The sequence below is a fragment of the Sneathiella litorea genome (assembly GCF_009882915.1).
Classification (GTDB): domain Bacteria; phylum Pseudomonadota; class Alphaproteobacteria; order Sneathiellales; family Sneathiellaceae; genus Sneathiella; species Sneathiella litorea.
The window spans coordinates 630,518-688,188 of the sequence record NZ_WTUW01000009.1 but is presented as its reverse complement, the minus strand read 5'-3'; the positions used below and the strand labels follow the sequence as shown (position 1 = coordinate 688,188).

54 protein-coding genes (2 of these 54 running past the window's edge) are annotated in these 57,671 nt (G+C 51.0%); 39 read left to right on the top strand and 15 right to left on the bottom strand.

Translation table 11 applies throughout. The annotated features are described in order from the left end of the window. From atzF to biuH, 3 genes are all read right to left on the bottom strand, one after another. A protein-coding gene (atzF, locus tag GQE98_RS17240) for an allophanate hydrolase (RefSeq protein ID WP_161317071.1) crosses the window boundary here: on the bottom strand, positions 1-528 show its start. It extends 1,263 nt beyond the left edge of the window; 528 of the gene's 1,791 nt are visible here — the first part of the coding sequence; the start codon lies at positions 526-528; its stop codon lies off the left edge, out of view. After that, positions 521-895 (bottom strand): cupin domain-containing protein, encoded by a 375-nt coding sequence (locus tag GQE98_RS18340; protein WP_202526366.1) that lies wholly within the window; start codon positions 893-895, stop codon positions 521-523. Before GQE98_RS18340 ends, atzF begins: the two co-directional genes overlap by 8 nt. 92 nt (positions 896-987) lie before the next feature. Next, positions 988-1,665, bottom strand: a complete 678-nt coding sequence (gene biuH / locus GQE98_RS17230; RefSeq protein WP_161317069.1) for a biuret amidohydrolase — start codon at positions 1,663-1,665, stop codon at positions 988-990. A gap of 65 nt (positions 1,666-1,730) precedes the next feature. Between biuH and GQE98_RS18030 the strand changes: the two genes are divergently transcribed. The 7 genes from GQE98_RS18030 (at position 1,731) to GQE98_RS17200 (ending at position 8,753) form a co-directional block, all read left to right on the top strand. Then, positions 1,731-1,964, top strand: a complete 234-nt coding sequence (locus GQE98_RS18030; RefSeq protein WP_202526365.1) for a hypothetical protein — start codon at positions 1,731-1,733, stop codon at positions 1,962-1,964. A 119-nt stretch (positions 1,965-2,083) separates the two neighbouring features. Further along, positions 2,084-2,986, top strand: a complete 903-nt coding sequence (locus GQE98_RS17225; protein WP_161317067.1) for a LysR family transcriptional regulator — start codon at positions 2,084-2,086, stop codon at positions 2,984-2,986. A gap of 208 nt (positions 2,987-3,194) precedes the next feature. Beyond that, positions 3,195-4,817, top strand: coding sequence for an ABC transporter substrate-binding protein (locus tag GQE98_RS17220; protein ID WP_161317065.1), 1,623 nt, complete (start codon positions 3,195-3,197; stop codon positions 4,815-4,817). A gap of 41 nt (positions 4,818-4,858) precedes the next feature. Next, positions 4,859-5,887 (top strand): ABC transporter permease, encoded by a 1,029-nt coding sequence (locus GQE98_RS17215; protein WP_161317063.1) that lies wholly within the window; start codon positions 4,859-4,861, stop codon positions 5,885-5,887. 9 nt (positions 5,888-5,896) lie between these two features. Then, the gene (locus GQE98_RS17210; protein ID WP_161317061.1) at positions 5,897-6,742 is read left to right on the top strand and encodes an ABC transporter permease; all 846 of its coding nucleotides are present in this window, start codon (positions 5,897-5,899) and stop codon (positions 6,740-6,742) included. Positions 6,743-6,753: 11 nt separating this feature from the next. Further along, entirely contained in the window at positions 6,754-7,725 is a 972-nt protein-coding gene (locus GQE98_RS17205; protein WP_161317059.1) for an ABC transporter ATP-binding protein, read from the top strand. Continuing rightward, positions 7,722-8,753 carry an oligopeptide/dipeptide ABC transporter ATP-binding protein gene (locus GQE98_RS17200; protein ID WP_161317057.1) on the top strand — a complete coding sequence of 344 codons (1,032 nt, stop codon included), beginning with the start codon at positions 7,722-7,724 and terminating at the stop codon, positions 8,751-8,753. Before GQE98_RS17205 ends, GQE98_RS17200 begins: the two co-directional genes overlap by 4 nt. A gap of 153 nt (positions 8,754-8,906) precedes the next feature. Here GQE98_RS17200 and GQE98_RS17195 read toward each other — a convergent pair whose 3' ends face one another. After that, entirely contained in the window at positions 8,907-9,524 is a 618-nt protein-coding gene (locus GQE98_RS17195) for a TetR/AcrR family transcriptional regulator (protein WP_161317056.1), read from the bottom strand. 485 nt (positions 9,525-10,009) lie between these two features. Here GQE98_RS17195 and GQE98_RS17190 point away from each other — a divergent pair, with 485 nt between their 5' ends. Continuing rightward, positions 10,010-11,191 carry a lipid-transfer protein gene (locus tag GQE98_RS17190; protein ID WP_161317054.1) on the top strand — a complete coding sequence of 394 codons (1,182 nt, stop codon included), beginning with the start codon at positions 10,010-10,012 and terminating at the stop codon, positions 11,189-11,191. Positions 11,192-11,292: 101 nt separating this feature from the next. Here the strand turns inward: GQE98_RS17190 and GQE98_RS17185 are convergent, their stop codons facing one another. Further along, positions 11,293-11,802 (bottom strand): MarR family winged helix-turn-helix transcriptional regulator, encoded by a 510-nt coding sequence (locus GQE98_RS17185; RefSeq protein WP_161317052.1) that lies wholly within the window; start codon positions 11,800-11,802, stop codon positions 11,293-11,295. A 557-nt stretch (positions 11,803-12,359) separates the two neighbouring features. Between GQE98_RS17185 and GQE98_RS17180 the strand changes: the two genes are divergently transcribed. From GQE98_RS17180 to GQE98_RS17110, 15 genes are all read left to right on the top strand, one after another. Continuing rightward, positions 12,360-13,550, top strand: coding sequence for an ABC transporter substrate-binding protein (locus GQE98_RS17180; RefSeq protein WP_161317050.1), 1,191 nt, complete (start codon positions 12,360-12,362; stop codon positions 13,548-13,550). A gap of 79 nt (positions 13,551-13,629) precedes the next feature. Further along, positions 13,630-14,487, top strand: coding sequence for a branched-chain amino acid ABC transporter permease (locus GQE98_RS17175; RefSeq protein WP_161317048.1), 858 nt, complete (start codon positions 13,630-13,632; stop codon positions 14,485-14,487). Continuing rightward, positions 14,484-15,431: a branched-chain amino acid ABC transporter permease gene (locus tag GQE98_RS17170; protein ID WP_161317046.1), complete on the top strand. Its 948-nt coding sequence runs from the start codon at positions 14,484-14,486 to the stop codon at positions 15,429-15,431. The genes GQE98_RS17175 and GQE98_RS17170 overlap by 4 nt, the downstream gene beginning before the upstream one ends. Further along, the gene (locus GQE98_RS17165; protein ID WP_161317044.1) at positions 15,428-16,192 is read left to right on the top strand and encodes an ABC transporter ATP-binding protein; all 765 of its coding nucleotides are present in this window, start codon (positions 15,428-15,430) and stop codon (positions 16,190-16,192) included. The genes GQE98_RS17170 and GQE98_RS17165 overlap by 4 nt, the downstream gene beginning before the upstream one ends. Beyond that, a complete protein-coding gene (locus tag GQE98_RS17160) occupies positions 16,189-16,890 on the top strand; it encodes an ABC transporter ATP-binding protein (protein WP_161317042.1) in 702 nt (233 codons plus the stop codon). Before GQE98_RS17165 ends, GQE98_RS17160 begins: the two co-directional genes overlap by 4 nt. 17 nt (positions 16,891-16,907) lie before the next feature. Continuing rightward, positions 16,908-18,146, top strand: coding sequence for a thiolase family protein (locus tag GQE98_RS17155; RefSeq protein ID WP_161317040.1), 1,239 nt, complete (start codon positions 16,908-16,910; stop codon positions 18,144-18,146). Between the two features lie 21 nt (positions 18,147-18,167). Further along, on the top strand, positions 18,168-19,718 hold the full coding sequence (locus GQE98_RS17150) for a class I adenylate-forming enzyme family protein (RefSeq protein WP_161317038.1): 1,551 nt from the start codon (positions 18,168-18,170) through the stop codon (positions 19,716-19,718). A 73-nt stretch (positions 19,719-19,791) separates the two neighbouring features. Beyond that, positions 19,792-21,321, top strand: a complete 1,530-nt coding sequence (locus GQE98_RS17145; RefSeq protein WP_161317036.1) for an AMP-binding protein — start codon at positions 19,792-19,794, stop codon at positions 21,319-21,321. 336 nt (positions 21,322-21,657) lie between these two features. Beyond that, positions 21,658-22,203, top strand: coding sequence for a hypothetical protein (locus GQE98_RS17140; protein ID WP_161317035.1), 546 nt, complete (start codon positions 21,658-21,660; stop codon positions 22,201-22,203). A gap of 99 nt (positions 22,204-22,302) precedes the next feature. Beyond that, positions 22,303-23,460, top strand: a complete 1,158-nt coding sequence (locus tag GQE98_RS17135) for a hypothetical protein (protein ID WP_161317033.1) — start codon at positions 22,303-22,305, stop codon at positions 23,458-23,460. A 9-nt stretch (positions 23,461-23,469) separates the two neighbouring features. Continuing rightward, positions 23,470-24,978 (top strand): tetratricopeptide repeat protein, encoded by a 1,509-nt coding sequence (locus tag GQE98_RS17130; protein ID WP_161317031.1) that lies wholly within the window; start codon positions 23,470-23,472, stop codon positions 24,976-24,978. Next, positions 24,965-26,971 (top strand): PEGA domain-containing protein, encoded by a 2,007-nt coding sequence (locus GQE98_RS17125; RefSeq protein WP_161317029.1) that lies wholly within the window; start codon positions 24,965-24,967, stop codon positions 26,969-26,971. The genes GQE98_RS17130 and GQE98_RS17125 overlap by 14 nt, the downstream gene beginning before the upstream one ends. A 137-nt stretch (positions 26,972-27,108) precedes the next feature. After that, a complete protein-coding gene (locus GQE98_RS17120; protein WP_161317027.1) occupies positions 27,109-27,906 on the top strand; it encodes a MotA/TolQ/ExbB proton channel family protein in 798 nt (265 codons plus the stop codon). Positions 27,907-27,940: 34 nt separating this feature from the next. Continuing rightward, positions 27,941-28,960: a vWA domain-containing protein gene (locus tag GQE98_RS17115; protein WP_214646507.1), complete on the top strand. Its 1,020-nt coding sequence runs from the start codon at positions 27,941-27,943 to the stop codon at positions 28,958-28,960. After that, entirely contained in the window at positions 28,957-29,907 is a 951-nt protein-coding gene (locus GQE98_RS17110; RefSeq protein WP_161317023.1) for a vWA domain-containing protein, read from the top strand. The genes GQE98_RS17115 and GQE98_RS17110 overlap by 4 nt, the downstream gene beginning before the upstream one ends. Positions 29,908-29,936: 29 nt before the next feature. Here the strand turns inward: GQE98_RS17110 and GQE98_RS17105 are convergent, their stop codons facing one another. The 10 genes from GQE98_RS17105 to GQE98_RS17060 all read right to left on the bottom strand — a co-directional run bounded on the left by GQE98_RS17105 (position 29,937) and on the right by GQE98_RS17060 (position 39,196). After that, the gene (locus GQE98_RS17105; protein WP_161317021.1) at positions 29,937-30,719 is read right to left on the bottom strand and encodes an enoyl-CoA hydratase-related protein; all 783 of its coding nucleotides are present in this window, start codon (positions 30,717-30,719) and stop codon (positions 29,937-29,939) included. Positions 30,720-30,764: 45 nt separating this feature from the next. Beyond that, the gene (locus GQE98_RS17100) at positions 30,765-31,958 is read right to left on the bottom strand and encodes a CaiB/BaiF CoA transferase family protein (protein ID WP_161317019.1); all 1,194 of its coding nucleotides are present in this window, start codon (positions 31,956-31,958) and stop codon (positions 30,765-30,767) included. Positions 31,959-32,078: 120 nt separating this feature from the next. Further along, a complete protein-coding gene (locus tag GQE98_RS17095) occupies positions 32,079-32,972 on the bottom strand; it encodes an HpcH/HpaI aldolase/citrate lyase family protein (protein ID WP_161317017.1) in 894 nt (297 codons plus the stop codon). Beyond that, positions 32,969-33,421 (bottom strand): MaoC family dehydratase, encoded by a 453-nt coding sequence (locus tag GQE98_RS17090; RefSeq protein ID WP_161317015.1) that lies wholly within the window; start codon positions 33,419-33,421, stop codon positions 32,969-32,971. The genes GQE98_RS17095 and GQE98_RS17090 overlap by 4 nt, the downstream gene beginning before the upstream one ends. A 33-nt stretch (positions 33,422-33,454) precedes the next feature. Beyond that, a complete protein-coding gene (locus tag GQE98_RS17085; protein ID WP_161317013.1) occupies positions 33,455-34,660 on the bottom strand; it encodes a CaiB/BaiF CoA transferase family protein in 1,206 nt (401 codons plus the stop codon). Between the two features lie 19 nt (positions 34,661-34,679). Then, entirely contained in the window at positions 34,680-35,075 is a 396-nt protein-coding gene (locus GQE98_RS17080; RefSeq protein WP_161317011.1) for a Zn-ribbon domain-containing OB-fold protein, read from the bottom strand. Then, positions 35,072-36,244 (bottom strand): thiolase domain-containing protein, encoded by a 1,173-nt coding sequence (locus GQE98_RS17075; protein WP_161317009.1) that lies wholly within the window; start codon positions 36,242-36,244, stop codon positions 35,072-35,074. Before GQE98_RS17075 ends, GQE98_RS17080 begins: the two co-directional genes overlap by 4 nt. 46 nt (positions 36,245-36,290) lie before the next feature. Further along, positions 36,291-37,457 carry an acyl-CoA dehydrogenase family protein gene (locus GQE98_RS17070; RefSeq protein ID WP_161317007.1) on the bottom strand — a complete coding sequence of 389 codons (1,167 nt, stop codon included), beginning with the start codon at positions 37,455-37,457 and terminating at the stop codon, positions 36,291-36,293. 61 nt (positions 37,458-37,518) lie between these two features. Then, positions 37,519-38,358, bottom strand: a complete 840-nt coding sequence (locus GQE98_RS17065) for an IclR family transcriptional regulator (RefSeq protein WP_161317005.1) — start codon at positions 38,356-38,358, stop codon at positions 37,519-37,521. A gap of 64 nt (positions 38,359-38,422) precedes the next feature. Beyond that, positions 38,423-39,196 carry an SDR family NAD(P)-dependent oxidoreductase gene (locus GQE98_RS17060; RefSeq protein WP_161317003.1) on the bottom strand — a complete coding sequence of 258 codons (774 nt, stop codon included), beginning with the start codon at positions 39,194-39,196 and terminating at the stop codon, positions 38,423-38,425. Between the two features lie 225 nt (positions 39,197-39,421). On the opposite strand from GQE98_RS17060, the gene GQE98_RS17055 reads away from it, so the two are divergent. From GQE98_RS17055 to GQE98_RS16980, 16 genes are all read left to right on the top strand, one after another. After that, positions 39,422-40,483, top strand: a complete 1,062-nt coding sequence (locus GQE98_RS17055) for a TauD/TfdA family dioxygenase (protein ID WP_202526364.1) — start codon at positions 39,422-39,424, stop codon at positions 40,481-40,483. Positions 40,484-40,616: 133 nt separating this feature from the next. Continuing rightward, a complete protein-coding gene (locus GQE98_RS17050; protein WP_161317001.1) occupies positions 40,617-41,456 on the top strand; it encodes a PhzF family phenazine biosynthesis protein in 840 nt (279 codons plus the stop codon). Between the two features lie 447 nt (positions 41,457-41,903). Further along, a complete protein-coding gene (locus GQE98_RS17045) occupies positions 41,904-42,926 on the top strand; it encodes an amino acid ABC transporter substrate-binding protein (protein WP_161316999.1) in 1,023 nt (340 codons plus the stop codon). Further along, entirely contained in the window at positions 42,923-44,098 is a 1,176-nt protein-coding gene (locus GQE98_RS17040; protein ID WP_161316997.1) for an amino acid ABC transporter permease, read from the top strand. The genes GQE98_RS17045 and GQE98_RS17040 overlap by 4 nt, the downstream gene beginning before the upstream one ends. Beyond that, positions 44,098-45,180, top strand: coding sequence for an amino acid ABC transporter permease (locus tag GQE98_RS17035; RefSeq protein ID WP_161316995.1), 1,083 nt, complete (start codon positions 44,098-44,100; stop codon positions 45,178-45,180). The genes GQE98_RS17040 and GQE98_RS17035 overlap by 1 nt, the downstream gene beginning before the upstream one ends. An 18-nt stretch (positions 45,181-45,198) precedes the next feature. Further along, entirely contained in the window at positions 45,199-45,918 is a 720-nt protein-coding gene (locus GQE98_RS17030) for a GntR family transcriptional regulator (RefSeq protein WP_161316993.1), read from the top strand. Between the two features lie 48 nt (positions 45,919-45,966). Beyond that, positions 45,967-47,226, top strand: coding sequence for a pyridoxal phosphate-dependent decarboxylase family protein (locus GQE98_RS17025; protein ID WP_161316991.1), 1,260 nt, complete (start codon positions 45,967-45,969; stop codon positions 47,224-47,226). Positions 47,227-47,723: 497 nt separating this feature from the next. Then, positions 47,724-48,857: an ABC transporter substrate-binding protein gene (locus GQE98_RS17020; RefSeq protein ID WP_161316989.1), complete on the top strand. Its 1,134-nt coding sequence runs from the start codon at positions 47,724-47,726 to the stop codon at positions 48,855-48,857. Positions 48,858-48,873: 16 nt separating this feature from the next. Continuing rightward, positions 48,874-49,743, top strand: coding sequence for a branched-chain amino acid ABC transporter permease (locus tag GQE98_RS17015; protein ID WP_161316987.1), 870 nt, complete (start codon positions 48,874-48,876; stop codon positions 49,741-49,743). Between the two features lie 13 nt (positions 49,744-49,756). After that, entirely contained in the window at positions 49,757-50,647 is an 891-nt protein-coding gene (locus GQE98_RS17010; protein ID WP_161316985.1) for an ABC transporter permease subunit, read from the top strand. A 35-nt stretch (positions 50,648-50,682) separates the two neighbouring features. After that, a complete protein-coding gene (locus GQE98_RS17005; protein WP_202526363.1) occupies positions 50,683-51,411 on the top strand; it encodes an ABC transporter ATP-binding protein in 729 nt (242 codons plus the stop codon). Then, positions 51,408-52,124, top strand: coding sequence for an ABC transporter ATP-binding protein (locus GQE98_RS17000; protein WP_161316981.1), 717 nt, complete (start codon positions 51,408-51,410; stop codon positions 52,122-52,124). The genes GQE98_RS17005 and GQE98_RS17000 overlap by 4 nt, the downstream gene beginning before the upstream one ends. Beyond that, a complete protein-coding gene (locus GQE98_RS16995) occupies positions 52,124-53,737 on the top strand; it encodes an AMP-binding protein (RefSeq protein WP_161316979.1) in 1,614 nt (537 codons plus the stop codon). Before GQE98_RS17000 ends, GQE98_RS16995 begins: the two co-directional genes overlap by 1 nt. Before the next feature lie 157 nt (positions 53,738-53,894). Then, positions 53,895-54,560 carry an ImuA family protein gene (locus GQE98_RS16990; RefSeq protein ID WP_161316977.1) on the top strand — a complete coding sequence of 222 codons (666 nt, stop codon included), beginning with the start codon at positions 53,895-53,897 and terminating at the stop codon, positions 54,558-54,560. After that, positions 54,517-56,022: a Y-family DNA polymerase gene (locus tag GQE98_RS16985; protein ID WP_161316975.1), complete on the top strand. Its 1,506-nt coding sequence runs from the start codon at positions 54,517-54,519 to the stop codon at positions 56,020-56,022. The genes GQE98_RS16990 and GQE98_RS16985 overlap by 44 nt, the downstream gene beginning before the upstream one ends. Positions 56,023-56,025: 3 nt before the next feature. Further along, on the top strand, positions 56,026-57,671 hold the 5' portion of the coding sequence (locus GQE98_RS16980; protein WP_161316973.1) for an error-prone DNA polymerase. It continues 1,561 nt past the right edge of the window; 1,646 of the gene's 3,207 nt are visible here — the first part of the coding sequence; its start codon is at positions 56,026-56,028; the stop codon falls past the right edge of the window.

Sequence of the window (57,671 nt, the reverse complement as noted above, 5' to 3'; positions counted from 1 at the left end):
CACCCGCCCTGAACCTGCAGTATCGGTACCAAGTGAGAAGCTGACTAACCCCAAGGCTACTGCGACGCCGGATCCCGAACTCGATCCACCGGGGACAATTTCCGGATCAATGGCATTTTTGGGTGGTGGGTATGGTGAGCGAATGCCCACCAACCCCGTCGCGAATTGATCAAGGTTTGTCTTGCCAATCAGGATAGCACCGGCTTCTCTGAGCTGGGCGACGACGAAAGCATCCGCATCGGCATCATATTCATATGCTGGACAGGCCGCGGACGTCGGTAAGCCGGCAACGTCAATGTTGTCCTTGACGACGAAGGGTATCCCCCAGAGTGGCTTCGTAACTGGATCGAATGCACCAAGCTTTTCCGCCTCCCCCTGGGCTGCATCCTGGTCGACCAACTTCAGGAAGATGCCGGGATCAGCGGCTTCCTCTATGCGTCGATAGCATTCTGCAATTATTTCAGAAACATGTGTTCCATCGGCATAGGCGCGATGCAGGCTGTTAATGTCAAAGGATATATCAGTCATCGGCATTGCTACTTTTAGAAATTACTACTGGTTCATCGACAAAGACGACTGGCTGTTGCCATTGAATAAGAACGACGCAACCCTCATCGGACCAGACGGCATGTTCGCTACCATCGGGATTGGCAACATAGGTTCCCTTTGTATAGTGACCGTTCACATCGCTTTGTGATCCGTCGAGAACGAGAATGGTTTCTAAACCTGCGTGGCGGTGCCTTGGCACCTGCGCGCCCGGTGCATATTTCAGCAAGGCGATCCCAGGTTCACCTTTAAGCAACCAGCAGATTTCCACGCCTGGCTGGAAGGGTTCAAAAATACAGTCTTTCCACCCGTCGGGAACGAGCTCACTGAATATGGCCGGTTTGGTCACTAATTGCCTCCAAAATTTTATCGTTATCTGTTGCCCAGCCGACGATTCTGTCTGCGCAAACCTCAAGAGTGTCTATTTCCAAGTGCCGTTTGTCATGGCAACTGGCTGATGAAAGTAGCGCTGTTGGAGACCGTCCCGAAAACGCCGCCCTGCATCTTGACCATCTTGACGGCAGCGGCGTGGTTGCCGGGATCAGTAGCTGCACAGCAATCCTCCAGCAGCAGGCATTCAAATCCCCTGTCGTTGGCTTCGCGCATTGTCGTATGGACGCAAACATCGGTCGTGATACCGGTCAGGACAATATTCTCGATCCCGCGGACGCGCAGCATCAACTCGAGATCTGTTGCACAGAAGGAACCCTTGCCGGGCTTGTCAATGATTGCTTCATCGGGGAGGGGAGCCAGTTCATCAATGATTTCCCAGCCGGGTTCTCCGCGGACAAGGATTTTGCCGCAAGGGCCCGGGTCCCCAATGCCAGCCCCGATTTGTCGGGACCGCCATCGCTTATTGGCAGGGAGGTCGGCAAGATCAGGGCGATGGCCTTCACGGGTGTGGAAAATATGATAACCCTTGGCGCGCATAGCGCCGAGGACATTGGAAATGGGCTCAATGGGTGCTCTCGTCAGGCTGAGGTCGTATCCCATCTGGTCAACATAACCGCCAACCCCGCAAAAGTCGGTCTGCATGTCAATAACTATGAGCGCCGTATTTTCAGGCTTTAGATCGCCATTATAGGGCCAAGGGTAGGGATCTGCTTCTATGACACTCATGTCGCCAACTCCAATATTGAACCTGTGTTCGTCGTCTGTTTATTCATAAGAACCTTTAATTCGTAATGCTCAATTCAGCAGGCGCGCCGGTCATCGACGTCGAGGGACGGTTCACCGGTGAAAATTACCTGACAGGTGATTATCGGATCGATAGCCCGCGCTCCCAGAAAGAAGCAGTTGATTTTAAAATATTACGGCGGGAGATTTTGTATTGGATACTCATCGAAACTCTCCTGAAATTGAGCGATTTGAAAATATTTTGCACGGCGCGTCTCAATTGCTTGAAATTTCACGCCTGAGCACAATCTTTCATCTCTGATAAAGTTAATTTTGCAGGTGCGAGTGCATCTGTCTCCTGCTATATATTCATCAAGACGCTGCAAAAAATGCAGCAGTAGCTGCTCCGGGAAGGGCACTTATGAAGCATCTGACCAGTATACGTTATATCGATACTGTCGCCCGTATCGGGTCAATCCGAAAAGCAGCAGAAGTACTGGCGATAACGTCCACTGCTTTGAACCGCCGCATTCTGGCCATAGAAGAGGAACTTGGCGTTCCCATTTTCGAGCGGCTGCCACGCGGTGTGCGGCTCAATAGTGCCGGGGAAATCTTCGTTCATCATATTCGCAATCAGCTTTCGGACATGGAACGGGTCAGATCCCAGATTGCCGATCTCTCAGGCATCCGGCGGGGACATGTGTCAATTGCCTGTAGCCAGGCTTTGCTTCCCTATTTCCTACCGCAGCAAATTGCCATCTACAGAAAAGAGCATCCGGCGGTAACATTTGGCGTTTACTTGCGTGACAGAGCCGCGGCCGAGCAGGCGCTTGTCGATCATACCGCCGATCTCGCGCTAGTATTCGAACCCGTAAGGCTTGCGGAATTTCAGACAATCCTAACAGTCCGCCAGCAGGTCTATGGCGTGATGTCCGAAAACCACCCGCTGGCGAACGAAGAAACACTGCGGCTGCGGGATTGCCTTCAACACCCGATTGCCTTGCCGACCAACCCCTATGGTGTGAGGTACTTGATGGAACTGGCTCTCGTGGACTCGGCCATAGTCCTGAACCCGGTTATTGAATCAGACAGTTTCGAATTCCTGCGCAATCATACGCTAACTGAAGGGGTCATATCGTTCCAAATTCCGATTGGCCTGCCAGTGGAAGATATTCCCAAAGGATCCGTCGCGCGCCCGATCGACCTTCGTGATGTGCCAACTGGCCTGATTTATATTGGCCAGTTACGCGGCCGTACTTTGCCTGTTGCCGTGGCGCGTTTCGCCGATCAAATAACCAAGGCACTCCAAATTCGCTACGAGTAAAGTGGCTTGTCGCCTAAACTTTCCCATTGAAATATTTATCCGATGCATTTTTTGCAGCATTGCTGAAAAAAAATAGCAGCATACTGCAGCGCTATATCCTGCTGTAGTGCTCCTTGAGAAATGGTCGCATGGAATTTTGTTCCCGCAGGCCGCTATACGAAAGACCTTGAGCTTAAAATCGACATGAGTTCTATCCAGGAGACGAAGCATGCGAAGAAGAGATTTTCTTAAAACAATGGGCGTTGCCAGCAGCGCCGCTGTAATTCCATTTCTAAAATTTTTGCCGGCAGAAGCGGCGGGAAGGGACGATACGCTTGTTGTTGTTAGCGGAAACGGTCCGAACAGCATGGATATTCAGCGCAAAGGCACAAACCGGCCCAGTTACCAGATTGCTGTCAATCTGTATGACCGGTTGGTAGGTTACTCAACGAAGACACTGGCCAACGGCACCTTGATGTATGACTATTCCAAACTGGAGCCAGAGGCCGCGGAATCATGGGTTGTATCGCCGGACGGAATGACGATTACCTTTAAGATGCGCAAAGGCGCAACCTTCTGGGACGGCGCTCCCATTACCGCCTATGACGTGAAGTGGTCATTTGACAGGGCTGTCAGCCTTGGCGGATTCCCAACGGTGCAGATGAAAGCCGGTTCGCTGGAAAAACCTGAGCAGTTTGAAGCTCTCGATGCGGATACTTTTGTCATTAAGCTGACCCGCCCCGACAAGATGACACTGCCTGATCTAGGCGTGCCAGTACCGATTATTTTTAATTCCGAGCTGGCGAAAAAGCACGCGACGGCCGACGATCCCTGGGCAACCGAATATTTGCATCGCACACCTGCAGGCAGTGGCGCCTTTATGCTGGAGCGCTGGGATCCAGGCCAGCAGGTTGTATATAAACGATTTGAGGGATGGAAGAACGGTGAGTTACCTGGAATATCGCGCGTGATTATCCGTGAAATTCCATCGGCCTCGACGCGCCGTGCATTGCTTGAAAAGGGCGACGCAGATGTCTCCCTCGAAATGCCGCCAAAAGATTTCGCGGAGCTAAATGCGTCCGGTAAATACACAATCACCGGCGTGCCAATCGAAAACTCCATGATCTCCATTGGCCTGAATTTGAATTTTGAGCCTTTCGCCAACAAACTGGTCCGTCAGGCAATTGCCTACTCAGTACCTTATGACCAGATTTTCAAGCAGGCAGCTTTTGAACGCGGAATTCCGTTATGGGGCGGCAAGTCCCTGACACCGGCGACAATCGAATGGCCGCAACCGTTTCCGTATAATACGGATTACGACAAGGCGAAGGCTCTGTTGACGGAAGCCGGTTACGAGCAGGGGTTTGAAGTCCCCCTATCTTTTAATCTTGGTCTCGCGCAATGGTCAGAGCCTATGTGTTTGCTGCTTCAGGAAAGTCTTGAGAAAGTTGGAATCAAGGCAACGATCGAGAAGATTCCGGGCGCAAACTGGCGAACGGCGGCATTGGTCGAAAAGAAACTGCCAATGCACATCAAGGACTTTGGCGGCTGGCTGAACTATCCAGACTATTATTCATTCTGGGTTTATCAGAAGGATCGGCTATTCAACTCGATGAATTACTCCAATCCGGAAGTCGAGAAAATTACGGATGCCACTTTGAAAATGGAAGTGAGTGATCCGCAATATGAGCCGAATATTAAAAAGCTCCTGAGTATCTTCTTTGAAGATGTTCCGTTGATCCCGGTGTATCAGCCCTATCTTGATGTTGCGATGCAAAAAAACATCACAGGCTATCAATATTATGCTCACAGGCAGCTTGATTGCCGCTCTTTCAACAAGGCGAGCGTATAAAAATCGTCGCTTAAATATCGTCAAGGCCGTGGGTTGGAAATATGAAACGCAATGACAAGCTCCGCATAATCTTTGGACGCCTTACTCAGGCTATCCCTTCGATAATTGGTATTATCATTGTGACGTTCATTCTGACCCGCGCCTTGCCGGGCGATCCGGCAGTCTATTTTGCGGGACCGGCGGCCACCGAGAAGTCCATACAGGAAATCAGGACATCTCTCGGCTTAGACAAAAGCATGCTTGAACAGTTCTGGATTTACGCGAGCAACCTTGCCAGCGGGGACCTTGGCGTGTCGGTCAGCACGGGACTGTCGGTCAAGGAAGAGTTGATCAGGCGACTGCCAGCCTCTTTGGAGCTTACATTCCTGGCTCTCTTGTTTTCGATCGGCGTGGCCCTTCCGCTTGGAATTGCAGCGGCCACCCGGCCCAATAGCTGGGTTGATCAGCTTTGCCGGATTGTGGTGACCGCCGGTGTTTCCCTGCCTGTCTTTTTTACCGGCCTGTTTATGGTCTATCTTTTCTATTACATTCTCGGAATAGCTCCGGCACCGCTAGGGCGCCTGGATATCATATATCTGTCACCCCCATCTGTAACCGGCTTCTATACGATCGATGCCTTGCTTGACGGCGATATCGAGACATTTGGCGCGGCTCTTTCGCAAATGATCCTTCCGGCAATCACGTTGGGCATTTTTACCCTCGCGCCGCTCGCCCGGATGACACGCGGTGCGATGCTGCAGGTCTTGTCTTCGGACTTTATTCGAACAGCACGCGCCTCGGGCCTAAAGCGCTCGACGGTTTTATATACCTATGCGTTCCGAAATGCCTTGCTTCCCATCCTGACGACGTTGGGAATGGTGTTCTCCTTTATGCTGGGATCGAATGTACTGGTGGAAAAGGTTTTTGCTTGGCCTGGCATCGGCTCCTTCGCCATTGAGGCGCTAATCGTGTCCGATTATGCGGCGGTGCAGGGTTTTGTTCTGGCAATGGCAATTCTTTATGTCCTGCTCAATTTGACGATCGATATCATTTATACGCTGGTAGATCCGCGCGTTGGACTGGAAAGCTGAGGCGCTGCAATGTCAGAATTTTTAAAACACCTGCGCTATGTATTGACCGAAAATCCGGTAACGCTGATTGCGGGAACCATGTTTGTGCTGCTGATAGTCGCGGCCATTATCGGTCCTGCAATCGTTCCTTATGATCCGATGGCAAGCAGTGCATCGCAAAGCCTGAAGGCACCTTCGTGGGAGCACTGGTTTGGTACCGACCAACTTGGTAGGGACGTATTCAGCAGGATTGTCGTCGCAACCCGGCTTGATCTCTCCATTGCTGTCTCGGCAGTTGCAATTTCCTTTGTCTTCGGGAGTATTTTGGGGTCTCTCGCAGGATTCTTTGGCGGATGGGTAGACCGTATCGTGGGCCGGATCACGGATACAATCATGGCTTTTCCGCTGTTCGTGCTTGCCATGGGTATCGTTGCAGCACTTGGCAATAGCGTGGAGAATATCGTTTACGCCACAGCCATCATCAACTTGCCATTTTACGCCCGGGTTTCGCGCACAGAAGTTAATATCCGACGCTCCTCGGATTTTGTGCTGGCGGCTCGTCTTGCCGGAAATTCGTCGCTCCGCCTGCTTGCAACGCATATTTACCCGAACACCCTTCCGCCGCTGATGGTTCAGGTCTCGTTAAACATGGGCTGGGCGATCCTGAATGCGGCTGGCTTGTCCTTTATCGGGCTTGGCGTCCGGCCTCCGACCGCAGAATGGGGAATTATGGTCGCGGAAGGCGCTGGATATATCGTGTCCGGTGAATGGTGGCTAGCGATTTTCCCTGGGCTCGCATTAATGCTCGCGGTATTTACCTTCAACTTGCTGGGCGATGGGCTGCGGGACCTGATCGATCCAAGACGGCGAACGTGAAATGGAACTCCATGTCTAATTCTGTGCCTATTCTCGATATCAAGAACCTGTCCGTTGAATTCAGGACCCGGAGCGGCGTTGTAAAAGCTCTTGAAAATGTTTCTCTGGAAGTTTTTCGGGGCGAGATCGTTGGTATCGTTGGTGAAAGTGGATCGGGTAAATCCGTCTCAGCACTCACCGCCATGGGTATTCTCGATCCTGCAGGCCATGTCACCGCCGGCTCGATTTCGTTAGGCGGGCTGGATGTCCTTGGCGCGAGCGAAGCTGTTCTGCAGACGATGCGTGGACAACAGGCCTCAATGATTTTTCAGAGTCCTCGTACGGCGTTAAACCCAATCCGTACCGTCGGTAACCAGATTGGTGATGTCTTGCACCGCCATAATATGGCTGATCGCCAGCATCTCCGGGAAATGGTGATAAGGACCCTGAAAACAGTGCGCATTCCCGATCCTGAGCGCCGCTTTGATGCCTATCCCTTCGAATTGTCGGGCGGTATGTGTCAGCGAATCATGATCGCGATGGCGCTTGCCTGCAGTCCAGAACTTTTGATTGCAGACGAGCCAACGACTGGTCTTGATGTTACGACGCAGGCTGCGATCATGGATTTGATCCGGGATCTTTCGAGGGAACGGAACATGGCAACCGTGCTGATTACCCATGATCTGTCGATGGCGGCCGATTATTGCGACAAGATAATTGTCATGCACGCGGGCCATGTTGTCGAAAGCGGTTCATCACATGATTTGTTTACGTCGCCGCGTCATCCCTATACAGCCAAACTCATGAAAGCCACGCCAAACGGTGGTGGCAGCCTTGACGACATTGCCTCAATTCACGGCGGGTTGCCGGATCTGCGTGGATTGCTCCCTCCGTGTCGCTTTTCGGGTCGCTGTGAAAGACATGAAGCAATTTGCGACTCAGGCCCTTTGGACGCTAAAGAAGTATCGCCTAATCATTTCGTTAATTGTCAGAGGCCGCTATGACTGCATTGCTAAAAGTATCTGACCTCAAGAAATACTATGCGCTGGGTGGAAAGGGCCTTTCCGACAATGCCATGGTCTCGTGGGTGCGAAACCGGTTCACAAATGCACCGAAAGAGACGCAAATGCTTCACGCGGTTGATGGCGTGAATTTTGAAATTTCCAAGGGGGAGAGTCTGGGCCTGGTCGGTGAATCCGGCTGCGGAAAGTCGACATTGGTGGCAATGTTGGCAAGGCTTTCCGATAGCACAAGTGGATCAATCAATTTTGCAGATAAGGATATTGGCTCTGTGCCCGCAAAACAATTTCATGCGGAGCCAGAGCGAAGCGAGCTGCAGATTGTATTCCAGGATCCTCATGAGAGCTTGAATCCGCGCTTTACGGCCTTTGATACCATTGCTGAACCGCTTCGCCGGTTGGCGAATCTATCGAGCAAGGCGGAACTGCGGGCGCGTGTTGAGGCCGTTGCGACGCAGGTCGATCTTCCCTTACAGTTGCTCGGCAGGTTTCCACACCAGCTTTCCGGGGGGCAGAAGGCGCGGGTGAACATCGCCCGGGCTATTGCGCTCTCACCCAAATTGCTTATTCTCGATGAGCCTACTTCTGCGCTTGATGTCTCGGTTCAGGCTGTGATCCTGAAACTTCTGGTTCGGCTGAAGCAGGAACTAGGCATGAGTTACCTGTTTGTGTCACATGACTTGAATGTCGTGCGGTTACTCTGTGACCGCGTGATTGTCATGTATTTAGGGCAGATAATAGAGGAAGGGCCCGCCGAAGAAATTTTCACCAATCCGTTGCACCCGTACACACGGGCCCTGATATCGGCTATTCCCGGTCAAAACAAAGAGGATGCGTCCAAATATCGCTTGGAAGGGGATCCGCTCAGCCCTGTTGACCCGGATCCAGAGGCCTGTCGTTTTTATGGAAGGTGCCCGAACGGTACAGACCTATGTACACGCGCGGCACCTGTAAAGATTTCACCCAATCCTGACCATTATGCAGTTTGTCACTTTCCGGTATTATCCGAGTAACTTGTGCTAGCCGCAGAGAACCCTCAATAAAATGTAGGCAACGGCCCTTGTGTTTCGCGTTTATTATATGAAGAAATACAGGAATTTATCCTCATTATAATCCGCGGCTTACAGGAAATGATGCTTTCCTCGAACTACTAGGCCTGAAGGGTTTTAATCACGTGCGCGCAAGCCATTCAGAAAAATTTTGAGGAAATCACGAGCGATAGCGGTGTAAGAGTCACGGGTTCCATTCTGCCGCCAATGCGGTACCCAGTTAAAGGCTCCAAAAAGAGCGGCAGTTGCAATGCGAGGTTCGCACGGAGCTATCGACCCATCTTCAATTCCTTTTTGCAACAAGTCCCGTACGGCATAATCGAGCTTTCTGCGTCCATCCTTTAAAATCTGTCTACTTTCTTCAGATAGAATTCGATCTTTGGACAAAACCAGGCAGGCCCCAAATTCATTGGAGAGTAAATCCATATAATTCCGCATGATCATTTCGATGCGCTCCAGAGGGCGGAGGTTATTATCCTGGCTGTCAGCCAAGGTATCATGCATAAATTCAAGTGCCAGTCGGCTGCATTCAAACAGTATATCGTCTTTATTTTTGACGTAATAGTATAGCGTTCGTTTTGAAACGTTCAGCTCGGAGGCAATGTCTTCCAGCGAAGTTCGATCAAATCCATGTTTGTTAAAGAGCCTGGCTCCTGCGCGCAATACCGCCATTCGTTTTTGCTCACGCAGATCATTCTGGTCTAACTTAACCTCACTCCATACATTTGTGGCCATCTATTCCGCCTTTTCTGCTGTCTCAAGTCTCGCCTGAACGCCCATAATTACATATGCAGGCTGCAAGAAATAGGAGTATATCCCATAATTATTGACATGTAACCCACCAGTGGGGTACATATTTGGAGGGTTAGATGGAAGGATCTAGAAGCGCAGATGCGGCAGATCGAAATCAGGGACAATTTGATGAGATAAATCCATGCAGTTGACGTCAATTGCCGGGCTAGGGGCGCACTGCAAAAGCTGGTAAGAAAAATAAAGATTGTTTCTGAGGTCTGGCGTGATGGCGACGGAAGAGCAGATTGCCAAGCGTTACTGCGAGTTAATCGTTGGATGCAAATGCCCGTGCAGTGAGGAGTTCTGTACTGAGCCGGCGCCTTTTTTACGACTGCCAAGGTCCTGAAAAGAGATCTGTGCTGCCTATTGGGAAAGTAAGGTACGTAACGTCAATTTAATTTATTTAATCATCAGGAAAGAGAGAAGTTATGGGTAAGAAAATTGTCGTCGCAGGCGTTGGAATGACCCCCTTTGTAAAACCGGGACAGAATGAAGCCTATCCTGTCATGGGTGCAAAAGCGATCAACATGGCACTGGAAGATGCCGGAATTGATTACGATAAAATTCAGCAGGCGTATGCGGGATATGTTTACGGCGATAGCACTTGCGGTCAGCGCGTGCTTTATGAAGTGGGGATGACGGGCATTCCTATTGTGAATGTAAACAACAATTGCTCAACCGGATCATCTGCTCTTTTCCTGGCGCGTCAGGCGGTGGAATCGGGTGTGGTTGATTGTGCGTTGGCGGTTGGCTTTGAACAGATGGCGCCGGGTGCCCTTGCGGATGTTTGGACGGACCGGCCAAGTCCATTGGGAAAATTTAATAGTTTGACGGACGAATTGACTCAGGACTTTACCTCACCTATGGCCATCAAGATGTTTGGTGGTGCGGCGGTTGAACATCAGAAAAAGTACGGTACGAAGGATGAAACCTTTGCTAAAATTCGCGCCAAGGCCAGTACCCATGCCGTTCACAATGAAAAAGCAATTTTCCGAAAAGAGGTTTCCGTTGAAGACGTCATGGGATCACCGCGTATGACGAGTCTTCTTACTCGCCTGCAATGCTGCCCGCCAACATGTGGAGCAGGGGCCGCCATCGTCTGCACTGAAGAATTTGCTAAAAGGCATGGTATTGATACAAGTGTTGTGATCACCGGACAGGCGATGACCACAGACTTTACATCCTCCTTCGATAAGGATGACATGATGCGGGTCGTTGGGTATGACATGACGGCCGCTGCAGCCAAGGAAGTCTATGAACAGGCAGGGATTGGGCCGGAGGATATCGATGTTGCTGAGCTGCATGATTGCTTTACGGCGAACGAGCTTATCACCTACGAAGGTCTCGGTTTTGCAGCAGAAGGCGGTGCAGAAAAATTCATCTGGGACGCGGAAAATACATATGGCGGCAAGATAGTTACCAATCCGTCGGGTGGTTTGCTCTCCAAGGGGCACCCTCTTGGAGCAACCGGTCTCGCTCAGTGCTATGAGCTTGTTAATCAGCTTCGCGGTAACGCCGGAAAGAGACAGGCTGAGGGGGCAAGGACAGCCCTTCAGCATAATCTCGGACTTGGCGGGGCTTGTGTCGTTACACTATATCAGGCGGCTTAATGCTCTCCTCCCACGGTGTGTCTTGCTTCGGCAAGACATGCCGCTCCCTTATTCCTTGCAAATGAAAATAAGGGAAGTTTCCTCGGAATGAGTTCGCCGACTTATGGTTTGTTATCATCCAGGAAATAGGTTTTGTTCTTCCAGACGACTTCGAGCTGCTGTTGATTTTTCTCGTTCATCATCGCATAGGCGGTGTGGGCATATCCCTTCGCATTCTCGAACCCGGCTTTCTGATATGCCTGTTTAAGATATTCCGTTTGAGTATCAATGACTCCGCGCCAGGCAGTCCGGCCTTTTTTCGTAAGATACAAATGTCGGCTGCGGCGATCCTTAAGGTCCTCTTTTTGGGTAATAAACCCGTCGCCAATCAAGGTTTTGATGATCGGGCTGATTGACTGCTGGGTGATATTCAAAAAAGCAAGCACTTCCCTTATCGTCGCGCCGGGCTTGCGTTGGAGTACATAAAGCACCCGAAAATGTGGGCGGCGAAGACCTATGGATTTAAGATACTCATCTCCAACCTCAAGCAGACTATTATACCCAAGATACATGACCGAAAACAGCCAATGCGCATGATCCTCGGGGCAGAGGTTGTTTTCGTCCAACGACATTCTGGCGCTTCCTCCTAATCTGTGAGAGGCAATTGAAAGTGAATTGCCCCTAATTTGCGTTCTGTGTCCAAAGACGTCAGGGCACATGATAGCATGAAACCGGTCCGAAAAAAGGCTGCTGGGCCGTTTCTCGGATTTGGTCTGTGCTGCCGTCCATCCATGCGCCGTCCAATAAGTCCGTAAGCCCTCTCTGGGTGGGTTGGGCGCAATCTTTGAAATTTGTATTTACAACAGCGTAACTTATTAGGTCAATTATATTGTTATAAATATGCCCGTTGCTTCATGCCCGGCTAAGTTCCGTTACGCGACGGTGTCGCATGTGATGAGAAAAGAACTACTTTAAATTGTATATCCAGAAAAGCAAAGGGGGCGGAAACTGCATTATCAGATACCTCAATCAAAATACAACAAACAGTTTGACTTAAACAGGTATCCTGTTATATAATTTTGCGCATCTGACGGATCGCGTCGTGAATGCGGCGTGTGCAATAAAAGATCAAAAAAGTGGGTGGGCAAACAGCCTGTAATCAAACCTTCTGCATTTCAAGGGAGAGATCATGAAAATAGTTAAGTCTACGATTCTATCGGCTGCTTGTGCTGCTGTGCTCGCTTTTACGGGCGGCAATTATGCAATGGCAGATGAGCCGGAATCCTTCAAAATTGGCGCAGTTCTGCCGTTCTCCGGGCCTTATGGTATTATCGGTAAGGGTATGAAGCAGGGCGCGCAGCTTGCGATTGAAATGCGCGGTGGAGAGGTTCTCGGGAAACCTGTCGAGGTGACATGGGAAGATAGTGAAACAAAACCACAGCCGGCTGTGCAGAAGGCAACGCGTTTGATTTCATCCGGCGCGCAGATGATTTTCGGTGCGGCGAGTTCTGCCTCGACGGCGGCATTGCAGGGTATCACCGAGCAACGTAAAATACCGCTTCTGGTGACCATATCGGCGGATGATAAAATTACGCGCGCAAATGGTTATCGCTATACTTTCCGGACATCCAATACACTCGGGATGGAGATCCGTATGGCGCTTGAATTTACCAAGGCTGCCGGTCTCAAGAAAGTCTATGGTGTTGGTGCCGATTACGCGGTTACCCGGGATGGCTGGGATGCTTATAAGGCGGCCGCAGAAGAGGCAGGTGTTGAAATAGTCGGCATTGATTATCCGCCGCTCGGCAATCGCGACTATTCGGTCATTATCGACAAGATATCCAAAACAGACGCGGATGGTGTCATCCTGATTGTGACGGGAAGTGATGGTGTTACTTTCTTGAAGCAGGCCGGTCAGGCAGGACTTGGAAAGAATAAGGTTTTGTTCGGCCCGGTCTTGCAGGATGAAGTTCTTGCAGCTGCCGTCGGTCCCGATGCCGTGGGCGCGGCCTCCGGTGTGCGTTATCACTACTCTCTCGATAATCCTGCCAACAAGGCGTTTGTTGAGGCCTATCGTGCAAAGTATAACGAATGGCCGGATAGCTTTGCCGGCGAAGCCTTTGATGGCATGAGCTGGTTCCTGGATGCTGTTGACAGCACAAATTCCTGGGACCGGGAAGAGTGGGTCAAGGCGTTTGAAGGAAGCGTCCGCGAGAATTCCGTCGAGGGGCGTAAAGAAATGCGTGCCTGTGACCATCAGGCCCTGCAGGTTGGCCTCTGGGGTGTCGTTGAAAAAGGCGAGGCGCCTTATCCTGATCTCAAGATGAAGATCACGAATATCTTCCAGCCTGACGTTCTCTTCCCGGCGTGTGAAGAATAAGCGGGCTTAAATTTACGGGCGGCCGCGAGGATCTTGCTGCGGCCGCCTTTATCTCCATTCCAGGTTAGGTGATACGGCTATGTCTACCATCGTGATAGGCCTGTCCATGGGTATGCTGCTGTTTCTGTTGGCAGCAGGATTGACCCTTATTTTCGGCATGCTACGGGTAATCAACTTCGCTCACGGCTCGTTATATATGCTGGGTGCATATCTCGCTTTCCAGATGGTGAGTGTCACTGGAAGCTTCTGGGCGGGATTGGTTGCTGCTCCGATCATAGCGGCCATTATCGGCGCGCTGATGGAGCGTATCGCGCTTCGGCCGGTTTATGACCGTGACCATGTATATCAGCTGTTGTTGACCTTTGGGTTTATTTTGGTGCTGGACGAAGCTGTCCGGATTATCTGGGGCCTGGAATACAAGCAGATGTATCCGCCGGAACTGTTTGCCGGCGCAATAGAGATGTTTGGTAGCTCCGTCCCGAGTTACCGCCTGTTCATTATCGGCTTTGGTGCCGCTGTTTCGGCGGCCCTGTTTTTCATGCTGGACCGTAGCCGGTACGGCATGATCATTCGCGCGGCCAGCGGCGACCCCGAGATGGTACGGACACTTGGAATTAATGTTTCATTGGTTCGTACAGGGGTTTTCTCCTTCGGCGCTGGCCTCGCGGCCCTAGGCGGTGCGGTTGCCGGACCCTTGTTCCCGATTGAGCTTGGCATGGGCTTTAACATTATCATCGACAGCTTCATCGTCGTCATCATTGGTGGCCTTGGCAATATTCGCGGAGCCGTTATGGCCGCGCTTCTGATTGGGATGACTCGTGCTCTTGGTTATAGCTACGCGCCAAGCTGGGTCGATTTTCTAACCTTTATTCTGTTGATTGGAACACTCATCCTCCGACCCGAGGGATTGTTCAGTCGCAAGGGGCGTACGGCATGAACGCGCAACGCTTTTTGGCACTCATCGTTGCCATCATTATTTCCGTGCCATTGTTATTCCCGGGGGGGCACAACATTGGCCTGGTGAACGCTATCCTGATCTGGTCGATCTTTGCCATCGGGTTTGATCTGGTGTTTGGTATCGCGGGAATGCTCTCCTTCGGGCATGCGGCATTCTTTGGTGTCGGGGCCTATACACTCTCTCTGCTGACAATGCGCATGGGATGGGATTTTCTGCCCGCCCTAGGCGCAGCCGGGGTGATCGGTGGCGCATTAGCGCTGGTATTCAGCTATTTCGCGATCCGCGTATCCGGGCTGTTTTTCGCGCTTCTGACACTCGCTCTGTCACAGTTGATTTATATCATGGCCGGTACAAAACTCCGTATGCTAACGGGGGGTGTTGACGGTATCGCAGGTGTGCCGCGCCCGGATCTGTTCGGTATCGATTTCTATGACGATGGGAATTACTATTTCTTCCTGCTGGCGCTTTTTGTCCTTGCGCTGCTGATCTCTGGTCTTATCCGGATATCCCCACTGGGGCAGGCACTGAAAGCCATTAAATCCAATGAAGTGAGAGCCGAGCAGATAGGCTTTAATGTTCAGCGTCTGCAACGGTCAGTCTTCACAATTTCCGGCATTTATGCCGGGGTGAGCGGTGGCTTGCTTGCGTCGCTGATTTTCTATGTTGGCCCGCAGATGCTGCATTGGAGCACGTCCGGTGATGTGGTGATCATGGTGCTGCTGGGTGGTATGGGATCCTTGTTCGGGCCCATTCTCGGCGTTGCCATCTTCGAAATCATGCGTGAATGGCTGTCGATGCAGACCTCCCACTGGTACGGCATCCTTGGTCTTGTTTTCATAATTTGCACCATTGGGATGCCGAAGGGGATCGCGGGGCTGATAATACAGCTTTGGGACCGGATCATGCCGGGAGGTAAGTCATGAACGCTATAGCCGAGAAAAATTCCATTTTGCGTTGTGAGGACATCGAGGTTTCCTACGGTGCCTTCAAGGCGGTCTCAAATGTCAGCTATGATTTCAAGCCCGGCTTGCTTTATGGCCTGATCGGCCCCAATGGCGCGGGGAAAACAACGCTTATGAATGCGCTCTCTGGACGGGCAAAGCTCAGCAAGGGGCGCGTATTCCTCAATGATCAGGAAATAACGGGGAAATCGCCTCATGCCCGGACCTGGGCGGGGCTCGGCCGGAGTTTCCAGATCACGCAGATCTTCGCAGAAATGACGGTGTTCGAAAATCTTCGGCTTGCGGCGCAGGCCCACCGCTTCAGGCTGCAGCCTTTCTGGCGCCCGGTCGGGAAGTTCAAGGAAATTGCCAATGATGCGGAACGGGTCCTGTCTGAGATCGGTCTGGAAGGGTTTGGTCATGTCAACGCCGGAAGCCTGTCTCACGGGGATCAGCGCGCCCTCGAAATTGGCTTGGCGTTACTGAGTGAACCGAAAGTCCTGTTACTGGATGAACCACTTGCCGGTGTTGGCCATGATGTTGTGGAAACGGCCGTTGAGTTGATCCGCAAGGTATCACAGGGCCGGACTGTCCTGCTGATTGAACATAACATGGACGTGGTGATGGAAATTTCCGATGAGATTATCGTCATGCTAGCAGGCGAAGTTCTGGCGTCTGGCGAGGCGGAAACGATCAAGCGGGATCCGCGCGTCCGCACAGCTTATCTGGGAGAGGAAGAATGAGCCTTCTGGAAATGCAAAACTGCGATGTTTTCTATGGCAAGGCTCAGGCATTGCATGATGTTTCAATATCGGTTGAAGAGGGGGAAATCGTCTCTCTGATTGGCCGAAATGGCGCCGGTAAAAGCACCTTGCTGAAGGCGATCATGGGGTTGAACCCGATTGCCTCCGGGAAGCGTATGTATGACGGCCGGGATGCAACCCGGCTTTCCACTGAAATGCTGGGTCGTTCGGGCATTGCCTATGTGCCGGAGGACCGGCGGATTTTTGCGACGCTCAACGTTGACGAAAATCTGCGGATTGCAACGGTGATGGGCCGGGAAGGCGCGTGGAACCTAGAGCGGGTGTATGACCTCTTCCCGCGGTTGAAAGAACGGATGACGTCGCGCGGCGACACCTTGTCTGGCGGAGAGCAGCAAATGCTCGCGGTTGGCCGAGGGTTGCTGACCAATCCGGAACTGCTGTTGCTGGATGAGCCGACAGAAGGCCTTGCCCCGCTGGTTGTCGAGGATCTTATCAAGGCTATGGCCCTCATTAACGCCGAGGGCGTTGCAATTCTGCTTGTTGAACAAAACCTGAAGGTGCCGCTTAAACTGGCCAAGCGCCAATATCTGATCGACAACGGCCATATCCGCTGGTCCGGCAAGACGGAAGACCTCCTGGCAGAACGGGAAAAAATCGAAGGACTTATAAGTCTCTAAAATCGGGAGTTAGACATATGTCAGACGCATATATCATCGGCATCGGAATGTCGCAGTTTGGTAAGTTTTTAAACCGTTCCGTCAAGGACATGACGAGAGAAGTGGTCGCCGAAGCGTTGGAAGACGCCGGATTGGACCGCGAGAGCATTCAGGCCGCATTCTTTGCCAACGCCTCCCAGGCGGCAGTTGAGGCGCAGTACTTGGTGCCGGGACAGATTGCCCTGCGTTCCGCTGGTTTTGAGGGGATTCCGATTACTAATATTGAGAATGCCTGCGCCAGCGCCAGTACGGCCCTCAACTCAGCCTGTGCCTATGTACAATCAGGGCAAGGCGATATTGCGTTGGCAATCGGAACTGACAAGATGAACTCAACCGACCGTGCCCGTTCCTTTGCGGTATTTGACGGCGGCTGGGATGTTCATACGGCAGATGAATCCATTGCCCGGTTGCGGGAAATGTCAAAAGACCTGCCCTTGCCACCAGATGCGGAAGATAATGGCGGACAACGCAGCGTCTTTATGGATGTCTACGCATCGCTGGCGCGCAATCATATGAACGCATTCGGCATTACACAGGCCCAGATTGCGGCCGCCTGTGCAAAAAACCATACGCATTCCCAGCATAACCCGAAGGCGCAATACCAGAACAAGATGACAGTGGAAGAAGTGCTTAAGGATCGCCCGGTTGCCTGGCCACTGACACTTGCCATGTGCGCTCCGATCAGTGATGGCGCGGCGGCAGCAATTGTGGTTTCGGAGGAAAAGGCGCGCCAGCTTGGTATGGGGCGTGCCGTACGGATTGCAGCCTCTGTCCTCCGGTCGGGGACAAACCGGAAGCATGACGAGTTCAACAAGCAGATTACGCATCTGGCCGCAAATGCTGCCTATGAAAAGGCGGGCCTGTCGCCGAAAGATATGGACGTAGCCGAAGTCCATGATGCAACGGCTTTTGCTGAGTTGCTCCAAGTCGAGGCTTTGGGCTTCTGTGAATTCGGGGAAGGCGGGCGCCTGTCCGAAGAAGGTCATACAACGGTTGGCGGTCGCATTCCTGTTAATCCTTCTGGGGGGCTGGAATCCCGCGGGCATCCCATCGGGGCCACCGGCCTTGCGCAGGTTTATGAACTCGTCACGCAGCTGCGCGGGGAGGCGGGCCCTCGTCAGGTGGATAGGGCGCGCACCGCGATCGCCGAAAACGGGGGCGGATTCCTTGGCTATGAGGAGGCCGCCGCCTGCATCACCATTCTACAGAAGAATTAATAGACGACGGGAGAGAATTTCATGCGTGTAATTGATTACTTCGATCGCGGCGTTGCGCTGGACCCGGAAAGGATCTGCCTGAAAGACAGCAGCATTTCGCGCAACTATGCGGAGGTGCAGGAACGCAACTACAGGATCGCCAATGCGCTGATCCGTCTGGGTGTGAAGCCTCAGGTGAAAGGCGCTGTTTTTAGTTCCAACGCCGTGCCGGCATTTGAATGCTGTCTTGGTATGTTACGCGCAGGTATCGTATGGGTTCCGCTCAACGCGAAAAATGAAGTCAAGGAAAACGCCTATATCCTTGATAACTGTGATGTGGAAATACTTTTCTATCATAGTGAATTCGAGGAAAAAGCCGGAGAATTCGCCAAGCTTTGCCCGAAAATCCAGCATTTAATCTGTATCGATAAGTCGGGTGGTCGCGGCGTCTATCTGGAAGACTGGATAGAGGGTGAGGAGAGCACCGATCCGGATATCGCAAGCGATCAGGATACATTAGCCTCTATCTTTTCATCCGGTGGAACAACGGGCCTTCCAAAGGGTGTGCTCTGGACCAACCGTATATGGGATGCCATGATTACGGCCTTCTATACTACGATGCCGATGAAGAAATCGCCGGTTCATCTGGTTGTTGCCCCGATGTCCCATGCGGCGGGTGTGCTTGCCATTCTCTCTATGGCGAATGGCGGAACTCAGGTCATTCTTCCGCAGTTTGATGCGGAAATGGTTGCGAAGACAATCGATAGTGAGGGGGTAACGCATCTCTTCCTGCCGCCGACGGCGATTTACATGCTGCTCGCCTATTCGGATGTAAAGAAATTTGACTACAGCAGTCTGGAGCATTTTATCTATGCTGCGGCGCCGATGTCAGTCGACAAGCTGAAGGAATGTCTGGATATTTTTGGTCCGGTCATGAGTCAGTCTTTCGGGCAGGCCGAGGCACCCATGTTCTGCACCTATCTTTCACCTCAAGATCATCTCGTAATAGGTAGTAATACAAAGGAAAAACGTCTGGCAAGCTGCGGGCGCCAAACCCTGCAGACCCGTGTCCGGATAATGGATGATGAGGGCAATCTCCTGCCGCCGAATGAACGCGGGGAAATTGTCGTGCAGGGAAATCTGGTGATGACAGGTTACTATAAAAACCCGGAAGCGACCGAAGAAGTCTCTACCTTCGGTTGGCACCATACCGGTGATATCGGTTATCTCGATGAAGATGGGTATGTCTACATTGTTGACCGGAAGAAGGACATGATTATTACCGGCGGCTTCAACGTCTATCCGAGTGAGATTGAGCAGGTGATCTGGGGACATCCTTCCGTTCAGGATTGTGCCGTCATTGGTGCTCCCGATGAAAAATGGGGCGAGGCGGTAAAGGCGGTGATTGAGCTAAAACCCGGTTGCAGCCTTGAGGGGGAGGAGATTATCAGCCTCTGTAAGAAAACCCTTGGCAGCGTAAAGGCACCGAAGTCCGTTGAAATCTGGAAAAGCCTGCCGCGTACACCGGTCGGGAAGGTGCGGAAAAAGGATATTCGCGCCAGCTTCTGGACCAATAACGAGCGGGCAATCTAGCATCTCGAAGTGAGGGGCTGACGGTCGAAACATATGACCCTGAAACAGCAATAATAACTGGGGACGTAATGTAATGAATATTTCAGATTTTCTATCGCGTGTAGCACGGGTTTATGGCGATAAACCCGCCGTCTCCCTCGGGACGACACAGCTCCATACCTACAGCGAGTTTGCCGACCGTGTCCAAGGCCTCGCGGGGGCTCTTCGTGGTAAACTTGGGCTGGGCGAGGGGGATCGGGTTGGTCTCGCCATGTTAAACACGCCGCAGTATCTGGAAATTCTGGTAGCATGCTGGCATGCGGGACTATGTGTCGTCCCCATGAATTCCAAACTTCACCCCAAGGAATTTGCCTATATTATTGATAATGCAGGCGTAAAAGTTTGCTTCGTCACTGGAAATCTGATTGACGGTATCAGCGAGTCTTTGGAAGCGATCGACGGGTTTGAGCGGGTGCTGTGCGTAAATGACGATGCATATGAAGCTCTGCTAAGGCACCCACCGATTGAGATGGTGGATGTCTCAGAGACGGACCCAGCCTGGATCTTCTATACAAGCGGAACGACGGGGCAACCGAAAGGGGCGACGCTCACACACCGGACTTTACTGGGTATGACACTCAGATATTACGCGGACGTCGATCAGCTTTCCCCGGAGGATACCTATTTTCATACGGCCCCTATGTCTCATGCGGATGGATTATATGCCATTCCACATCTAATCAAGGCGTCGCACCATGTCGTGCCGGAAAGTGGCGGTTTCGACGTAGAGGAAATTTTTGGACTTCTTGAAACCTACAAAAATGCGACCTTCATGGCGGCACCGACAATGCTGACGCGGATGACGAACCATCCGAAGGCAGGCTCTGCCAAGTCTGAGAATATCAAGACAATCTACTACGGTGGCGCGCCGATGTATCTGGAGGATACCAAACGCGCCCTTGCGACATTTGGGCCCTGCCTGATCCAGATTTTTGGGCAGGGGGAATCTCCTAATACCGGCACCAGCCTCAGTAAACAGCTTCATGCCGATTACGATAACCCGAAGTATGAAAAGCGCCTCTCCAGCGTTGGCCTCCCGCGCACAGGCGTTGAAGTCAGAATTGTCGATGAGGAGGACAATGAAGTCCCGACCGGGGAACTCGGTGAGATTGTCTTGAAAAGTGACGTCGTCATGGCGGGATACTGGAATAATTCGGAGGCAACAAGCCAGGCGATCCGGGATGGATGGCTTCATACCGGGGATGTCGGGTTTCTGGATCAAGACGGTTTTCTCACCCTGAAAGACCGGTCAAAGGATATGATCATCAGCGGCGGGACCAACATTTATCCCCGCGAGATAGAGGAAGTTCTGCTCCTGGACAGCCGGCTGGATGAAGTATCGGTTGTTGGGCGCCCGGAACCGGACTGGGGTGAGGAAGTTGTCGCCTTTGTTGTTCTGAGGGAAGGGGAGACGGTTACTCCTGAAGAGTTAGAAGAGCTCTGCCTGAATAACATTGGCAGGTTCAAGCGGCCGAAAGAGTATTTCTTTGTCGATGAACTACCGAAAAGCAACTACGGAAAAATCCTGAAAACAGAACTCAGGAAACAGTTAGCGGAAAAGTAAACTGGCATAACCCTCTGTAGGGGCAATGCTACACTAGCTTCCAGCAGGCGAAGAATTTTCTGCGAGCTTTTCTCGCAACAAATATCTGTGCCGCATTCTGATAACAGATTCTCTATATCCCGATAACTCAGTATAATTGGGCGCTAGTTTCCACAAACACTGTGTTGATGTTACAATACCTGCACCATACGGTAACGCGGCGATGTATCGCATGAAGTTCCTTTTTTCTCACATCGACGTTATGATAGATTTTATTTGAACATTAATTCTACTATTGTCTGTTGAAAGTCTATTTTGATAATGAAAGTAACTGTTTCATCTTTAGCTGCTGTTCTCATGGCCGTTCTGTTAGCCGACATCAATGCTGCTATCGCGCAGGCAACAGGGATGGGGGAAGATGAGCAGGATTGCAAGGAATATGGGGTTGATTACAGCCGGACAGAAGGATTGACGAAGGAAGAAATTACGGACCGGATGGATAAGGCTCTGTTTGAATCGCTCAATAAGTATGATGATTGCTTGCAACATTCACAATCTGGCGGGGCGGCTTCCGCGAGCGGGGGAAGCGGAGCCGGGGCCGAGACTGATGCGGGCACCTCATCATCAATGGCATCCACCGGAATCCAAGGGACAGAAACAAGTAAAGCCACGGAGCAGTCCAGCCAGGCCGAAGCTGTGACTGCTGATGATGGAAGAACGGAAGAACAAAAGCAGGTTGAGACCTTGCAAAATGGCAAGCTGCCTGATGACATTCCACCATCAGATAATGATACCGTGCTGCAGCAAAAAGTGAAAGAAGCGGCAATAAATGAGCCCGACCCGGATAAACGCGCCAGGTTGTGGAACGAGTATCGAAAGCTGAAGGGTTTGTCGCAGATTTAGGGTATTGGATAAGATGAAAGAATTACAATGATTGTTCAGCGTTCGGTTGGGTGGCTACTCCTAAGCTGCTTTATGTTGACGAGCTGTGTGACACCAGGAATGTCGACTCGCGTTGGCCCTCGGGTATCCAGTGAAGTTATGATGGCGACCAAAGTAGACCCGAAATCGGCAAAGCCGAAGCTTGATGTGGTCATCCCGGTGTTCGACCCGGGTATCCCCGAGGATGATTTTGAACTTGACGATGAAGAAGAGATTTGGCCGGAACTTCGACGGGCGGAGGCCGTTCGCTTTGCTCTGAATCTAAAGGAAAAACTGGAAGAAACAGGAAAGTTTGGTGCGGTTCGCGTGACACCGAACGCCGAGGCCAACGGGGATTTATACGTCCTCGGCCGGATTGTGGAGTCCAACGGGCTGGATGTGGAAATCAGCGTGGATGTATACGATATTTCCGGGGCGAAATGGTATGATGAAGACTATGACCATGAAGTGCCGGAAAAGTTTTTTAAGTCTATCCGAAATAAGGGCGTGGATCCTTATGACCCTGTTTTCATAGAAGCCGCCAACGATCTCGTCGAACATCTGGATGACGCGGATGGAACCGAACTTGCCTTGTTGAAACCTGTAACGGAAATGCGGTTTGGCGCCAATTTTTCTGAGGAAGCATTTTCCGAGTATATCAGAGAAGAAGACGGCGAAATTGAGTTGACCGGCTTACCAAGCGAAGATGATCCCATGCTGCGACGCATCAGGGCGATCTGGGTCCGGGATCAGCTCTATGTGGATAATCTTCAACAGCATTATGAGGCTTTCGATGCCAATATGGGCCCAAGCTATGCTGTTTGGCAGCAACAGAACCAGGAAACTCAAATCGCGCTGAATGAAGCAAGGGTCAAGCAGACGACGCAAATCGTTGGCGGCGTTCTTCTGGCAATTTTGGGAGTTGGGCTTGCGGTGGCGAGCGGGAACAGTGGGAATTACGGCAGATCCTCAGGGGCTTTGGCAGGAGCGGCCGTTGCTGGTGTCGGATCCGCGGTCCTATTTTCTGAAGGCTTTAAAACAGGCAATGAAACGAAGTTTCATGCAAATACTCTTGAAGAGCTGGGAGAATCCGTGGACGCAGAGCTGGCACCACAGGTTGTCGAGTTTGAGGGCGAGACTAAAAAACTTACGGGTAATGCGGCAAAACAGTTTGCAGAATGGAGGGAATTTCTGAAACAAATCTATGAACAGGAAAAGACTCCGGAAAAGCAGCTTTAAGCCCTCATAATGTTCGAAAAAAAACTACAGGAAGCTGGCCGGAAATCCAGGCAACAGTTGTTTATCTTATTGATGTTGATTGTGATCCTGGTTTTGGGAGGAGCAGTCGCTTTTCTTGGTACGCGGATTTCGCTCAATCAGCCTTCTGACCCTTCCGGGGTGCAGGTCGAAACCCAAAATGGCGCATCTCCTTCTGAGATGCCATCGGATCAACAGCCTGCCCATTCCAAAAAGCAAACCAAACAACCTACCCAGCATGCAGAGCCTCAAGGTAGCAAGACACCACAAAATCGCACGCGTGAAGAGATCGTGACAGCCCTGAGCCGGTATGAAGAAGATTTTGAAGGCACAATCCTATCGAAAGGATTTAATAAATGGAACGGTCCGGTTAGGGATGATCTCGTTGTCCGGAAGGATAAAATAATAACTGAATTGGCCAATGGAGAGACGGACAGTGCGTTTGATAATGTCAATAATTTGATTGCAGATGCCTCGACCGCTATAGGTGAATTTGAGGCCGCTTTTGAAAAGGCGATGGTCAGCGCACGAAGCGCCTATGAGGCAGATGACCCGATACAGGCAACAATTCAGGTGGAAAGGGCGCTTGAGTTTAAACCGGACGCTATCTCTGCAAAGGAGTTACAAAGTGATATTAACAATCTTCCACAAATCCTTGATTTGATGGAAAAAGCGCGCGTTGCGAGAGTGGAAAACAATCTGGTGGAAGAGCAGAGATTATCCTCCGAGATCTTGCTGCTTGATCCGAGGCGAGTTCTTTATCAGGATCGGGTGGTGGAAATTGAAAATTTGTTGCGTGAAAGACAATTTGAAAAAGTCGTTTCATCCGGCCTGAGCGCAAGTCAAAATGAACAGCTTGAGAAACTCCAGAGTGCATATGAACAGGCAAATAAACTGTTCCCGGCACGAGAAGAGACAGAGAACCTCGCCTCGCTTCTGAAAGAGCTAAAACGGGAGCTGAGTTTTCGTAAGTTTGTAAAAGAGGGTGACACGGCCATCCAGCGGGATAACTGGAATGACGCCTTGAACTCTTACCAGAATGCAGCAGCACTATATCCGGATAATCCGGATATTCAGGAGACTATTTCTCTTTCGCAGAAGATATTGCAGCGGAGCGGGGACATTCGGAACTTTCTGAAATATCCAGAACGGTTGTCGACGGATAGTGTACGGGAGGCTGCGGAGCGGGCTGTTTCCCAAGCAGATATCTATGGTTCCATGAGTCCTTCCCTCGCGGAAGATATTGATCAGTTGAAGACGGAGATTGTCCGGCAAAATACGGAAATTGAAGTATTGGTCCTTTCAGATAAATTAACGAATGTGAGCGTGCGGAGCGTTGGCAAGGTTGGTGAGGTGGAGCGCTACACAATTCGCCTAAAACCGGGGCAGTATATATTTGAAGGCCGCCGTGAAGGGTTCAGGACAAAGTCTGTCCATATCACAGTTTCACCGGAAGATAGTAAGCTTGAAGTGACGGTTATAAGTGATGAGCGACTTTAAAGTACAGATCGAGAAAGCGGCCCAGCGTCAACGGCTCCTGCTTTTGGGTTTCGGCGGTTTTGGCCTCGTCTTGATATTGCTATTTGCTGTTTTTATTCTGTTAGTGAAGGCAACGCCCATAAAGGTTTTGCCGTCTTCCGCGGCGCAGGAGGCAGCGGTCACCGTGAGTGAAGGGGCCGCGCTTCATTTTCAGGGATCACTTTTCTCACTTTCTCGCTATCCGGTAATTCAGGCAACAGCGAAAGGGTACGCCTCCGTCGAGCGGACGATTGAACCTTCCGAGGAAGGGATGCCCGTCGAAATCACAATGCGGGAACTTCCTGCGGAATTAGTGGTGAAGGTTACGAAACCAGTGGGGTTGGTCAACTGGTTCGTCAATGGCAAGGCCTATCCACCGGCAGAGATCTTTACGGCTGAGCTGGAGGCCGGACAATATGTTCTGCGGGCGGAGCATTCCTACTATCAACCCTTTGAAAGGGAATTTAATCTCACGCGCGGCGAAAGCCTCACGGATGAAATCACCCTCGAAAAAGCGGTTGGCCGCATTCATCTAGATGTGACGCCATCTGATGCAGATGTTACCTTTAACGGGCGTATGGTTAGTGAAATTCCAGCTGAAATCAATACCGAGGCCGGGCAATATGAGGTTGAGATTTCAAAAGAGGGATATGCAACACTTCGGGACGTTATTCTTCTGACCTTCCAGCAGAACGAGGTTAAACGGCACTACCGGTTACAGATAAAGCCTGCCTATGTGACCGTCTCTGCCTCACCGAAAGGGGGGCGGTTGACCTTAAATGGCAAATCGGTTGCGGTTGGAAAAAAGCTGCAACTGTCTGCCGGTAAAAAATACTATCTGAAATATGAAAAGGATGGCTACGGCTCAAAGGAAGAGGAAATTTCCCTGAAGCCTGAAGAACATCGAAATGTGGCGTTCGATATGGCACTGAAAATAGGTGAGGTCCATATCAACTCCACGCCAATGGCGGCAGTCTCGATAGATGGCAAGCTGGCGGGGAATACACCTCTTAAAGTCAGGTTACCAGCGATGGTGCACGACTTTACCATTGAAAAGCAGGGCTATCAGAGTTTCAAGAAAACAATACGGCTTGATCCGGATAAAGTGCAGAAGATCGACATAACCCTCAAAACGGAGAGAGCCGCTAAACTGGCGTCGGCTAAACCGGTTTATAAGAACAGTCTGGGTATGGAAATGCGTTTATTTGCCCCGACAGATATTGTGTTGGGCGCGCCACGGCATGAAAAAGGCCAGCGCGCGAATGAGTTCTTACGGTCTGTAAATCTGACACGGCATTTTTACGTGGCAACCACTGAAACTAGTGAAGGGCAATACAGCCAATTTCAGAATAAACGTAAACAGGGCGACAGCTTTCCTGTAACAAATATTTCCTGGGAAGAGGCTGCCCGGTTCTGTAACTGGTTAAGCAAAGCGGAAGGGTTGCCGTTATTTTACAAGTTTGATGGCGCGATCTATCGGGGTTTTGATGCACAGTCGACAGGCTATAGACTACTGAGTGAAGCAGAATGGGAATGGCTTGCGCGGAAAGCGGGCCGGAATAAGCAGACAATCTTTCCTTGGGGGGATGATGCCGTGATTCCAAAGGGGGCAGGGAATATTGCCGACGAGACAGCCAATGGCAAGACACAGTTTTACGTTCCCGGCTACGTCGATGGATATGCGGCTGTTGCCCCGGTTGGAAGCTTTGACAAGGACAAGGCCGGGTTGCATGATTTGTTTGGCAATGCGTCCGAATGGGTTCATGATTTCTATACCCTTGTACCGCCCGTTTCCGGCAAGGTCCTGACCGATCCCCTCGGTGACCAGGTGGGCGATAAACACATGTTCAAAGGGGCAAGTTGGGCATCCGGTACGTTGACGGAAATTAGGCCTGCCTACCGGGCTTCATCAGGGCAAGGGACTGACAGAATTGGCTTCAGGGTCGCTCGCTATATTTATGGAGATACAAAATGAGACGGCACAAAAGCAGAAAGCTCATCATAGCAATTTTTGCCCTTTTGGGAGGGTTTGCCCTGTTACAATATGCCTATGCACAAAATAACGCTACGATAACGCTCAATTCTCCTGTTGCATTCCCCGTGGATATCTAGATGAAGAACTTTATTCTCGCAACGGCCCTTCTCCTGCTCTGTGCCTTCGGCGTCTGGGTGGTTTATGAAACCCTTGTCATTCCGGAATCGGCCCGTCTGGTTGCGGAAGCACGGCAGAATGGAAGTGCCGCGCCTCAGGTCTTCATCGTGATCATCAAGGACTGGGAGCAGCAGATTTGTATTACGCTCGCCTTATGGTGTCTATTGCTGCTCGGTGCCAAATACTGGGAAATTTTCAGTGATAATCACTTTTACGGCATCGACTTTCTGGGCACGATGATTGAAGCGGGCGACGGCGAAGATGAGAAGCAGACTTTACGTAAAACCATGAAGGAAATAGATGCGTTGCCGGAAAAAATTACGTCTACTCCGGTAATCCAGACTCTGCTTGCCAGTATTCGTCGTTATCTCATGACTGAAGATGTCCATAGTACTTCCGAAGCAATCTCGCTCAGTGTCGATGCGTTAGCCCTCAGGCAGGATGCGGGAAGTACGATGATCCGCTATGTGATCTGGGCAATCCCGTCATTCGGTTTTATCGGTACTGTCCGCGGGATTGGCGCGGCTCTAACCCAGGCGGATGAGGCTCTACAGGGAAATATCACCCTTATGACGGATAGCCTTGGCGTTGCCTTTAACTCTACGCTGGTGGCGCTATGCCTTTCAATTCCTTTGATGCTGTTGTTGCATGGCTTGCAACGTTTTCAGGATGGACAGCTGATCAAGACCCAGGAATATTGCGAAAAATTTCTGCTAAACCGCGTTAGCAAATATGTGCACCCTGCGCAAACGTCGTGAAACACAAGGGGTTAGTCTCTCGTTCCTAGACATTATGTCCTGCGGACTGGGCGCGGCTGTTCTTATTCTGATTTTGCTGAAACTCCAGCCGGACAAATCGGCCGTTGATGTGAACGCACTCAAAAAGGAACTCGAAATCCGCCATGAAAAAGCAGAGGAATTGCAGGTTACGCTGGAGAGAGATCAACTCGACCTTGAACAGTTAAAATCGAAGCTGGCCAGCCTTTCAGGAAAGAGAGATGCCCTGACAGAGGCCATCAGCGATGCCACAAGCCGAATGGATGAAAAGGTCGCTGAGATAAAAAGCGTAACCGAAAGTATTGTCAAGAAACCGCCGCTGCAAAAGGCGGACCCCGTGCAATCCGATCTGGGCGGGGAGGAGAAATATCTGCTGGGCCTCAAGGTTGAAGGGACGCGGATAGCCTTTCTTATCGATACTAGCGCGTCGATGACTGATGAGAAGCTTGTGGACATTATCAGCCGGAAGGTCGCCTCTGACGCAGAGAAGAAGCAAGGCGCTAAATGGCGTCGGACACAAAGGGTTGTCAAATGGCTCGCTAACCGTATCCCGAAAACGTCGAAAGCGAAGTTCGTTGGATTTAACGAGAAGGTATTTGCTATTGGACCCACTCGCTGGTTTTCCGGATCAGATGCCACTGCGATTGAAAGTGTTTTTCAGGGGATAGAAACCATAGTGCCAGAAGGTGCGACCAACCTTGAGGCAGTACTGGAAGACGTGAATGCGCAATCAGAGCCACCGACCAATTATTATTTAGTGACTGATGGATTGCCGACAGCGGGCACGTCCAATTTTGTCTCGATGAATCCATTTTCCCAATGTAATTCACTTTTTGGAAAGTCCGCGACGATATCCGGAGACTGCCGGCTAAAGCTGTTTCAACATACAATTCAGAAGCATGGTCTCCATGATAAGAGACCTGTTAATGTAATCCTCTTGCCGCTAGAAGGCGATCCGAAGGCTGCTCCGGCTTTCTGGAGCTGGACCTTCTCGACGAATGGTCTGATGATCAGTCCGGCGGAGAGCTGGCCATGAGGCGCCGTAATCGGACATTAGAGATTTTCAGCATCTCATTTCTGGATCTTGTGTCTTGCGGGTTCGGGGCTGTAGTTCTTCTAATACTGATTTCCAAGCCGGGGGAAGGAGAATTCTCCGGTGGCATTGACGAGGCGCGGGACATAATGGGGCAAATCACGCGAGCCGAGCGCCTCATCAGTGATCTGGAGGAACAGACCAGTACAGTTCAGGGTGAGCTCTCCGCAAGTAAGAATCTGGTTGGCCAGATGGAGAATACAATTGAGGAACTCAATCAGGAGAAATCTTCCGCGGAACGGGCAGAAGCCAAAGCGCTGGATGATCTTGAAGGGCTACAATTGGTCGAGGAATCTCTTAATCGGGCGTCTATTCGCCCTAGTTCAAGGCCGGAAAAGCGCGATGACGAAGTCGGTGGTATTCCGGTTGATAGCGATTACGTCCTGTTCATTGTCGATACCTCCGGGAGTATGCAGAGGATATGGGGGCAGGTTTCCCGTGTAATGCAGAATGTGTTGGCTATTCATCCCAAGGTAAAGGGATTTCAGATCATGAATGACAACGGCGTTCATCTTATCTCTTCCTACAATGGAAAATGGATCCCCGATACGCCCAGCCGCCGCAAGAATATCTTCGACGTTTTTGCCGGTTGGCGCAGTAATTCCAATAGTAGTCCGGTTGAGGGCCTGGAAATTGCGCTGCAGAGATATGCCAAGCCGGGAATAAGTCTTTCCATTTATATCTTGGGGGATGATTATTCAGGCAGTTCCTATGATACGGTTATAGACCGTTTGGAACGCTTTAATACAAATCGTATAACGGGCAAGCCACTCGCCCGTATTCATGCAATCGGTATACTCTCGGGCGGGACAACTGATCGCTTTGGTATACTGATGCGGGAGGTTACCCGAAGAAGCAACGGAACATTTCTGGCTCTTCCCCGGCAGTAAGAGAGATATTCGTACCTATCCCTTAACACTTACTCCCCTTTAAATACTGCGGGACGCTTTTCAAGAAATGCGGCGACCCCTTCTTTTGAATCATATCGTTCCCGTAAATCTGCGTTTACTTCAAGTTCCCGACGAAACTGGGTCTTGAAATCATTATGGACACTTTCATCAACAGTCTTGCGGGTCATCTCGAGCGCGTAGGTAGGGCCACTCGCCAGTTTGTCGGCGAGAGCCTTTGCCTCGTCCATGAGCTTGTCATCTTCATATACATCGCTGACAAGTCCCCAATCGAAGGCCTGATCGGCGGACACAGGTTCATTCGTCATCATCATTCTCAATGCCCGGGCTCTGCCAATAGCCTGCGGCAACAGATAGGTTGACCCAAGATCAGGGCTGAGGCCGATCCGGCTGAATACCTGAATGAACTTGGCTGATTTGCCAGCTATCAAAATGTCCCCAGCAAGCGCAAGAGAGAAGCCGCCACCGGCAGCTGCGCCGTTGACGGCAGTAATAACAGGCACCCGACAGGTGCGGATGGCATTGATCGCATCGAAATAGCAGCCGGTGTACAATTCGACAATATCGCTTCCCTCCGGTGGACGGTTGCGAAGATCCTGACCCGCACAAAAGCCGCGGCCGGCTCCTGTGAGGATCAGGGCACGGATGCTCCGGTCTTTATCGATGATTTTCAATGCATCCTGGATTTCATACATCAACTCGAAGGTCATGGCGTTTAACGCTTCCGGCCTGTTCAACGTAAGTGTTGCAACACTATTGTCGATTTCGAAAATAATATTCTTGAAATTTTCCATTCAGGACTCCGAAAGCGTTATTCGCTTGTTATAAGTAGCAACCGGTTACGACTGTTGCGTGACTTTCTCTTTCATGAATTGATCGATTTCCGCTTCAGAATACCCTGCCTCACGAAGAATTTCTCCGCTTTGTTCACCCAGGTGAGGGGGCATGCTGCGAATGGTTGACGGTGTTTTTGAAAACCGGATAGGCGGGTCAATCATACGCAAAGTTCCCTCGGTCGGGTGTTCTTCGAGGCGCCAGAAGCCCGTTGCGTTCAGCTGCTCGTCTTCCAGCAACATTTCCTTCGTCATGACTGTTTGTACGGGAATATTCTTGGCATCTAGATCTCGTTGCCAATCCGCTGAGGACCGGGTTGAAATAATATCGGCGAGCAAGCCATATATTTCCTGAGAATGGTCGACACGGGAAGCATGGCTTTCAAATCTGGGATCATCCTTGAGATCATCTCGTCCTGCGACGTCAAAGAGGTCCTGCCAGTTGCGATCTGTATAAGGCAGAACGGCGAGATATCCATCCGTGGTCGCATAGGGTTTACGCATGGTGTTTAACAGTCGTTCGTATCCCATCTTGGCAATAGGAGGCTCGAAACAAGCACCATACAGATGTTCAACCATAACAAAATCGACCAGGGCTTCGAACATGGGAACCTCGATTGCCTGGCCACCACCGCCACGCTCACGGTTTACAAGACCAGCCAATATTGCCGAAACGAGGTTGAGTGAGGAGGCTTTGTCGGCAATGATCGTGGGCACATACCGCGGTTGATCGGAGGTGATTGTCAAAAGATCGGCGAGGCCAGACGCCGCCTGAATGATGTCATCATAGGCAGGCTTGTCCGCTTTCGGTCCACCAGCCCTGAAGCCGTAGGCCGCGCAATAAACCAGATCGGGAAACTCATCCTTGAACTTGTCATATTCCAGCCCAAGCTTCTTTGCGACTTTCGGGCGTAGATTATGAACGAAGACGTCGGCGGTCTTGATCACCTTGAACAACGCCTCCCGTCCCGAATCCTTGGTGAGGTCCAGGACAATGCTGCGCTTATTGCGATTTGTTGCGAGATACAGGGAGCCCATTCCGGGATTTTTTCTTGGCCCTGTATGGCGCGTTGTGTCACCAGTCGGTGTTTCCACCTTGATCACATCCGCTCCCATGTCGCCCAGCATCTGTGTAGCCCATGGACCCAAAATTACAGTGGTCAGCTCGACCACGCGTATCCCGTCTAAAACACCCGCCATTTTCTTCTATTTTCCTTTTACTAGCCGCGTCGCCGCGTTGATTAACCAAGAGGTTGGGTTTGTAAATGCTGGCAAGAATTTGAGGCGACACAGGTTTATCCTTGTGTCGCCCCGAACTTGCTAGCCCCGTGAATTAATTTGCTCAGCGAGTGCTATCACATTTCGCGCTTGTTTCAAATGCGGCATATCAAGCATTTTACCATCTAGGCCGACGGTTCCGAGTCCCGGGTTCTGCTCAAAAACGTCAATGACCTTTTGGGCATGGGCGATGTCTTCCTCTGAAGGAGTGAAGGCGTCGTTGATAATTTCGCATTGCGCTGGGTGAATCGCGATCTTGCCAATGAACCCGGATCGGCGATCCCGGAGACAATCTGCCTTTAGCGCATCGAGTGCGCGATAATCAACAAAGACAACCCCGACTGGCTGGACATCAATAGCACGCGCCGTGGCAAGGCAAAAAGATTTTGCCAGCAGGAACGGATCGTCATATTCGCCCGTAGCCGGATTACGATTATCGCTGGCGCCGAGTGCTGCGGCGAGGTCTTCACCGCCCCAGGTCATGCCAACCAATCTCTCACTGACGTTATCGAGGTAGGTATGGAAGGTAAGAAGCGACGCCGCGGTTTCTGTCGCGACGCACAATATTTTCGTAGAACCTGGTTCTATTCCCTCGCGGACTTCCAGAACCGACAGGTATTTATCAAGTGTATTGACCTCCTCGGCCGAATATACTTTCGGAAGGACAATACCATTCGGCTTGCCCGGCATGACAGCGGTCAGGTCTGGCAGGGAGAGAGGATTGTCAAGAGGATTGATCCGTACCCAAAGTTGTTGACGCGACCGTTCCGTATTGGTTTTCAGAAAATCGCATACCATTCCCCGAGCGATTTCCTGACGGTTATCGGCAACAGAATCCTCGAGATCCAGAATGAGGGCATCTGCCGGATTTTCAAGACCCTTGCTGAGTTTTCGTTCGTTATCTCCTGGCACGAACAGCCATGACCGGATAATCATGCCGGTTTCTTTTTCATGAGGCCGGTCCGCACAACATAGGCGACTTCCTCATCGCGCTGGTTGATGCCAATATGCTCAAAAACCACCAGCCCTGTGGTTGGGCGGGAGGCACTCTCCCGCATTTCCTTAATACGGGTAACCACACGAATGGTGTCGCCGTGAAATACCGGGTTTTTGAACCGGATATCCGTCATGCCGAGATTTCCGAGCGTGGTTCCCAGCGTGGTGTCGGCCACTGTCACGCCAATGACAAGACCCAGCGTAAACAGACTGTTGACAATACGCTGACCGTACATCGTCTCCTTGCAATATTCTTCGTCCAGATGAAGAGGTTGCGGGTTATGGGTCATGGCGCAGTACATGACGTTATCCATTTCGGTCACAGTTCTCCGCAGTGGGTGTTCAAATTCCATTCCTGGTTTGAATTCTTCGTAATAAAGTCCTGACATTTTTCTTATTTTCTCCTGTTAAGTAAAGCTTGGTTAGTTTGTGGAGGGTGCAGAGACACCCTGGTGGAAAAGAGAGGCGATTTTTTCCTCGCTATAGCCGATTTCGGCTAATACTTCTGCGCTGTGTTCGCCCAGACGCGGTGCCGGCCGGGTTGGCGCAGGCTGGGTTTCTGACCAATGACTTGGAACCGCCATATCCAGCAGTTTCCCTTCGCTCGGATGATCGATCGTTTTAAAGAAATTCATGGCTTTTAGCTGCGGATCTTCCAGCAGGGTGTCCGGTGTATGCAATGGCATCGCCGGAATATCTGCATCATCGAAGAGTTGCAGCCATTCCGCTGTTGTGCGTGTCGCAATTAGCTGTGCCAGCTCCGCATAGATGTCTTTAATGTTTTCCGTGCGGGTGGACATGCTTTTAAATCGCGGATCGGCATCAAGTTCGGCCTCTCGCCCAAGCGCCTGATAGAAAGAGCGCCAGTGTCGATCTGTATATACCATGACGCAAACATAGCTGTCTTTCGTCCGATACGGTCGACGATCCGCATTAATCATCCTGTCGTAGCCGAGCGGTCCGATTGGGGGGTCGAAAGTGTGTCCCGCCAGATGATCCGCAAGAACAAAGCTCGCCATCATCTCAAACATCGGCATATCAATTTGTTGCCCCTTGCCCGTGCGGCATTGATAGTAAAGAGCTGCGTTGATTTGTCCGACGGCCCATAAGCCAACAGCACGGTCAACGATTGCCGTCGGCGTATAGGTTGGTTCACGACCGTCGGCCATGTGGGAGAGCCAGGGAATTGACACGGCTCCCTGGATAAGATCATCAAAGGCCGGTTTCCTCTCGTACGGACCGCCTTGTCCATAACCAAAAAGACCTGCGTAAACTATGCGGGGGTTGACCTTTGCGACAGTTTCGTAAGAAAGGCCAAGGCGTGCCATCACTTGCGGGCGGCGATTGTAAACCAGAACATCTGCGTCTCGTATCAGATCGAGCGCAGCAGTGAGACCTTCCGGCTGTTTAAGATCCAGAAGAATACTGCGTTTGCTGCGGTTGCAATTAAGAAAGATAGGTCCCATTTCTGGATGTCGGGAAGGACCGATGCCTCGGATAGGATCCCCGCCCGGAGCCTCTATTTTTATGACGTCTGCCCCCATGTCGCCCAATATCTGGGTTGTGTAGGGAGCCATCAGCATATTGGACAGGTCAATTACCTTGACGCCATCAAGAGGCCTGGTCATGGGGAAACTCCTTCGAGGTTTATTTACTTAGCCGGAAAACTGGTAAGGACTGGTTTCCTTCGGTTTTTCGGAAGGTGACTTCAACAGCCTTGCCGATTTTGATGTCGTCGAAATCACTTTCAACAATGTTCGACATCATCGTTACCCCTTCATCAAGGGTCACATAGGCCATGACATAAGGAATCTCCGACCGTCGCATGATGGAATAGCTGTAAATCTTGCCTTTGCCGCTTGCTTCATACCATTCTGTATCGTTGCTCGAGCAAACAGGGCAGATCGCTCGCGGGTAAAAATGGGTCTTGCCGCAGGAATTGCATTTCTTCATTAGCAGCTTGCCATTTTTTGCCCCTTCCCAGTAGTGTTCGGTCTCCATGTTGATATCGGGGTCTTTATAAACTCTTTCCTGCTGGCTCATGCGTCGTTCCTTCCCAAAATTACGGTTCCTGCGCCAGTGCGCGTTGAAATCTGTCCGCCTGTGCCATGGGCGAGGGCGAGGGTGCAGTCTGGGACCTGGACCTTGGGGTGGGCTTCACCGCGCAGTTGCCGGACAGCCTCGATTACCTTTGTCATGCCACCGCGGTTGCTTGGGTGGTTGTTGCATAGCCCGCCGCCATCTGTGTTGAAAGGGAGTTTGCCGACACCGGAAATCAGGTTGCCGCCGGATACAAATTTACCGCCCTGGCCTTTCTCGCAAAAGCCGAGATCTTCTATGGTTTCCAGAACAGTGATCGTAAAGCTGTCGTAAATGGAGGCATAATCAATATCTGCCGGCTTTACATTTGCTTCGGCAAAGGCGATCGGGCCGGATTTAGCAGCACCGGTATAGGTCAGGTCAAAATTGCCACCGTTCAGGTGTTTTACCGCCTCGCCATGTCCAAGCACCTTGACGCAGCGATCCCCGAGAGATTTTGCGATTTCCGGGCTGACGACAATCAATGCGCCACCCCCATCACTGATAACGCAGCAGTCAAGACGGTGGAGCGGATCGGAAATCATGGGTGAGTTGATTACATCTTCCACTGTTACAACATCGCGCAACATGGCGTACTCGTTATGCTGTGCATGATGAGAGGCGGCAACCTTGATCCAGGCAAGTTGTTCGCTGGTCGTTCCATATTCATACATGTGCCGCATCGCCGCCATGCCGTACATATTGGTTATGACCGGTGCATACGGGATTTCGAATCCGCGCTCCGGCAATTCACCGCCGCGATCCCGCGCGCCGAGCGTCGTGAGGCCTTCCGCCCGAGGCCGTCCGGCAAGGGTAATCAGGGCAACATTACATTTACCGGCGGCAATGGCTTCGACCGCGTGCCCGACATGGACAACATAGGAGGACCCGCCCGTTTCGGTGGTGTCCGTGTAGGTTAGGTTCAGACCCATATATTCGGCCATTGACATGCCGCCCAAACCTGGCGCATCTCCATCACAGAAATATCCGTCAACATCGTCTTTCGTCAGGCCCGCGTCTTTTAGCGCGCCAATAGCCACTTCGGCATGCAACTGGGGAATTGTCTTGTCAACTGCCTTGCGGGTTGGGTGCTCATATATACCCGCAATATAGGCCTTGCTCATTCGGCTCATGTTTTAACCTCTATTTTTATTTTATTATTAGGTCTTGGCTACCTTCTCAGTATGACTTCGGAAGGTCCAGCGCATTTTCTGCAAGGTAACTCAGAATTAACTGGGGACTGATCGGCGCAAGACGGTGTATCAGGGATTCACGCAAGTATCTTTCAACGTGAAATTCCTTGGCATATCCCATTCCACCGTGGGTCATGACGGCATTTGTACATGATTTGAAGGTCGCTTCCGCCGCAAGATATTTTGCGGCATTGGCCTGAAGGCCGCAGTCCTTGCCCTCGTCATACATATTCGCGGCCTGGAAGGCCATGAGGTTTGCCGCTTCAAGTTCCGCCCAGGACTCTGCAAGAGGATGCTGGATTGACTGGTTCATGCCAATAGGACGCCCAAAAACCTCGCGATCACGGGCATATTGCGCAGCTTTCTTGAGCGCCGCGCGCCCCAATCCAACCATAGAGGCGGCTATCAGGATTCTTTCTGCGTTCAATCCGTGCAGAAGATACCGAAATCCCTTGCCTTCCTCGCCAACCAGATGCTCTTTCGGAATGCGCAGACCATCGATGAACATTTGATTGGAGTCGACGCACTTCCGGCCCATTTTATCGATCGGGCGAATTTCGACATAATCGCGATCAAGATCAGTATAGAAAAGGGAAAGTCCATCAATGGGACGTTTCGTTTCTTCCTCCCTTTTTGTCCGGGCAATGAGCAGCATTTTGTTGGCCCGGAGGGCTGTTGATGTCCAAATTTTCTCTCCCTTGACGACATAATCCTTCCCGTCCCAAACAGCGCGGGTTTTTAGTCTCGTCGTATCAAGGCCGGTGTTCGGTTCGGTCACCGCAAAGCATGCAACATCCTCCCGCTTGATGATGGGGGGCAGCCATTTTTGCTTCTGTTCTTCTGTGCCAAAAACCACAACGGGATTAAGACCGAAAATGCCGATAATAAGGGCGGCGAAACCGGCATTCGCGGCGCCCGATTCCGTGATTGCCTGCGCCATGACGGCCGCATCCGCGATCCCAAGTCCGCTCCCGCCGTATTTCTCCGGCATGGCGATGCCCATAAAGCCTTCGTCAACGATTGCCTGGCAGAATTCCTCGGGAAATTCTCCGTCTGTATCCCGTTGGAGCCAGTAATCATCTCCAAACGGTTTGCATATCCGTGCGATACTTTCCTTGATTTGTTCTTGTTCTGGTGTAAGTGCGAAGCTCATTTCCTGTCCCTGTTTTTTATCATTTTTAATTGGTTTGACGCGAAAGGATGGCAGCTATTTTTTAGGTTAGTTTCTTTTGTATTGGCAAAGACGCATCTATCGGTATACCGCCAGTTATCCTTGTGCATTCTTGCGCTGCCTGAATTATAAGTCGTTCATTCTGTAAGGCGTTGGCGTGCATGCGCTCTGAAGGTCCCGCGATCAATATCGCCGCGATGACCTCGCCGGTATCTGAATAGATCGGGCCGGCCAGACCGCTGGATCCTTGAACTTGCTCATTATATGTTCTGGCGATGCCTTCTTGCCGGATTTTCTCAAGGGCCGCCATGATCTCAGACTTGCCGGTGAGAGTGGTATCCGTATAACGCTTGCGACGATGCGAACGCAGATAATTCAGCAGCCGTTCAGACTCAAAATATGCAAGGAGGAGTTTTCCCCCAACAGTGCAATAAAGTTCGCGGTTTTCTCCGATGGGGACGGAATAGCGTATGGAATTTGTGCTTTCTACTTTATCGAGATATGTCACCATATCCCCTTCGTGGTTTAACGCGGCAATCACCGCCGTCTCACCCGTTTCCCGCGCAAGGTCAACAAGAGTAGGGCGGACCAGCTTCAGAAACTCCCGCCCTGAAACAGCCCGCATCGCGAGTGTAATAAATCTAGGGCCTAGATAGTATCGACCGTTTTCATCCCGGCTAAGGCATCCCTCATCTGTTAAGCCGGCCAGAAGACCAACGAGGCTCGTTTTAGGAGCAGATGCGGAAACAGCTAATTGAGATAGTGTCGCGCCTGCATCCATGGAGGCGAGTGATTCCAGAATAGAAAATATCCGTCCTACCGACTGCGGGCCACCCCGGGAGGCCGGTTTGGCAGGCTTTCTATTCGGGCTATCAGACGCCATATTTCAATTCTCCGTAAAAGAGACAGGCATAGATACAAAACCCTGTGCCTGTCTCATATTTCAACTAAACGCCAATCGTGTAGCCGCCATTAACGGACAAATGCTGACCCGTGATGTAGCTGGCTGCGGGCGAGAGAAGGAAGCAAACTGGCTGCGAAACCTCGTCTGGTGTTGAGAAACGCCCCATGGGGACTTGTGACATTACGCCGTCACGGAATTTGTCCGAACGGATCATTTCTGTCATTTCGGTTTCGACGACACCGAAGCAAATCGTATTTACGCGGATCTGTTTTGCCGACCATTCGCGTGCGGCGCTCATCGTCAGGCCCATGACACCCGACTTTGCGGCGCCATAATTGATTTGTCCAATCGTCCCGCGACGGCCTGCATCGGACGAAATATTGACAATTGAGGCGGGGCTGGTGTCGCCATCCTGCGCTCTTTGATACATATGTCGACCTACGGCCTGTAAACAATAGAAGACGCCCGACAAATTAACATCGATAACTTGCTGCCAGGTATCAATTGGCATTTTTGTCGCCATCGCAGCGCGGACAATGCCGGCATTATTCACCAGTCCGTGAATTGCGCCATTACGTGCAACGGCTTTCTCCACCATATCCTGAACAAATCCCGGCTCAGCAACCGAACCGACGTAAACTTCTGCCTTGTCGCTTCCCAATTCATCGGCAATCGCATTCACTTTGTCCCCCTGCAGGTCAACCAAAATCGCTTTGCCGCCGAGGTCAACGACAAGCCGTGCAACCGCCTCGCCAATTCCTTGACCTGCACCGGTCACAATCACGTTCTGGTTTTCAAGTGACATTGGGTTTATCATTATTTTTTCTTCTCCATTTATTGAAATGCCTGTCGGCGCCGCCGATGCAAAAGGCTGTCTGAGTTTGGCAGTTATATTCATATACGTAACGAATACGTATATTGATATGAGTTAAATTATTGCCTGTCAATGTTATTGCTCTGAAATTCTGAGAGTCTTGTGATAGAGTTTCAGATGTTTGGATTGGAGAAATGAAAAAAGCGATCGGATGGAAAGGTTGTAATAATGGAGAATGAAACGAAATTTCCCCCACCGATGATCGAGGCGCCGAGTGCATGGTATGGACATGAAATGGCGAAGAATACAGATATCTGGCTGACAGATCTCTCGTCAAACGAGGTATCGGAACTAGAAGGAGCCGCTGAACGCTTTCAGGCTGATAATCTTGATCTGGCGCAAATTTCGCCGGACAGTTTCCCGCTTCCTCTGTTAGGGCCGAAATTGGTGCAATTACGCAGCGATCTGATGCACGGCATTGGCTTTGAACTTTTGCGCGGCCTGCCCGTGCACCAATACAGCCAGAAGGTGGCGGCAACAATATTCTGCGGCATTGGATCCTATCTTGGCGCCGCCCGGTCGCAAAATGCCGCCGGTCATATCCTCGGGCATGTGCGGGATGTCGGCAGGGATATTAATGATGCCGGAACACGTATTTACCAAACATCAAAGCGTCAGACTTTCCATACGGATTCAACGGATGTTGTCGGACTGATGTGCCTTCGAACGGCGAAGGAGGGTGGGTTGTCTCAGCTGGTCAGTACCACGACTATTTATAATGAAATGCAGCGGCGAAGACCGGATTTAGCCACAGAAATGTTTAAAACCGTGGCAACTGATCGCCGTGGGGAGGTTCCTTCTGGTGAGAAGCCCTATTTTGAAATTCCGGTTCTGAGCTGGTATCAGGGGTATTTAACAGGCCTTTACCAACGGCAATATGTCAATAGTGCCCAGCGGTTCCTTGACGCTCCCCGATTGACCGACACACAGGTCGAAGCCCTAGATTTTTTTGATTCTCTCGCAAATGATCCTGAGCTACATCTGTCTATGCAGCTGCAACCGGGAGATATGCAGTTCGTTTATAATCATGCTCTTATGCATGATCGGACGGCGTTCGTCGATTGGGCGGAACCGGATAAAAAGCGTCACTTGCTGCGGTTATGGCTTTCGCTGCCAGGCGACCGGCCACTGCCGGATTGCTTCCGGCAGCGCTATGGGACTATTGAGATTGGTAATCGTGGCGGCATTATTGTTGACGGGACAAAGTTGAATGTTCCACTGGATGCATAGACAGAGCCTTGCTTAGGAAAAGGCGGCAGCTCAAATGCGCGTCAATGGAAATCCATTGACGGAATAGTTAAATGCCTTGTTATAGGTTTGGTCTTTTCAAGCCGTGGTGTTCTTTTGATGTTTGGAGGCCGTAATGAATGTGCTGAAAATTGCCGCTTTCTCTGATGGAGATATTGGCGGAAACCCGGCGGGTGTAGTTCTGAGCGATACGCTGCCGACCCCGGAAAGAATGCAGGAGATTGCCGCGAAGGTGGGGTTTTCAGAAACGGCATTTGCCGCGCTGGAAAAGGACCGTAAAACATGGCGTGTCCGCTATTTTTCACCTGAATCTGAGGTGCTATTTTGCGGTCACGCTACAATAGCGCTCGGGGCGACACTGGCGGAAAAATTTGGTCCGGGAAAATATATGCTACGCCTTAATGATGCTAATATTAGCGTTGAAGGAGAACTGGTGGGGGATTTCTATGCGGCGGCCTTGCAGTCACCACCAACGAGAAGCGATCCCTTGGACCAAGCAGAGGTAGAGGCGACTTTGGCCCTATTCGGATATTCTCAAGACCAGCTGGATGACAGTATCCCGCCTGCGCGCATTCACGGTGGAGCAGATCATTATGTTTTCGCCCTTAAAAACCGGGATGACTTGAGTGCCATGCAATATGAACTGGATTCCGGCCGGCAGTTCATGAGAAGCCGGGATTTGATCACCATTATGCTTTTATGGCGCGAAGACGAAACAACCTTTCATGTCCGCAACGCATTTGCCTCAGGCGGTGTGTTGGAGGATCCCGCGACAGGGGCGGCCGCGGCGGCGTTTTCCGGTTACTTAAGGGATATCGCCTGGCCGCATGGCGGAAAGATAAAAATCATTCAAGGGGAAGATATGGGCGCCCGCTCCCTGATAACAGCCGAAATAAGTGATGAAGCCGGGAGTTCAATAAGAGTATCGGGTATGACGCGCAAGATGGACAATTGACGGTTTCAATTAATAATAAACTGACCATCCGCTGAGATTTGTGCGTGTCTACACTGCTGTGGAACGACTTATATCTGTATGCCTGCAAGGCCTCCGATAGCTTAAATCCAGCACGGTATCGTCTTAAAGGCGATATCAGGGCCTCACTCCTGAAGGCGGCCTTCCCTCTGACATAACACCCTCCAAAATCAGGTTATCCGGCACCGCCAACCTCAATAATTCGGGCAAGGTTATAAAATATAGCCTGAAATTCCCGTGATCATCTAAAGAATAGAACTCTATTTATGCATTAGATTTTTACTTACATCAAAACAATCTAAAGTAGTATTTAGGAAAATATTGAAATATGATATAACAAATGACATAATTCTTATCATGGCCGGTCTTAAGTGTGCCAAGCCAAATAAAAAATGAACGTAAGTCACTCATGCTCAGGAAGGATGCAATATGATAAGAAGTTCGATTTTCGCTGCTACAGTAGCGCTAGGCGTAGGGATAGGTGGTGTCGCCAACGCGGCCGATCTGCTTGATGAAATCCAGGAACGCGGAGAATTGGTATGTGGTACGCTGAACTACATCGCGGGAGTTGGCTTCCTCGATGACAAGGGCGAATGGAGTGGCTTTGACGTTGATTTCTGCAAGGCAGCAGGGGCGGCAATTCTTGGGGATCCAAAGAAAGTTAGGTTCGTTGCCACGACCGGCGCACAAAAATTTCCGGCGCTGCAATCAGGAGAAATCGACATTCTGTCCCGGAGTGTTACGGAAACCATCTCTCGCGATACGACACTGGGGTTCAGCTTTATCGGTCCCAATCATATGACCGGTCAGGGATTTATGGTCCATAAAGACACAGGTGTAACCGATGTTAAACAGCTGGACGGCGCATCGGTCTGTGTGCTTGCGGGCACCACAACCGAGCGGTACCTGGCCGACTGGTTCAAGGCAAACGGAATGTCATTCCAGCCTGTGGCCGCGGAAAACAGCGATCAGATGTACTCAATGTATTTTGACAAGCGGTGCGATGCGGTGACGATGGAACCGCCCTATCTTGCTATCCGCCGTGCACGGGCCGCAACTCCGGATGATCATGTGATTTTGGAGACCCTTATTGCCAAATCATTTGAGGCCCCCGTTATCCGCGAAGGGTCGCCCAAGTTCTTCAAGGTCTTGCAATGGATGCATTACGGCATGATCACTGCGGAAGAACTCGGCATAACACAGGCAAATGTTGATGAAATCGCCAAGTCTTCAAAAAATCCTGTGGTACAGCGCTTTCTCGGAGTAGAGGGAACGATTGGATCTGACATGGGTGTGCCTAACGACTGGATGGTAAAGGTCATCAAGGCGGTGGGTAACTATGGAGAGTTTTACAATAATACTCTTGGGAAGAATTCCAATCTTCAAGTGCCGCGTGGTATGAATGCACTTTGGCGTGATGGCGGCGCAATGGTCGCTCCCGGCTGGCAATGAAGCCAGTCTCAGCCTATCAAGACGTACCCGGGAGGGTACGTCTTGCACGCTTTCTGACCCGACGTGATTTTCAGTCGCAGGGGCTATTTATCATTTTAGCCATTTTGCTGATTTGGGGGTCAATCCACGTCGCGTCCAGCAATCTTGCGGAATCCTCCGGGAAAACCGGGTTCGCATTCCTCTGGCAGAAGGCTTCCTTTGAACTTGGGGAAAGCCTGATCCCCTACAGTGCCGGCGATACTTATTTCAAAGCCTTTGTCGTGGGAGTTCTGAACACCTTGAAGGTCGCCGCTCTGGGCATAGTGCTTTCAACATTTATCGGGTTGATCATCGCCTTGGGGCAGCTTTCAAAAAGTGTTGTTATTACGCGCCTGTGCCGTGGTTATGTCGAAGTGGTGCGAAATATTCCGCTGTTGCTACAGCTGTTATTCTGGCACACGTTTCTGCTGCGCGGGCTGCCAACAGTCCGTCAGGCTCTTTCCCCTGTTGACGGAATTTATCTAACCAACCGAGGGCTTTACCTGGTTTCTCCCGTTCCAGAGTCGTCTTTTGGAATCGTGATGGCCGCGCTGTTGGTCGGGATAATTCTCGCAAGTGGATTATGGTATTGGCACCGGAAGACAAATGCCGGTTTTCGTCTGTGGCCATTGGGCCTGACGCTTACGTTTTTACCGGCCATTATTGCAACTTATGTCGCGGGCGCGCCAATTACCTGGGATGTTCCCCAGCTAACTGGTTTTAACTTTACCGGCGGTATGACCATTTCCCCGGAATTTACCGCGATGCTTCTGGGGTTGAGCATTTACACGGGCGCCTTTAATGCGGAGATCATCCGTGCAGGTATTCTTGGCGTATCGAAAGGGCAGGTCGAGGCCGGTCTTTCACTAGGTCTTCATCCGGGACAGGTTATGAGGAAGATCGTTCTTCCACAGGCCTTACGCATTATTATTCCGCCGATCTCAAATTCCTATCTCAATCTTACCAAAGAAAGCTCTCTCGGCGTGGCAATCGGTTATCCCGAAATTGTGCGTGTCGCCAATATTACTCTGGCAGAAACCAGCCAGTCGCTGGAATGCATTTCGATAATCATGCTGATTTACCTGATCCTGAGTCTGATTACGTCTCTGATCCTGAATGTCATGAATGCCCGTTCATCCAGAGAGGAACGATAATGACAGAACTTGCCCTAAATCGCTCTCCTTGGTGGCAAAGGTTGATATCCGAGGTTACCAAATCACCAATGTCAACGATATTGAATGTCGTCGCTTTGGGTATGTTGTTATTAATCGCAATCCCTTTAGTTAAGTGGGCTCTGATCGACGCGGTCTGGACAGGTGATTCCGGAGATAGCTGCCCGGCGGGCTCTGGCGCCTGTTGGGCCTTTATAGGCAGCAAGCTTCGGCTAATTCTGTTTGGGCGGTTCCCGTATGATGAGCAATGGCGCGCACTTGCAGGAACGGTGATCCTGGTAGCACTGGTTGTCATCTCCCTCAACCCGGTCTTTTGGCGTAAATGGCTGCTCCCGGTTTGGATTGCCGGGCTCCTTTCTTATGGAATTCTAATGTGGGGAGGTGTTTTCGGGTTGAGCTATGTGGAAAGCTCACTCTGGGGCGGGTTGCCACTCACAATTTTGCTGACTGTTTTTGGCGTGGCGTTCGGGCTGGTAATCTCGGTACCGATTGCCTTGGGGCGGCAATCTAAACTGCCAGTTTTTCGGCTCTCCGCCATTGTTTTTGTCGAGGCAGTCCGCGGCGTGCCTTTAATCAGTGTGTTGTTTATGGCTTCCGTGCTGTTACCTCTAATTATACCGGATGGTTTTACGCCGGATGGGCTTGGCCGCGTATTGATCGGGCTAGTTCTGTTCCTTGCTGCCTATATGGCGGAGGTTCTTCGCGGTGGCCTTCAGGCGATCCCGAAAGGCCAGTACGAGGCCTGCAGGTCCCTTGGCGTTGCTTACTGGCCCATGATTCTGAAGGTCATATTGCCACAGGCTTTCGAGATGGTGCTGCCTGCCATGGTCAATTTGTTTATTGGGGCGCTGAAAGGAACCTCCCTGGTCGTCATCGTCGCCATGATGGATCTTCTCGGGGCGGCTCAGGCGGCACTCGCGGATCCGAAATGGATTGGTTTTTATGTAGAGACATATGTATTCGCAGGCATAGTGTATGCGTTAATGTGCGGGAGTATTTCCTGGTACGGGCGCCAAACCGAGCGGTCGCTTCGTGAAATGCGGGAACATTCAAATAAAAATTAAGACAAAGGACAAGTTACAATGATTGCCGAATATGACACCCCGAAGGTAGATCCTGCATCAAAGGACCTGCTTGGTGCGGTGGATCGCAGTCCCTCTCTAACCGACAAGGTATATGAGAAGCTCAGGCAAGGGTTGCTCAGAGGTGTCTGGAGTCCGGGTGAAAAGCTGACGGCCCGAAAGCTTAGCCGAGATCTCGGAGTCAGCCTCACACCTGCACGCGAGGCTATTATGCGCCTCGTTAATGAAGGTGCGCTGGATGTATCGGAGAAACGAACTTTCAGAACCGTTGACCTAAATTGCGAGCAATATAGCGAAGTCATGCGTATTAGAAGCGCGCTTGAACCAATAGCAGTTGAATTAGCAACGCCGCTTTTCGCTGAAGAGGAAATTAAGCGCCTGATTGAACTGAACGAGCAAATGAAGGAAATGATCAGTCAGGAGCGGTTCAATGATTCACTGCAAATTGACTCCGAATTCCACCTCTTGATTTGTGATAGAGCCGAACAACCGCTCATGCGGAGTATCATTGATACACTTTGGCTGCGGGCGGGCCCGACGCGAAACCGATTATCTTATAGCTATCGCAAACGCCTTATCGGATATGAAAACCATAAGCGGATTATTGCGGCCATTCAACTGCGCGATGCCGCCGCCGCCGCCGCCGCCGTAAAACGCGACCTTTCAGAAGGGGCCGCAATAATTGTCGCCGTGCTGACGGAGGACGAACGGGATAACTAACAAGAATGCCTCTCTAGGTCAGACGCCCAATATATGAAAGGAAAACCCATGACAAACACAAGAAACTTATTCCCGAAAGGTGGCCGCGACTGGCCGGATCTGCAACGCGATATTCGGGCACGCTGTGCTGACGATGTGGATTGGCAGCATGGGCGAACTCCCTTGTTTGTTTTCCGGAATGATCAGGAAACCTATGAAATCGGGCGCAACGCGTTTTTCGAATGTTTCAGCGAAAATGCACTAGGCCGAAAAAGAGCATTTTTTGGAATAGGATCAATGGAAAAGGAAGTCCTTGATTTTGGATTGGATTTGTTCAGCGCCCCGGAGAGTGGAACCGGTGCGTTTACGTCGGGCGGGACAGAAAGCATTTTTATCGCAATTAAGGCCGCGCGCGAAGCCCATCGGGACCTCAATCCTTCACATCGTGGTGAAACGTTGAACATTGTTGTCCCGATTACCGTACACCCAGCCTTCGACAAGGCAGCGGATGCAATGGATCTGGAGATGCGGCGGGCGCCGCTTCGTGCCGACAAACGGGTCGATCCTGCAGAAATGCAGAAACTGATTGATGACCGGACAATTGCGATGGTCGGTTCCGCGCCGTGTTTCCCGCATGGAGTCGTCGACCCGATCGACGAATTGAGCGCGATTGCTCTGGATGCAGGTATTTGGTTGCATGTGGATGCTTGTGTCGGCGGCTGGATGGCGCCCTTTTTCACGCGGATAGGGCGGCCAACGCCAAATTTCGATTTTCGGTTTGAAGGGGTCCGTTCAATCTCTGCTGATCTGCATAAATTCGGGTATTGCCCGAAGCCGGCATCGACAGTGTTTTATCGAGACGTCACTGACCTCGAACGGGCGACCTTCAAATCTAATTCTTGGCCAAATGGGCCTTTTGAAACAGCGACTCTTGTTGGTACAAGGCCTGGCGGCGCGGTCGCGGGAGCCTGGGCAGTTCTCAATCATCTGGGAACGGAAGGCTATGAAGATGCGGCGCGGCGTTTAGCTGAGATGACGGATCGGTACTGTGAAGGAATTTCTGCAATTGAAGGGTTGGAGCTGTGGTCCAAACCGGATCTTTCGATTATCAACTACGGGTCATCTGAATTCGACATTTTTGTTGTTGCTGAAAATATGGTGAGCCGGGGGTGGCTCTCTGGCTTGACCCGTGAACCCAAGGGTATGCATGCAATGATGTCCCTTTTGCACGATGGATCCCGTGAGGAGTTCTTGAGTGATTTGCAAGAATGTGTGTATCTGGCGCGCAGCTCTCCGAAAGTCGAATCCCAGCTTCATGCTAAATATTGACCTGGGCAATTTTGCAATAAAATAACATGGTCTTGACAAGCTAGTGTATCGACATTTAGCAAGTTTTGGCTTTTGACTGGCTTTTTCCAAGACGTTAAACGGTCAGTATTAAACTCCGACGAACCTGGCTCAAAACCAGGTTCGCTCCTGAATCAGACAAGAACAGAGCTTCTGACTTCCGATCAGGTTCATCTGGGTTTAAGCAATTTGTCTCTGACAATGCCCATATCCGTTTTTTGGAAGAATTCTATTAGCCTGAAGGGCTGCAGATGTTTGGTTGTCTGTTCCTGGGCTCTGTAAATTTTATCAAGTTACTTATTAACCAAGCATCCATAGAGAGAATAGCGCCAACGCCGCGGTTAGTTCCGTCGTGTGGATCGTCGGCGGGATTATTACCCAAGGTCAAGGCCTCAGTTTCTTATCAAGTTGACAATCGAGAAAAAAAGAACCATTTTGCGCCCAACAACAATCAATAACAACCCATCAGGACCTTCTCAATGAAACAGATAAAATTTCTATTTGCTGTTATTTCATGCATCGGCTTCCTATCTTTTGGCACAGCTGCTGCGCAGGATCATACTATTGGTGCTTTATTTCCGTTAAGCGGGCCTAATGCGACATATGGTGACGTATTTATGGCCGGCTCTGATCTTGCAGTCGAGCATATCAATGCGGACAAGATGCTCAGTGGGCCGATGTCCATTGCATATGAAGATAGCCAGGGACTTCCTCAGCCGGCAGTCGTGGGCATGACGAAGCTCGTGAATGTCACGAATGTTCCATATGTTCTTTCTGCTTTCACCGGTGTGTCGAAAGCAATTTCGACATTGGGAAACCGGAATGAAGTTGTTGCCGTGAACGGGGGCGGTGTTGGACCGGACCTGGCGGCTCTTGGCGAATATTTTTGGAATGTTATTCCTCTCGTAAACTTGGAAGTTCGCGCTGTAATGCCTTATCTTATAAAAGAAAAGGGTATTAAACGCGTCGTTCTTATTTACATCGACGATCCATTTGGCAACTCCATTCTTGATGAGCTGGAATCGACATTGGAGAATGCAGGCGGTGAATTGGTTGAGACCATGTCTGTTCCAACGACAGCACAGCAGTTCTCCGGTATCGCGGCAAAGGTTCGTGCGGCCAACCCGGATGCTGTCTACATTGCAAGTTACGGCGCCCAGCAGATTCAGATCGTAAAGCAACTCCGTGATAACGGTGTTGATCAACAGCTCATTACATATTCCGGATATCTGGTGCCGGATGCGCTCGCACTGCCGGAAACGGAAGGTATTATTGCCACGGGGCAGGGCGTGAATTACGAGTCAGACGATCCAATTACCAAGCGCTTTGTCACTGATTACACGGCAAAATACAATAGTGCCCCGACGGCGTATAACGTGAACTACTATAATGCTACCTATCTGTTTGCGCTTCTGGCACAGGCGTTGGAAGCAGAAGGCAAAGAAGTCACCGGCGCTAACCTTCTTGCCAAGCGCAAGGAAATAGGGACTTTTGATCTGGTCGGGGGCAATGTTTCCTTCCAGGAAAATGGAACCTTGCTGTTCCCGATTCAGGTTAAAACTGTCAAGAATGGCAAAGCCGAAGTTCTCGATACAATTGATTTCGGAAATTAAGTAGGTACAGATAAAAATGCTTGCTTTACAGCTAATGATCACCGGTCTTCAGACCGGTGCTCTTTACGCGCTCACTGCCGTGGGCTTTTCGTTAATTTTTGGATCCACCCGGATATTTCACTTTGCACATGGGGCGACATTTATTATTGCCGCCTATCTGTTCTACTTTGTGAATGTCTCTGGCTTTGGGGTGACCTTGGGGGTTATTGCCGCGACTGCGGGGGCAATTGTCTTCGGGTTGTTGCTGAACAGGTTCGTATATGTTCCGATCCAGCGAGATGAAGGCTCTTTCTTCACCGTATTTGTCGCGTCATTCGGCATTGGCATCGTTATCCAGAATGTTGTTGGAATGATCTTCGGGCGTGGTTACGTTACCGTTCAAACGCCACTTTCATTTTCAGTTGAATTGATGGATGGGCTTTATGTGTCGCCGTTAGCATGGATCTCCATGCTGTGTGCAGCCATCTTTTTCGGTATTCTGTGGTGTTTCCTGAAGTACAGTAACTTGGGCTTGTCGCTGAGGGCTCTTGCCGATAACCCTGATCTTGTCCGTGTTTTTGGCTTAAATCCACGCTTCATATCGTCATGCGCCTTCACGATCGGATCTATTCTGGTTGTTCCGGCAGCGATTATTTCTGGAGCGACGACAGGCCTGAACCCGGCAATGGGGCATCATGTCATGCTGATCTCATTGGCCGCGACAATCGTCGGGGGTATTGGCAGTGTTGCGGGGACTTTGCTTGCGGGCCTTGCGCTTGGCCTCGCTGAAAGCCTGGCCTTGCTTTATGTGGATTCGCAATGGACCGAAGCTGTGACATTCGCGATTCTTTTCCTCTTTATTATTGTTCGTCCGTCCGGCCTCCTGGGCCGTTCTGCGGCTCATTAAGAAGGAGAGAACCGTGGAAGCCTATCTGCTAAACCTTGTTATTCTTATTTCAATCTATTCAACCCTCGCCGTGACCCTTAACTTCATTATGGGGTATGCGGGGATTTACTCCCTTGCTCACGCTGTATTCTTTGGGGTTGGTGCATATGCAGGCACATTTATGGCCATGCATTTTAACGCATCGATATTTATTACGATTCCCGTCGCAATGTTGGCGGGCGCCGTCCTGTCCCTCATTCTTGCCCTGCCGGCTTTGCGGGTGCGAGGAGAGTATTTCGTCGCGGCGTCGCTGGGGTTGCAAGTCCTTGCCGTAACAATTTTTTCTGAATGGAAAGCTGTTACCGGGGGCATTGGCGGCCTGATCGGGATCCCACCCCTGGATATTCTGGGGCTTGAGGTTTTCAAGCCTAGCCAGTTTATCTTCGTGACCGTTGGAGTGCTGGTGATTGTTCTCATCATTATTAATCGTCTGGTCCACTCCAGTTTCGGACGGAGCCTTCGCGCGATACGGGACAGCGAGAGTGCGGCGGCGGCATTCGGCAAGAATGTGCCGCTAATTAAAACAATATCGGTTGTTATTTCCTCTGCTCTTACGGCTGTGGCTGGGGTGTTGTATGCGAGTTACCTCAGCTTCATCAATGTCGAGAGTTTCATGTTGGACACGTCCGTTCTTATCATGGCAATGGTGATCATTGGTGGGACTGGAACACAAGCCGGACCCATTGTCGGGGCTGCGCTATTGCTCATACTTCCAAGTATTATCAGTTACCTGGATTTCCTTCCGCAGACCGAGATTGGATCAATTCAGCAAATTATTTATGGCCTGGGTATGGCTTTGTTGATGATCTATCGACCAGGCGGAATTGTTGGGCGCAAAAAGCAATCCGAAGCAGGAAAAGAGTAATGGTTTCTTCTAGTACGGACACACAAGAAGTCCTCATGGAAATACGAAACGTTGACAAGGCGTTCGGTGGTGTGAAGGCGGTAGATAATGTATCCATGGATCTACGGGCGGGGATTATAACCACGCTTGTTGGGCCCAATGGTGCGGGGAAAACGACTCTTTTCAATCTGATTACGGGGGAGCTGACCAAGGATAGCGGAACGATTAAATGGTTGGGGCAGCCGATCAATCGGATAAAGCCCTTTAAGGCTGCCCGCGCGGGCATTTTAAGAACTTTTCAGGATTTACGCCTGTTTAATGAAATGTCTGTGGAGGAGAATGTTCTGACCTCTGTAGAGGCAAATTCGGTGCCAGCTCCCATGACAAAAAGTCAGAGAACTGCACGCAGTGAAAAGGTTGAATATGCGCTGAACAGGGCAGGCCTGTTTTCAAAACGAAACATACGGGCCAAAGATCTTGCTTATGCGGAAAGAAAATTCCTTTCCATGGCGCGGGTGATGGCCACGGATGCGCGGCTCTGGTTGTTGGATGAACCGGCTTCCGGGCTTGATCCAAATTCCTACGAGAAATTCCTGGAGATACTACGGGAAGAAGTTAAGCAGGGGGTAACCGTCTGTATAATCGAGCATAATCTTGATATTGTTATCGGTATTTCCGATCGGATCGCCTTCCTTGACCGCGGAAAATTACTGGCTGATGACGAGCCGCAGACAGTTTTGAATGACCCTGAACTTAGAGCAATTTATTTTGGAGAGCGCACATGAACAATTCTGTCGTTCTGGCCGCGCAAAATATTACAGCGGGATATGGCGGACATCCTGCCATTAATGACATCACAGTGGAACTCCGTGAAGATGAAGTTCTTTGCCTGATCGGCCATAATGGGGCCGGGAAGTCGACTCTTTTAAAATGCCTGTTTGGGCTTCTTGCATCTGAATCCGGCTCCGTCATGATTGATGGGCAGGATACAACAAGAGAAAGCGCCCGGGAAATATCTGATCGAGGCGTCGCGATGGTGCCCGAAGGGCGCGGAGTTTTTCCAAGCTTGTCTGTTCGGGATATTTTTTCGCTTGGCATGCATGCGTCCGGCGTGCCCAAAAAGGAACAGTCAGATCGTGTTGAATGGGTGCTGGATATTTTGCCCGCAATCACGGAGTTCATGAACCGGCCGGCTGGGACCTTGTCCGGCGGGCAACAGCAGATGGTCTCAATCGGTCGCGCCCTTCTTAATCGCCCACGTATTTTGTTGATGGATGAGCCCTCCATTGGATTGGCTCCGAAACTTTTTCAGGATTTGCTCGCACCAATTCGCGCGCTTCAACAACGTGAAAAGCTCTCTATCCTTCTGGTGGAACAAAATGTGCGTGAGGCGCTGAAAATTTCGGATCGTGCGGTTGTCATGAAATCCGGTGCCATGATTTGGGAGGGACAACCCGCCGAGCTTGAGGATAATGAGCGACTTATGGAACTCTACTGATGGTCTTTACGGATTATACGTTTGATAGTGCCCTTGCCAATAGAGTGGTTTCAGAAAAGGCAGGAGACCGGCGTCCAATATTTGTCACTCAGAATGGCACGGAAATCACGCCAACCAAGTTTGAAGAAAAGGTCTCTGCAACCGCCGCATGGTTAGATGCGCACGGCATTGTCTGTGGCGACAGGGTCGCTGTTTGGCTCCCCAATAAGTTAGAGTGGATGATGTTATTGTTCGCTTGTGCCCGAATTGGGGCAATTGTTGCGGCGGTGAATACGCGATATCGCACAGCCGAATTACAACATATTCTGAAGTCCAGCGGCGCGAAAATGCTGATATTCGAGGGGCGTGACGGCTACACCGATTTTCATACCCTGATATCGAAGTTGGACTTTTCAGTTTTGCCTGAGCTTGAGAAGCTGGCGTGCGTAGATATGGATGGGGCATCGCTGCCGCCTCTCAATAATATTGAAATCAATACATTCTCTCCCGATGCATCCCTTGGCACGTCGCAAGTGGCAGGAACGGCCGATACTCCTATTTTGTTGTTTACGACATCCGGAACAACGAACGCTCCAAAGCTGGTTATGCATAATCAACGCGCGGTGGGTATTCATGCCAATGATTGTGCCAAGGCGTTGGGTTTTGATGACGATGACGCACGATTTCTCGCGGTTATGCCGTTTTGCGGCGTTTTCGGTTTGAATCCAACGCTTGCGGCTATCGCAGGGGGCGCACCAGTCTATCTCAACACCCAGTTTGAAATTGAGTTGTTGATCCGGACGGTCAAAGATAATGCGATTACTCATCTTTTTGGCAGTGATGAGATGTATCAACAGATCTGGCAGAGGGATAAGGATGCCTTTGCCCATGCCCAAATCTGTGGATTTGCATCCTTTACCCCGGGTCTTGAAGAAAAACTCCGTCAAATTGCGGCAAAAGGAGTGCCTCTTGCTGGCCTGTATGGGGCAAGCGAGCTTTTTGCAATTTTCTCTACCCAGCCACTGACACTGCCGATCGAGCAGCGTTTACAGGGCGGCGGATTGCCGGCTGGTGGTGCATCAGCCGAAATTCGCGTTCGGAATACGGAAACAGGCAAGCTTTGCGCGGTAAATGAGGTCGGTGTCCTGGAATTTCGGGCGCCAACAAATTTCATAGGCTATTACCGAAACGAAGAAGCGACCTCAAAATCAATTGATGAAGACGGTTACTTTCACAGCAGTGATGTAGGTTATCTCCGGGACGATGGTACCTTTGTGTATCTGGCAAGAAATGGAGATTTTCTCCGTCTTTCAGGCTTCTTGACGGATCCAAAGGAAATTGAGGAGGTCATCGAGCAAAATGAGTCTGTTGAGAAATGTCAGGTCGTCGGAATTGAAGTTGATGGGAAAACACGCCCCGTTGCTTTTGTAATATCTTCAGACCCAGACCAGCCGCCACAGGAAGCGGAACTCATGGCCACCGCAAAAGCCACTTTGGCGCATTACAAAGTACCGCTTCACGTGATCGTAATTGAGGCGTTCCCGACGACAGAAAGTGCGAACGGGCTGAAAATTCAAAAAGCGAAACTACGGGATCAGGCGGTTAGCTACTCCAAAAGTAACCTGACCCAGTAAGGCAGCCATTTAAACGGGCGAACTCTCTTGGACATATAATTTGTTCGAGGGAGTTGTGTCTGCGCGTCTCTTTTCTACGACATTAATGCCGCAACAGCTTTTGACTCTTTGTATGGTTTTGTGTAAGAACAAAACAAGAACATACTAAGGGGTCATAATGCGGCATGAAACATTAAAGCAGCAGATTATTGCGTTGGAGCTGGGGCGATGCGAACGTCAGCTTTTGCCTCTCGGATTGCCTGCGATTGACGATGCATTGCAGGGAGGGCTGGATCTAGGCGCCATACATGAAGTCACAGGGCCGGCGGCTGTTTTTTTTACTCAACTGATTATGCGGCAAAAAGGGGGAGGGGTGTTCTGGCTGACAACCAGAAGCCCGAATGAGGAATATTACCCGCCGGGGATGGCGCAATATGGCAGTCGGCCGGAAGATTTCATCGCGATCTGCCTGCCGGACACACGAGACTTGCTGAAGGTTGCCTATGAAGTGTTGGGGGCAAATGTGGCGGGCTGTGTGCTGCTTGAGGTGCAAAAGCCGCTTACACAAACGCAAATGCGAAAACTTCAGATTGCCGTGCAGAATACGGACACCCTGGGCCTTGTTACCCGGTTCACTCATGTGGGGATGACCTCTCCAGAGCAGGAAGGGGCATGTGGGTCCGCAATCACCCGCTGGTATGTAACGATTGTGGACTGGTCCCATGAGAAAACGCAGATCGAGCTATATCTGGTAAAGAATCGACGCGGGTCTCCGTGTCGCTGGATCGTGGAGATTGACCATGCAACGCATCATTTGCATCTGGTTTCCGTTCCTGGAGAGTGAAAGGCTAATTCGGCAAAACCATGATCTTGCGCTGAAACCGTTTGCCCTGATCATGCGGGAGGCAAATCGCGCCTTCATATCAGCGCTAAGCCGGAATGCGGAGAATATGGGATTTGCGCCGGGCATGAGTCTGGCTGATGTGCGCGCCGCCGCTCCCGATATGCTCTACTATGATGCAGACCCGATGCAGGATATCCGATGCCTGCAGGGCTTGTTGCGCTGGGCAAGCCGGTTTACGCCCCGCGTTTCACGTGGTGGCGGACATAACCTGTATCTGGATATCACCGGCGCGAGCCATCTGTTTGGTGGGGAAGATACTCTTCTGGATACATTAGAAACACAGCTGAAAAACTTCGGGTTTACGGCCCGGCTTGCCTTGGCGGACAGTAAAGCCGCGGTCTGGGGGTTTGCCCATTTCGGGAAGAGTAAAAGCAATATTACCGCGAAGATATTACAGGAGGCGGCAAACGACCTGCCGGTTGAGGCGCTGCGGTTATCCTATGCCTCCACCGCCCTCTGCCAGAGGCTGGGGATTAGAAAAATCGAGGATTTGGTGGTGTTGCCCCGCGTGGCCCTGACCAAAAGAATTGGTCTGGAAGGGATAAACCGGCTTGACCGTTTCTTTGGGCGTAGCCCTGAGGTTACAGAGTTTGCACGTCATAGAAAGAGATTGATTGAAGAGGCGCAGTTTTTTGATCCTCTGGCGACAAATGCCGGAGTGGAGGCGGCGTTGGAAGAACTGCTCGAAAAGCTGTGCCAACGTCTGTCCGGGATGCAGCAGGGAATTCGCAAGGCGCGGCTGCAGTTGGAACGGGTTGACCATGAAACCATGTCTTTCTTCATTCAACTCACACGGCCGAGTATTGATGTAAACCTTTTGAAGCGACTGTTCCTGCATCATTTTGAACAGATTGATGTCGGATTCGGCATAGATCGTCTGATCCTGATTGCGGAGCAGGCGGCACCGCTCTCCTTTCATCAACTGTCCCTGGAAAATACTAAAACCCAGAACCGGGAGCAGGATAAGGAGCGATTGATCAATGAACTGTCGAACATGGTCGGCTACCGGTATATTCACCGCTTCTTTCCGGCGGACAGCCATATTCCGGAGCGCGCCTTCAGTCGGGAAGCTGCTCTTTATGCGTCCCGATCTCAACGCTGGATATCGTCATCCGGCAAGCGGCCTCTTCGGATCCTGAAAAAGCCGGTCTCAGTTCTTCTGTCTGACGGTATTGAAAAAAGGGCGCCTGAAACGGTTTTCTGGCATGGCCATAAATGCCATCTGACGCCGCTGTCGGGGCCGGAGCGGATAGAGCCGGACTGGTGGCGTGATGATCCTGACTGGCGGAACGGGCCCCGTGATTACTGGTGGGCAAAGACCCACTTCGGGGCGTTATTCTGGCTTTACCGGGTGTCCGATGGAATGAAGACCCAATGGTTTGTTCATGGGTTGGGGAGTTAGAAAATGCTCCGCTTTGCCGAACTGCACACAATAACAAACTTCACGTTCCTGGAAGGGGCCTCCCATCCAGAGGATTATGTCCGCCGGGCTAAGGAGTTAGGCTTGGAAGCGGTCGCCATTACGGATCGCAATTCTCTCGCGGGTGTTGTCCGGGCCTATGCGGAAGCGAAAAAAATTGGCCAGCGGATTATTGTCGGCGCGGAACTGCTTTTGTCTGACGGGCAATGCCTGATTGCCCTGCCGACGGACCGGAATGCCTATGGACGGCTGTGCCGTCTGATCAGCTGTGGGCGGCAACGGGCCGAAAAGAGCCAGTGCCTGATCCATAAGGAAGATGTGCTGGAGTGGGCGGAAGGAATGATTTTCATCTTGCAGGCACCGGAGGAAATTGACGGCCAGTTCGAGGAGTCTCTGCGCTATTGGGTCGCTGAGTTGGGGGCAGCTCTTTATCTGGCGGCGGAAAATCTACTGTTGGGCCAAGATGAGTTGCGGCTGGCCCGGCTGCATGACGTCGCGCAGGCGCATAAGGTGCCAATTGTTGCCAGTAATCATGCCGTGATGCATATGCCGGAAAATCGCCCGGTTGCGGATATCCTGACCTGTATCCGTGAGCATTGCACGATTGATGAGGCCGGAACACGCCTGCAGAAAAATGCCGAACGGCATCTTAAAGGCACGGAAGAAATGCTGGAGCTTTTTTCTGGATATGAGGATGCGGTTCGCCAGAGCCAGGAAATCAGCCAGAAAATTAACTTTTCTCTGGAGGAATTGAAATATGAATACCCGGATGAGGTTTCAAACGGGCAAGACCCGCAAACGGAACTGGAACGGCTTGTCATCCATCAGTTGCCCGCCCGGTATCCGGCGCATTTATTCCCACACGGCGTTCCGGAGAAGGTAGCAGAGCTTATTCAGCGGGAATTGGCGGTTATCAAGGAACTTAACTATGCCCCCTATTTCCTGACCATTTATGACATTGTCAAATTTGCGACGGAGCAGGGAATTCTGTGCCAGGGCCGGGGCTCCGCGGCAAATTCCGTGATTTGTTATGTTCTGGGCATTACGTCGGTTTCGCCGGAACGGCTTGATATGGTGTTTGAGCGGTTTATTTCCGTTGAGCGTAACGAGCCACCGGATATTGATGTTGATTTCGAGCATGAACGCCGAGAAGAGGTTATCCAGTATATCTATGAGAAATATGGCCGACACCGCGCCGGTTTGTCGGCAACGGTGATCTGTTATCGCACCCGTTCGGCCATTCGTGAAGTCGGTAAGGCGCTCGGCCTGTCACAGGATACGTTGTCATCGATGACAAGCCTTGTCTGGGGCTGGTCAGTTTCGGGGCAGGCGGCAAACCGAGGTCAGATAAAGGCGGCGGGCCTTGATCCGGATGACAGGCGACTGGTACTTTGTGCGGAGTTGAGCCAGAAGATCATGGGCTATCCCCGTCATCTGTCCCAGCATGTGGGTGGGTTCATTGTCACCAAGTCACGCCTCGACGAAATTGTCCCCGTTGAAAATGCGGCAATGGAAAACCGCACCGTTATTGAATGGGACAAGGATGACATCGATACATTGGGGATCTTGAAGGTTGATGTGTTGGGGCTGGGCATGCTGTCCTGCATTCGTCGGGCTTTTGAGCTTTTGAA

What these genes read in the sequence shown, in the direction of transcription:
- GQE98_RS17225 (WP_161317067.1), top strand. Translation starts at nt 2,084, where the DNA reads ATGAAGCATCTGACCAGTATACGTTATATCGATACTGTCGCCCGTATC.
- GQE98_RS17130 (WP_161317031.1), top strand. Translation starts at nt 23,470, where the DNA reads ATGTTCGAAAAAAAACTACAGGAAGCTGGCCGGAAATCCAGGCAACAG.
- GQE98_RS17150 (WP_161317038.1), top strand. Translation starts at nt 18,168, where the DNA reads ATGCGTGTAATTGATTACTTCGATCGCGGCGTTGCGCTGGACCCGGAA.
- GQE98_RS17115 (WP_214646507.1), top strand. Translation starts at nt 27,941, where the DNA reads ATGTCCTGCGGACTGGGCGCGGCTGTTCTTATTCTGATTTTGCTGAAA.
- GQE98_RS17220 (WP_161317065.1), top strand. Translation starts at nt 3,195, where the DNA reads ATGCGAAGAAGAGATTTTCTTAAAACAATGGGCGTTGCCAGCAGCGCC.
- GQE98_RS17005 (WP_202526363.1), top strand. Translation starts at nt 50,683, where the DNA reads ATGGAAATACGAAACGTTGACAAGGCGTTCGGTGGTGTGAAGGCGGTA.
- GQE98_RS17145 (WP_161317036.1), top strand. Translation starts at nt 19,792, where the DNA reads ATGAATATTTCAGATTTTCTATCGCGTGTAGCACGGGTTTATGGCGAT.
- GQE98_RS17160 (WP_161317042.1), top strand. Translation starts at nt 16,189, where the DNA reads ATGAGCCTTCTGGAAATGCAAAACTGCGATGTTTTCTATGGCAAGGCT.
- GQE98_RS16985 (WP_161316975.1), top strand. Translation starts at nt 54,517, where the DNA reads ATGCAACGCATCATTTGCATCTGGTTTCCGTTCCTGGAGAGTGAAAGG.
- GQE98_RS17210 (WP_161317061.1), top strand. Translation starts at nt 5,897, where the DNA reads ATGTCAGAATTTTTAAAACACCTGCGCTATGTATTGACCGAAAATCCG.
- GQE98_RS17215 (WP_161317063.1), top strand. Translation starts at nt 4,859, where the DNA reads ATGAAACGCAATGACAAGCTCCGCATAATCTTTGGACGCCTTACTCAG.
- GQE98_RS17015 (WP_161316987.1), top strand. Translation starts at nt 48,874, where the DNA reads ATGCTTGCTTTACAGCTAATGATCACCGGTCTTCAGACCGGTGCTCTT.
- GQE98_RS17200 (WP_161317057.1), top strand. Translation starts at nt 7,722, where the DNA reads ATGACTGCATTGCTAAAAGTATCTGACCTCAAGAAATACTATGCGCTG.
- GQE98_RS17125 (WP_161317029.1), top strand. Translation starts at nt 24,965, where the DNA reads ATGAGCGACTTTAAAGTACAGATCGAGAAAGCGGCCCAGCGTCAACGG.
- GQE98_RS17090 (WP_161317015.1), bottom strand. Translation starts at nt 33,421, where the DNA reads ATGTCAGGACTTTATTACGAAGAATTCAAACCAGGAATGGAATTTGAA.
- GQE98_RS18030 (WP_202526365.1), top strand. Translation starts at nt 1,731, where the DNA reads ATGCTCAATTCAGCAGGCGCGCCGGTCATCGACGTCGAGGGACGGTTC.
- biuH (WP_161317069.1), bottom strand. Translation starts at nt 1,665, where the DNA reads ATGAGTGTCATAGAAGCAGATCCCTACCCTTGGCCCTATAATGGCGAT.
- GQE98_RS17095 (WP_161317017.1), bottom strand. Translation starts at nt 32,972, where the DNA reads ATGATTATCCGGTCATGGCTGTTCGTGCCAGGAGATAACGAACGAAAA.
- GQE98_RS17175 (WP_161317048.1), top strand. Translation starts at nt 13,630, where the DNA reads ATGTCTACCATCGTGATAGGCCTGTCCATGGGTATGCTGCTGTTTCTG.
- GQE98_RS17140 (WP_161317035.1), top strand. Translation starts at nt 21,658, where the DNA reads ATGGCCGTTCTGTTAGCCGACATCAATGCTGCTATCGCGCAGGCAACA.
- GQE98_RS17060 (WP_161317003.1), bottom strand. Translation starts at nt 39,196, where the DNA reads ATGATAAACCCAATGTCACTTGAAAACCAGAACGTGATTGTGACCGGT.
- GQE98_RS17065 (WP_161317005.1), bottom strand. Translation starts at nt 38,358, where the DNA reads ATGGCGTCTGATAGCCCGAATAGAAAGCCTGCCAAACCGGCCTCCCGG.
- GQE98_RS17135 (WP_161317033.1), top strand. Translation starts at nt 22,303, where the DNA reads ATGTCGACTCGCGTTGGCCCTCGGGTATCCAGTGAAGTTATGATGGCG.
- GQE98_RS17165 (WP_161317044.1), top strand. Translation starts at nt 15,428, where the DNA reads ATGAACGCTATAGCCGAGAAAAATTCCATTTTGCGTTGTGAGGACATC.
- GQE98_RS17050 (WP_161317001.1), top strand. Translation starts at nt 40,617, where the DNA reads ATGAATGTGCTGAAAATTGCCGCTTTCTCTGATGGAGATATTGGCGGA.
- GQE98_RS17170 (WP_161317046.1), top strand. Translation starts at nt 14,484, where the DNA reads ATGAACGCGCAACGCTTTTTGGCACTCATCGTTGCCATCATTATTTCC.
- GQE98_RS17100 (WP_161317019.1), bottom strand. Translation starts at nt 31,958, where the DNA reads ATGGCGGGTGTTTTAGACGGGATACGCGTGGTCGAGCTGACCACTGTA.
- GQE98_RS17035 (WP_161316995.1), top strand. Translation starts at nt 44,098, where the DNA reads ATGACAGAACTTGCCCTAAATCGCTCTCCTTGGTGGCAAAGGTTGATA.
- GQE98_RS17025 (WP_161316991.1), top strand. Translation starts at nt 45,967, where the DNA reads ATGACAAACACAAGAAACTTATTCCCGAAAGGTGGCCGCGACTGGCCG.
- GQE98_RS17000 (WP_161316981.1), top strand. Translation starts at nt 51,408, where the DNA reads ATGAACAATTCTGTCGTTCTGGCCGCGCAAAATATTACAGCGGGATAT.
- GQE98_RS17180 (WP_161317050.1), top strand. Translation starts at nt 12,360, where the DNA reads ATGAAAATAGTTAAGTCTACGATTCTATCGGCTGCTTGTGCTGCTGTG.
- GQE98_RS17195 (WP_161317056.1), bottom strand. Translation starts at nt 9,524, where the DNA reads ATGGCCACAAATGTATGGAGTGAGGTTAAGTTAGACCAGAATGATCTG.
- GQE98_RS17030 (WP_161316993.1), top strand. Translation starts at nt 45,199, where the DNA reads ATGATTGCCGAATATGACACCCCGAAGGTAGATCCTGCATCAAAGGAC.
- GQE98_RS17080 (WP_161317011.1), bottom strand. Translation starts at nt 35,075, where the DNA reads ATGAGCCAGCAGGAAAGAGTTTATAAAGACCCCGATATCAACATGGAG.
- GQE98_RS17045 (WP_161316999.1), top strand. Translation starts at nt 41,904, where the DNA reads ATGATAAGAAGTTCGATTTTCGCTGCTACAGTAGCGCTAGGCGTAGGG.
- GQE98_RS17105 (WP_161317021.1), bottom strand. Translation starts at nt 30,719, where the DNA reads ATGGAAAATTTCAAGAATATTATTTTCGAAATCGACAATAGTGTTGCA.
- GQE98_RS17205 (WP_161317059.1), top strand. Translation starts at nt 6,754, where the DNA reads ATGTCTAATTCTGTGCCTATTCTCGATATCAAGAACCTGTCCGTTGAA.
- GQE98_RS17155 (WP_161317040.1), top strand. Translation starts at nt 16,908, where the DNA reads ATGTCAGACGCATATATCATCGGCATCGGAATGTCGCAGTTTGGTAAG.
- GQE98_RS17190 (WP_161317054.1), top strand. Translation starts at nt 10,010, where the DNA reads ATGGGTAAGAAAATTGTCGTCGCAGGCGTTGGAATGACCCCCTTTGTA.
- GQE98_RS17110 (WP_161317023.1), top strand. Translation starts at nt 28,957, where the DNA reads ATGAGGCGCCGTAATCGGACATTAGAGATTTTCAGCATCTCATTTCTG.
- GQE98_RS17075 (WP_161317009.1), bottom strand. Translation starts at nt 36,244, where the DNA reads ATGAGCCGAATGAGCAAGGCCTATATTGCGGGTATATATGAGCACCCA.
- GQE98_RS17020 (WP_161316989.1), top strand. Translation starts at nt 47,724, where the DNA reads ATGAAACAGATAAAATTTCTATTTGCTGTTATTTCATGCATCGGCTTC.
- GQE98_RS16995 (WP_161316979.1), top strand. Translation starts at nt 52,124, where the DNA reads ATGGTCTTTACGGATTATACGTTTGATAGTGCCCTTGCCAATAGAGTG.
- GQE98_RS17085 (WP_161317013.1), bottom strand. Translation starts at nt 34,660, where the DNA reads ATGACCAGGCCTCTTGATGGCGTCAAGGTAATTGACCTGTCCAATATG.
- GQE98_RS17185 (WP_161317052.1), bottom strand. Translation starts at nt 11,802, where the DNA reads ATGTCGTTGGACGAAAACAACCTCTGCCCCGAGGATCATGCGCATTGG.
- GQE98_RS17070 (WP_161317007.1), bottom strand. Translation starts at nt 37,457, where the DNA reads ATGAGCTTCGCACTTACACCAGAACAAGAACAAATCAAGGAAAGTATC.
- GQE98_RS16990 (WP_161316977.1), top strand. Translation starts at nt 53,895, where the DNA reads ATGCGGCATGAAACATTAAAGCAGCAGATTATTGCGTTGGAGCTGGGG.
- GQE98_RS17040 (WP_161316997.1), top strand. Translation starts at nt 42,923, where the DNA reads ATGAAGCCAGTCTCAGCCTATCAAGACGTACCCGGGAGGGTACGTCTT.
- GQE98_RS17120 (WP_161317027.1), top strand. Translation starts at nt 27,109, where the DNA reads ATGAAGAACTTTATTCTCGCAACGGCCCTTCTCCTGCTCTGTGCCTTC.
- GQE98_RS17055 (WP_202526364.1), top strand. Translation starts at nt 39,422, where the DNA reads ATGGAGAATGAAACGAAATTTCCCCCACCGATGATCGAGGCGCCGAGT.